Source organism: Peribacillus aracenensis, from assembly GCF_025175645.1.
Classification (GTDB): Bacteria; Bacillota; Bacilli; order Bacillales; family DSM-1321; genus Peribacillus; species Peribacillus aracenensis.
Genome location: NZ_JANZMJ010000001.1, coordinates 460,737 through 518,407, shown reverse-complemented (window position 1 = coordinate 518,407; position 57,671 = coordinate 460,737). Strand labels below are relative to the sequence as shown.

Genomic DNA, 57,671 nt, shown 5'->3' with positions numbered 1-57,671 from the left:
GTCCAATTGGACCACAACCGATTATTGCCACCGTTTTACCCAGCACCTCGCCAGCTAGCACTGAATGGACTGCATTACCCATCGGTTCTTGGATGGTAGCTATATCGAGTGGCATATCACTTGGATTTTTCCATAAATTTTTGGCTGGCAGAGCTATATACTCTGCAAAGCATCCTTGTTTATCAACACCGATAATGTTTGTTTTTTTACAAATATGGAATTGACCAGTTAAGCATTGCCTGCATGTACCGCAAACGATATGTGTTTCGGCAGATACATAATCACCAACTGAAACATTGCTGACCCTTGCTCCTGTCTCGATTACTTCCCCAGCAAATTCGTGCCCAAATACGTATGGTGGACTCACTCTTCCCCGTGACCATTCATCCCAGGTGAAAATATGAATATCCGTTCCGCAGATCGAGGTCATTTTCACCCGAATCAAGACCTCGTCATCACGAATATCCGGTATATCGACAACTTGTAACTGTGCCCCATAACCTCGGTGGTGTTTGACGACGGCTTTCATTTTACCTCTCAACATGTACATTCCCCCTGAAATAGGGCTGCTCTCTCCATATTCCTTAATATGTAACTATATGAAAAATCCGTCACGAAAATACCATAATCGCTTTTCACATTAATAATGATGATTTTTAGGGCATTCGTACATTTTCGTTAAATGGGTCATGTTTCTATAGCATGTTGTCCGCTCTTGAATATTATATCTTGTACAAACAAAAATTATGAAGGAGTGACTTATATGTCATGTGAAAGCAAACATCATGATCATCATGATCATCATGATAACCGCAATAATAACGACAGAATCGCAGACGATTTTTGTCGTGCGGTGAGGGGCTGTAATAAACGCGACCGGGATCGGGACCACGATCGTGATCGTGACCGCGATCGGGATCGGGACCGGGATCGGGACCGGGATCGGGACCGCGATCGCGACTGTAATCGTCATGAACGTTGTTGTTGTAGAAGAAGGAATCGTTGTTGCTTCGGTTTCGGTGGCGGTTTCTGTGGCGGTTTCGGTGGCCGTTGCGGTTGCGGTGGCCGTTGCGGTTTTTAACCGTAACTTCGGCAGATGCCATAACGGTTGTTAAGCTAAGCCAGTCGAAAGTCTTCTAGCATATGGCACATCTACTGGAAAGCCTAATAATTAACGACAAAAAAGGTTCACCCCATATTAAGGGGTGAACCTTTTACCTTTTTACATAAATTCAGCAACAAGCTTATCAAAGTGTTGTTGATCCAGTGTCAGCTCTGATTTATTTAACGCTTTTTCAGCATACCCTGGCACTAATTCCTGGTACGAAGGGCGTGAAGAGTCTTGATAAATAATCCCTGTCACAAGGCTGTCATGTTGCATCAAAGTCTGCATGGCCTGTTCTTTATTTGATGAATCATAGCCTTCTATCGTGTTCAATTTAGTTAAGTTTTGTTTAAACCAATCATACGTATTGATCTTATTATATGTTACGCAAGGAGAGAAAACATTGATAAAGGAGAACCCTTTATGGTTTATCCCTGCTTCAATGATCGCCGTCAGGTCTTTCAAGTCAGTGGAAAAGCTTTGGGCGACAAACGTTGCACCAGCTGACAATGCTAATTCCATAGGTGAAACAGCTTGTTCTATTGATCCTTCTGGTGTGGATTTGGTTTTAAATCCAGCAGCAGACCTAGGAGAAGTCTGGCCTTTTGTCAATCCATAAATTTGGTTATCCATGACAATATACGTAATGTCGATATTACGGCGGATCGCATGGATGGTGTGTCCCATCCCGATTGCAAAACCATCTCCGTCACCGCCTGAAGCTATAACGGTCAATTCACGGTTGGCCATTTTTACTCCTTGTGCAATTGGCAGTGAGCGGCCATGGATGCCATGGAAACCATAGGACTTGATGTAACCCGATATACGACCTGAACAGCCGATACCGGAAACAACGGCCAAATTCTCCGGCTCCAATCCTACATTGGCTGCCGCACGTTGCATGGCAGCCTGAACGGAGAAATCTCCGCAGCCAGGACACCAGTTAGGTTTTACATCATTCCGAAACTCTTTAAACGTTGCCATATTCGAACATCTCCTTGCATTGTGTGTGAATTTCATGCGGGAGGAATGGGTTGCCATCATATTTTAGGATGCTTTTAATTTTATTAACATGTCCAACATTCATCTTGATAATATTAGCCAATTGTCCAGTCGCATTATTTTCAATAACTACTACTTTCTTAGCACTTTGCACCAATGATAGGACTTCATCTGCTGGGAAAGGATGAATCAAACGGATATGCGCATGATTCACTTTCATTCCATCCGTTTCTAACCGGCCGATCGCTTCATCAATCGTCCCGCGTGTTGAGTTAAAGCCGAGAATTAATAAATCCGCTTCTTCATGCGGTGTGTTTTTGTATACTGGTGTTTGGAATGTGTTAGTTAAATTATTCAGCTTACGCATCCGTTTATCCATTTGCAATTTACGATTCAAAGCCGTCTCGGAAGGTCTGCCCGTTTCATCATGTTCAACACCTGTAACGTGGTGAATCCCATTTTTCATACCAGGCACTACACGTGGTGAGACTCCGTCTTCCGTTACTTCATAACGCTTGAAGTAAGATTTGTTTTCAGACTCTTCAATTTCAAAGTCAACCAATTTTCCGCGTCTTATCTCCACTTTGCCGTAATCAAGCGGCTGAACCGTCTGTTTACCTAATGATAGCTGTAGATCGGATAAAACGATAACTGGACATTGATATTCCTCTGCAAGGTTGAATGCTTCTGCCGTATCGTAAAAAGCTTCCTCAACAGTACTCGGAGCCATGACGATTTTAGGTATTTCACCATGTGTACCATAGATCATTGCCATTAAATCGGATTGCTCCTGTTTTGTAGGAAGTCCCGTGGATGGACCGCCACGTTGAGTATCGACGATGACAATTGGCGTTTCGGTAATGCCCGCTAAACCAATCGCTTCCATTTTCAAAGAAAGTCCAGGTCCAGCTGAAGCTGTGATGGCACGTACACCGCCATAGTTTGCACCGATTGCCATTGTAGCCGCCGCGATTTCATCTTCAGTCTGTATGACCGTCCCACCAAATTGAGGGAGTTTTTTAATTAAGTATTCCATAATTTCAGAGGCCGGAGTAATCGGGTAAGCTGCCATGAAGCGGCAACCGCCTGCAACTGAGCCTAAAGCGATGGCATCGTTACCAATCATGAACATTCGTTTTTGGCCATCCGCCTTTTCCAGTTCCATTGCTCCCAGTTTTTCTCCAAGCAACACTTCCATTGCCTTATAGCCAGCAGTAATGGCATCCATATTCTTCTTAACGATTTCTTCACCTTTACGGCCGAATATTTCATCAACCACATCGTTGAATACGGATATTTCCATACCTAGAACAGCACATGTCGCGCCGATTGCCACCATATTTTTCATTAATGATGTTCCTAATTCGGCTGCTATTTCCGTAAATGGAACAATATATAATTCTGCCTTTGTATCTTCTGGGCAGACAGGTTTGAATTTTGCATCTGCGATTATGATGCCACCCTCATGTAATTCTTTATAATTGACGTCAATTGTTTCTTGGTCAAAAGCAACTAAGATGTCTAAATCATCAGAGATAGCACGAGTTTCCGTAGTACTTACACGAATTTTGTTATTCGTGTGTCCACCCTTGATTCGGGATGAGAAATGACGGTAGCCATACAAGTAATAACCTAAGCGATTGAGGGCAATACAGAATATTTCTCCTGTACTTTCAATACCTTCACCTTGTTGTCCGCCAACTTTCCATGAAAGTTGATTGATCATGTCTTACACTCCTTTAGGACGTTCGTATATAAATGCATTTAACCGCACCTCTCTTCAGAACATTCAACTATGTATAATTAATCGTTCTATTTTAGGAAAGGTGTACTAAACGCTTTCAATTCTATCGGTTAAATCATTAAATTGCAACCTTTTTGCTTTTATTTTTTATATTTTCAGAATATTAATTCATATCTATATAGTAAGAATTAAAAATCATTTAAGATATTACCTTTTCTTGCGGAAAATTACGGGTAAAATTATCAAAAAGGAGTCCTTTTACAAACTCACTGGAATAAAGCCTGTTCAGTTCATTGATTAAGTTATGATAATCCTTAAAAGACATTAAATTTTCTACCATATGATCGATTCCATCGAAGTCCGACCCTAATCCAATTTGCTTTTCCCCTCCTAAACTGCATATATGTTCGATATGTTTCAAGATATCCTTTATCGTAGCCGAACCGCCATTTGAAAGAAATTGCGGGACAAAGGTTACGCCGATCACCCCATTTTTCTGCAAAAGGGCTTTTATCTGCCCGTCCTTTAAATTTCGTGGATGCGGACAAAGATGATAAGCATTCGAATGGGAGGCAATTGGGAATTCCGCCAACTTTAGGGTGTCCCAAAATCCAGCTTCAGATAAATGGGATAAATCACACCAAATTGACCTCTCATTCAAAAGAGCCACCACATCTGTTCCAAACCCTGTCAAGCCGCCCCCTCTTGTTTCTAATGCCCCATCCGCTACCAAATTAGCGTAATTCCAAGTTAGACCTATGGAGGAAACTCCAAGATGAATTAGTGTTTTCAGTTTCAACAAATCATTCCCAATGCAATCGCACCCTTCCAAAGTTAGCATTGCACCTATTTCCTTTTCTTTTAAAGATTGAATGTCTGCCTTGGTCTTTATAAATTTCATTTCCGGCTCTGATAATATCTTTTCATGAAAAATATCCACCATCGCCAAAGCGGCTTGAAACCTCATATCTGGGTGGACTTTTTCAGGAATATATATTGCAAAACATTGGACCTTTCCCCCTTCATCCAATAATCCCCGCTTTGTTATATGCAATTTATCACTATTCGTAAAAGTAATATCCGGATCGATGAACATTTTCATCAGCACATCACAATGTGCATCAAAAATCGACAATGTAATTCTCCTTCCTGTATCTTTTTTAAGATTATACATTCCATTATAAAGGGACATGGATTTTTCGTCATTTGGATTTCAGGACAAAAAAGAGCCTGCTCGCCTTCCGACAAACAGGGCACCCAAACATGAAATTATCTTGGTTCAATGATTAGTTTTATTGCCGTTCTCTCTTCGCCATCAATAAGTATATCTGTAAAGGCAGGAATACAAATCAAGTCGACTCCACTAGGTGCGACAAACCCTCTCGCGATTGCTACTGCCTTGACGGCTTGATTTAACGCACCTGCACCGATTGCTTGAATTTCGGCTGCTCCTCTTTCCCTGAGCACTCCCGCTAGTGCGCCTGCTACAGAATTAGGATTAGATTTTGCTGAAACTTTTAATATTTCCATTCCTAGTCCTCCTTGTTTTCCCTGCCGATTCTAACTTGGCTCAATAGTTATAACACTTTCCACTGCTACTATATTCATCAAGTAAAACTTGTATGACAAAGAAAAACTGGATTGTCCACCATTTATTAATGAATGGAAAAACGGATGGACAGTTTAACTGTCCATCCGTTTGAATCATTGATAGAATGGATGATCTTCGTTAATCAGTATCCTTTCTATTTTTATTGCCTTGCCGGTTTTATCATCAATTTCAAGGAGAACCCCACTTAATAGGGTCCGCCCCTCTTTAGGCACTTCGAAACGAACAGGAAGGCTGGTTAGGAACCGATGGATGACTGCCCCTCTTTCCATACCAAGAATGCCATCATATGGTCCTGTCATGCCTACATCTGATATGTAAGCGGTGCCTGCAGGTAATATACGGTTATCGGCTGTCTGGACGTGTGTGTGTGTACCGACAACGGCTGTAACTTTCCCATCCAGGAACCACCCCATAGCTTGTTTTTCACTTGTAGCTTCTCCATGAAAATCGACAAAGATGATCGGTGTCTTTTTTCGAGCCTCCGCCACGAGTTCTTCCGCCTTTTTGAACGGGCAATCCAAATCAGGCATGAACGTTCTCGCTTGCAAATTGATGATTGCTATTTCATGATCGTTCAATTTTAAAAATTTCATTCCTTCTCCAGGTGCCCCGTCTGGAAAGTTAGCTGGACGGACGAGATATTTCGCTTCATCAATAAAGTTGAAAATATCCCGATTATCCCATGTATGGTTTCCCATGGTCACCGCCTGCGCTCCCCACTCTAAAAAACTGCGGTAAATCTTTTCTGTAATTCCCCGGCCACTTGCTGCATTCTCGCCATTGATGACCGTGATATGCGGTCGATACTTTTCTTTTAACTTAGGAAGGTATTCTTGGATCATGTCACGACCAGGAGACCCCACTACATCTCCAATAAATAGCAATTTCATTGTAAAATCCTTTCTAGATTCACCTAATTATATGAATTATTCAAGTATGTATTGTAACATAATTTGGGGTAATTATAGGAATTACGCTTAACGACTACTATCGGAAATAGAAAAAACGAAGTGGTTTGCACCACTTCGTCCTTCGTTTACAATTATTTGGCGTATTCGACTGCCCTTGTTTCACGGATGACCGTGACTTTTATATGACCTGGGTAATCGAGCTCTTCTTCAATCCTTTTCCGGATATCACGTGCGAGTCGATGTGCAGAAAGATCATCGATTTGTTCTGGTTTCACTAGAATTCGCACTTCTCGTCCGGCTTGAATCGCAAAAGATTTTTCCACTCCATCATAGGATTCAGAAATTTCCTCAAGTTTTTCAAGTCTTCTAATGTAATTTTCAAGCGTTTCACTTCTAGCTCCCGGTCTTGCAGCTGATAATGCATCAGCGGCAGCCACAAGCACTGATATGATGGAAGTTGGTTCCGTATCGCCATGATGTGAAGCGATGCTATTAATGACAGTTGGATGCTCTTTATATTTGGTTGCTAATTCAACGCCAATTTCAACATGACTGCCTTCCACTTCATGATCAATCGCTTTCCCAATATCATGCAATAAACCTGCACGACGGGCAAGAACTTCATCCTCACCAAGCTCAGCGGCCAGTAAACCTGAAAGCTGGGCCACCTCAATTGAATGTTTAAGTACGTTTTGCCCATAACTGGTACGGAACTTCAAACGTCCTAGTATTTTGATGAGATCTGGATGGAGACCGTGAACACCAACTTCAAAAGTTGTTTGTTCACCAATTTCACGAATATGTTCATCTACCTCACGTCTTGCTTTGTCAACCATTTCTTCAATGCGAGCCGGATGGATCCGTCCATCCTGAACAAGTTTCTCAAGAGCCAAGCGTGCCGTTTCCCGTCTAATTGGATCGAATCCGGATAAAATGACAGCTTCAGGAGTATCATCAATAATAAGGTCAATACCTGTTAGCGTTTCTAACGTCCGGATATTTCGTCCTTCACGTCCGATTATACGTCCTTTCATTTCATCGTTTGGAAGATTTACTACAGAAACGGTGGTTTCTGCAACATGATCAGCCGCACAACGCTGAATGGCAAGAGAAAGGACTTCTTTTGCTTTTTTATCAGCTTCTTCTTTGGCACGGGTATCACTTTCTTTAATCATAAGCGCTACATCGTGAGCCAGCTCGTTTTCCATTCGGTCGATAATGATTGCTTTAGCTTCTTCACGAGTTAAACCGGAAACACGTTCAAGCTCTGTTTGCTGCTTACGAACCGTCTCGTCCACTTTGCTTTCCATCTCTTCAATATGCTGTTGTCTTTGGTTTAGAGAATCTTCTTTTTTCTCCAAAAGGCTCTCACGTTTGTCTAACGTTTCATCCTTGCGGTCCAGATTCTCTTCTCTTTGCAATAACCGATTTTCTTGTTTTTGTAATTCGTTCCTTCTTTCACGGGCTTCCCGATCCGAATCGGCACGAACTTTATGAATTTCATCTTTTGCTTCCAACAAGGCTTCTTTCTTAAGTGCTTCCGCTTCACGTTTTGCATCCTCAAGGATGTGTTCTGCAGAGCCCTTTGCCCCTGCTATTCTACTCTCAAATTTTGATTTGTGAATAAAATAACCAACAACTGCACCGACGATTAGGCCAAGCAAAGTGAAGATGATTGTCATGGGTTCCATCGTTTCACCTCCCCTTGCTATGAACTTTTTACATAAAATGTTGAACTGTCGGCAAGTACATTGCACATAAATTCAATATACAGCACTTAATTTTCAAAATTTTAGTTTGAAAAATTGTAAAATATACATATTAATTGTATAGTTGAGAATTTTTATTGTCAAGCGTTTGTCCCTTTGTATCAATGATTATTCAAGTTTTCTTGATAACAACCATCATAATCTACGGCATTCATTATGGAAGAAGTCTGTAAATCCGATTTCGATGCCCATTAATCCGCTGGAAATTTCGCACTTTTCTCAAAATATACATAAAAGGCCTAAGCAAACAAGCTTAGGCCTTTTCCAAATATCATTAATCAAGCAGTTCAAAATGCTCTTCTGGTTCATTTTCTTCTGGCGGTAATTCATGCTCTCCATCGAGATTATAGTGATCTCTGATTTTCTGAGAAATTTCCTGAGCGATATCCTGATTTTCTTTCAAGAACAGCTTCGCATTTTCGCGACCTTGTCCGACACGCTCTTCATTGTATGAATACCACGAGCCGCTTTTAAGGACGATATCAAGATCTGCACCCATATCGATGATTTCACCTTCTTGTGAAATCCCTTGACCATACATGATGTCAACTTCTGCTTGACGGAATGGTGGGGCAACCTTGTTTTTTACAACTTTGATTTTGGTTTTATTACCGACGATTTCATTACCTTGTTTTAATTGTTCCGCACGGCGCACTTCCAGACGAACAGTTGAATAGAACTTCAATGCCCGGCCACCAGGAGTCGTTTCCGGATTCCCAAACATAACACCGATTTTTTCACGGACTTGGTTAATGAAAATGGCAATGGTATTTGATTTATTAATGGAACCAGACAGTTTTCTAAGTGCCTGAGACATCATCCGGGCTTGAAGACCCATATGGGAATCTCCCATTTCGCCTTCGATTTCAGCTTTAGGAACAAGTGCTGCCACCGAGTCAATGACAATGATATCCACCGCTCCACTTCGAACTAACGCTTCAGCGATCTCTAAGGCTTGTTCACCCGTATCAGGCTGTGAAAGCAGTAACTCATCGATATTCACACCAAGTTTTTCTGAATATGCTGGATCTAAAGCATGCTCGGCATCAATGAATGCAGCCGTGCCGCCAGTCTTTTGTACCTCTGCAATAGCATGTAATGCAACAGTCGTTTTACCGGAGCTTTCAGGTCCATATATCTCAATGACCCGGCCTCTTGGATATCCTCCCACTCCCAATGCTACGTCCAATGCTAAGGAACCGCTTGAAATCGTTGAAATCCTACGATCAGACTGTTCCCCAAGTTTCATAATAGAACCTTTACCAAATTGTTTTTCAATTTGTTTTAACGCCATATCTAAAGCCGCTTGACGATCACTCACTCAATTTCCTCCTCTATATTCAAATAATCGGCTGTCCGATTAAAGGTGTACTTACGTTAGCAATTATTTGAGATCAAGGTTTGTACCCTGTCTCAAAACCTATCTTTACTATATACTCTTTTTACTATTTTGCCAAGCAAAAAGTCGAACATTCATTCGTTTTTTTCTTTCGGGATATTCTTTGTAAAAAAGTGTTTTATCTAAAGGAAATCTCCATTTCGTTTCACTTACTCCCTAAAAAAAACAATTTCATTAAATTAACTTTTTTCTTTTTTTCCCTATTTTTCAAGAAACAAACTTCTAAAACCAAATAAAAAGCAGAGCTGTAAAAAGCTCTGCTTATAGCGTTTATAAATCCCTTAATAGGTAATGACAGCCGTATTTCACACTCCGAATACGGTTTTGCCCCCTGCTTCCTGAAAGATTCAACTCCTTGAAATGAGTGTTTCCATCCCGATAGGAAATGCCAATAAATACTGTACCTACAGGCTTGCCTTCTTGTTCATCCGGCCCTGCAACGCCCGTAAAGCTTATGCCTACATCCGCATCGAGCTTGTTCCGGACATTAGAGGCCATTTCCATAGCACACTCACCGCTGACCACTCCATACTCGGATATGGTATCATCACTGACGCCGAGGACATTAGCCTTCGCATCATTCGTATAGCAGACAATTCCGCCTTTGAAAACTTTACCGGCGCCTGGGATGGTTGTCAGCTGTTCTTGGAACATCCCTCCGGTCAAGCTTTCAGCTGCCGCAATTGAAAGCTTGCGGATCGTTAATTCTTTTACAAGTTCCTTTATTAGCGAAGTATTATCACTTCCATAATGGAACTTGCCGACCCTGCTAAGAATTTCTTTTTCCGCTTCCAAAATAAGCTCTTCGCATTTTTCTTTAGATGAGTCTTTAGCGGTGATCCTTAACGTCACTTCCCCTTCGGCTGCCAGCGGGGCAATTGTCGGATTCGTTTGATTGACAAGGAGATCTTCAATCACCGTTTCCAGTTCGGCTTCACCTATACCGTAGAACCGAAGAACCTTGGAATCGATCCGTTCATGCTTTTCCAATTTATTCATGATTTTTTCATAACCATAACTTAAAAACATCGGCTCCATTTCACTTGGCGGCCCAGGTAGAAGCATATATGTAATCCCAGATTTGGACAAGACCATTCCCGGTGCCATCCCATGATCGTTTGCCAACACTTCACTGCCTTCTAAGACGAGGGCCTGCTTTTTGTTGTTTTCCGTCATCGGACGTTCCCTTTTTTGGAAGTAGGCTTCAATGGATTGCAATGCTTCATCATTAAAAACGAGCTTTTTTCCTATATGGCGAGCAATCGTTTCTTTCGTTAAATCATCTTTGGTTGGACCAAGTCCACCGGTAAAGACAATCAAATTTGCCCTTGATTCAGCGATTTCTATAGCTTGTTGTAAACGGCGGTCGTTATCCCCGACCACAGTATGGTAAAAAACGTTGATCCCCATTTCCGCAAACTGCTGCGATAAGAATCTTCCATTAGTGTTATTGATTTGCCCTAAAAGAAGCTCTGAGCCCACTGCAATGATTTCTGCATCCATCTTTTCAAAACCACCATTCGTTTTACTTTGAATTAACAAATACTTCTTTGTTTTTTATAAAATAATCCAAACCTGACCAGATTGTAAAGATTAATGCAATCCATAATGCGATATTAGCAAAAGGAAGTGAAATGAGGGCAAATGGAAGGTTATGCAGCAATAAAGCCGAAATAGAAACAATTTGTGCCCATGTTTTAATTTTTCCAAGCTGGTTCGCTGCAACCACTTCCCCCGTACCCGCTAACACCAAACGTAATCCGGTGACCGCAAACTCACGACTTATGATCACGATGGCAATCCAAGATTGACCGTACATTAAATCTAGATCAACCAAAACGATTAAGGCAGCCGAAACCAGAAGTTTATCAGCCAATGGATCTAAAAATTTCCCTAAATCAGTAATCATATTATACTTTCTGGCAAAATGGCCATCGATCCAATCCGTAGTGGAAGCGATAATAAAGAGGATGGCTCCAGCCAGATGCGCCACTGGCAAACTGTATTCTCCCCAAGTTAGTGTCCCCCATGAAAAAGGAACGAGCATGATGATTAAAAATACTGGGATTAAACAGATTCTTGCTACTGTAATCTTATTAGGCAGATTCAAAACTTTTACCTCCAAAATTTACGCCTGCCATTTGGGCAATGCGTCTTAGACTAAAATTATGCTTATATGTATAATTTAACTCAAAATCCAATCTTATATGCCGGGTAAACCATTTACTGCAGCCTTACTATTGTATATATAGAGCAAAAATAGTCATCTATAAGATGACTATTCGGCTTTCGTAAATTGTATCGTAACCAATTGCGTATTCACTTCAGTCGGTGAAATGGAATACTCCAGCTTCTCATCATTCACATAAATCTCAGTTTCATATGCCCTGCCTATATTGATGACAGCTTCTTTCTCATTGGTGAAATCAATTTCCTGGCTCTTGTCCTTGTCGATAGTGCCCTGGAAAAGTAATTTACCTTCACCATTTTTTATGCCTACCCATGGTGAGCCTTTGGAGGTCACCTTTAATTTAAAGGTATCGGTATTTTTTAATTCATACGTACTATTTTTACCGCTGGAACTGGTGACGGCAAGGTTTTGCTCTTTCTTTTCATCCTTGACAACTGCATCATCTTCATTCTTCTTATCAGATGAATCTGATTTTTCTTCATTCTGTTTTCGGTCTGCATTCTCTTCTTCTTTGTTAAACTCTTCACTTTTATTGTATCCCACGGGATCGCTCTGTTTTGGGTCCTTTTTGTCATCGTTATCCGGATTACTCATATAATGCAATACAAGCACCCAAATCAATACGGCCACACCAATGACTAAAACGGCAGCCAAGATCTTCGGTAACATTTCTACAACTTTTGAATTTCCTGCCGGTATGGTTTTCCGGGATTGGACCCTTGAAAGCTGTTCTGGCAATTCCTCGCTATAGACCGATGGTATCTCACTCTTATATTGTTCGAAAATCTCTTCTGAATCCAGTCCGACCGCTTCACAATATTGCTTTATGAATGCCCGTACATAGAACTTCCCAGGCATCATGCTGTAATTTCCCTCTTCAATGCCAATGAGGTAACGCTTTTGAATCTTAGTTAATTCCTGCAAATCATCCAAGCTAAGACCTTTGGCTTCCCTAGCTTCCTTTAATCGAATACCTAACTCAGTCAAATAAAACACCTGCCATTTTAAAAGTCAAAGGAACCAAAATCCGACCCCGAAAACTGGTCTTTTTGGTCGACAACTTCATATGTTATTTCTTCTTCAGGATTGTTTCGCAATTCAATAATATAATCAAAGTCTTCAAGAGTATACTCCGTATTTTGGACAAAAACATCCGGATGTTCGATTACTTTGACAGCATCAAGCCTCATAATTTCGCGAATCAACTGCCAATGACGCTCATTTGCACGGCGAGTTGAAACAATCCCATCTAAAATGAACAAATTATCATTATTATATTCATCCTCAATTAGCTGACTGCGGATAGTCTGCTTTAAAAGGGTCGATGACACAAACAACCATCTCTTATTAGCACATACACTCGAGGCTACGATAGATTCCGTTTTCCCGACACGTGGCATCCCTCGTATCCCAATCAATTTATGACCTTCCTGTTTAAATAGCTCGGCCAGGAAATCGACAAGCAAGCCTAGTTCATCACGAACAAACCTAAAAGTGTTTTTCTCATCAGCATCGCGCTGAATATAACGTCCATGCCTGACTGCGAGGCGATCACGCAATTTAGGTTCCCTAAGCTTAATGACCTTTATCGTATCCATCGTACGGAGGATTGACTCGAACCTTTCTATATTACGGCTGTCTTTCGCCAACAAAAGTAACCCCCGCCTGCCTTCATCGACCCCGTTGATGGTGATGATATTAATGGAAAGCATACCCAGAAGGGATGATATATCCCCTAATAAACCAGGACGGTTGACTTGAATTTCATATTCAAAATACCATTCTTTATTATCCACGATAACACTCCTTAAGCCTAAAAGTCTTTACCCTCTCAGGGGCAAAAAACTCATCCATCGGAAATTTCAAGGTCTGAACACTTTAATAGTAATTGTCTAGCTTCTATAATATAGCATTTCGTGATAAGTTAAAAGGAAAAACCCTAGAAAAATATTCATTTTTATATAAGGGGATAAATAGACATCCACTTCAATCCAAAAGGCCCTGTTATTTAATAACAGGGCCTTTTGGATTGATATTTTACTTCGTTCCATTGTTCTCGACTAACCTGACCATGACGCTTGCCATGGCATGCTTTTCTTGATCGTTTGCGACCGACCAAAGATCAGCAAGCACTTTTTCTTGATCATTCTGGGGCTCAACCTGATTAGCCAGGTAATCACCGATTTCGAAAGCCAAGTTGTTAACAGCACTTTCTGACAAACCTTGTTGTTCACCTTGATTTAATCTGTCGCCTAAGAAATTTTTCCATTGATCCCAATTGTCCAGTACAGACATGAATGGTCACCCTTTCCTTCAAAATAGTACATAGATATTTTGTGAAGGAACCGAGAAAATTATACATGTCTAAAAAAAATCATGTGTACCATCCGCCATTTACGCCTAAGATTTGCCCGGTTATATATGACGACTTGTCGGAAAGCAAATAGTATACGGCCTCTGCGACTTCTTTGGAATGCCCCATTCTGCCCATCGGAATATCGCCTTTGATGATTTCCAGGTCTTCCGCACTGAATGATTCGAGCATGGAAGTGGAAATCGCACCGGGGGCAACGGCATTCACCCGGATTCCATTGAGCGATACTTCTTTGCTAAGCGCCTTGATAAAAGCATTTTGACTGCCCTTGACCATAGAATATAACACTTCACAAGATGCACCTGTCTGCCCCCAAATCGATGTGACCGCAACGATGGCAGCCTGTTCTTGGTACATGAGCTTTGGAAGCAGTTCCTTTGTTAATTGGAAAGGGCTCGTTACATGCAGCTGGACCATTTCATTAACGATTGTCTCATCCATGTCCGATATAAGCCCATAATAGCTATTGCCACTATTAAGGACGATTGCATGGAGGGCAAAAATATTTTCCGCCAATTTCTTGTATCCATCCGCTGCAGCCAAATCCGCTTGAACCGGAATAAGTTCGACTTGATGAGGCTTCAGCTCTTCAATCAGTTCAAGTATCGCTTCTTCATTGCTGTTATAATGTAAATAAAGTGAGTAATTCTCCTCGGCGAGCTTTATAGCTATTTCCCTGCCGATTCCTCCGCTGGCTCCAGTAATAAGGGCAAAACGTTTCCCCACATTGCCGCCCCCTTTATATTATTTAGGAAGTACCTGGCAGACAGTCATCCGTTGATCGGATATTAAGTCCTTGGCGACCTCCCTGATATCTTCAATCGTTAGTTTTTCCAATACCGATACAACATCGAACAAGTTCATATCATTGAATGCATATCTGGTGAATTGATTCGCTATATATTCCGGCGAATTCAGGGAGCGAAGGAAAGAACCGATTTTTTTCTTGATTGTCCTTTGCAGGCTTTCTTCATTCAGGCCAGTTCCGGCTTTTGATTTTTGCAGGATACCAAATAAAGACTCCCTCAACTCATCAGGCTTGGCACTGTCCCCGCCAATTAACGCAAACCCAAAACCTTGTTCCTGTGTATAATCATAAGAGAAGGTTTGATCGATCAACCCTTCCTCATATAGCTCCTCATGCAAAGGTGAACTCTTGCCAAATAGCATTTCCAAATATATATTGGTCGCCAATTCCCTTTTCAAAAGCTGTAAACCGGATTGGTGCACATTGATGGCCTTGATGCCCAGCATCACTTTTGGTGTCTGGACATTCATTCTTAAGACTTCCTTATCCTTGGCAACGACTTCCGGCTCTTCGTCAAATTTACGTTCCACTGCAGGTTGTTCGTTGTACCCTTTATTATTTTGATTATCCCTAATCAATTTCATGGTGCTTTCGACATCTACCGGTCCTACAACGAATAGGAGCATGTTGCTAGGATGGTAAAAAGTATTATAACATTCGTAAAGCATATCCTTCGTAATATCCGCAATCGATTCCACAGTTCCGGCAATATCGATTTTCACTGGGTGTTGATGATACATATTGGCTATCGTCCCGAAATATAATCGCCAGTCTGAATTATCATCATACATATTGATTTCCTGCCCAATGATTCCTTTTTCCTTCTCTACCGTCTTTTCCGAAAAGTAAGGTTCCTGGACAAAATCAATTAAGGTAGTTAGATTCCTATCGAAATCGGACGTACTGGAAAATAAATAGGCTGTACGGGTGAAAGAAGTAAAAGCATTTGCGGATGCTCCCTGCTTTGAAAATTGCTGAAAAACATCACCATCTTCCTTTTCAAATAGCTTATGTTCAAGGAAATGGGCGATCCCATCAGGTACTTTGGAGAATTCCGTTCCATTCAATGGTTTAAAATGGTTGTCAATTGAACCATAATTAGTCGTGAAAGTCGCAAATGATTTATTGAACCCACTTTTCGGAAGTATATATACTTCTAGACCATTATCCATTTTTTCATGGAAAAGTTCTTCTTTCAATTGAGTGAATGCTATTTTTTCCATTACCCTTGCACCTCCGCTTCCGTTAGGAAATAAATCGTATCAAGCTGAATTTTTTGACCGACTGCAATGATTTCTTCCTTTGTCGTCCGCTCTGTTTTTGCAAACCAATCATCGAGCGATATATCCTGCCCGGAAACCACATTATGATATAAAATTTCCACAAGACCTCTCGAAACGTCAATGGTTTCAAGGAGTTGGTTCTTAACGACCGCCTTTGTCTGTGCCAGTTCCTCTTCGGAAAAGTTCCCTTGCTTCATTTCCTTCATTTGTGCATGGATGATATCCAATGCCTGCTTGTAGTTGGCATTCTCAATGCCCGCCATGACCATTAAAAGTCCTTTATGACTTTCGAGCCTTGAAGCTGCATAATAAGCAAGGCTGGCTTTCTCCCTGACATTAATGAAAAGTTTCGAATGTGAAAAGCCACCAAAAATCCCATTGAATAGCTGAAGAGCATAATAATCCGGATCACCGTATGCAACTTGGGTTCGATAACCGATATTCAATTTACCTTGTTTCACATCCGAATTTTCGATGATTTCTTTTTCCTTCTCCACTACCTTGCCCGGCTTCCTTTGCAATCTTACAGGCACTCGTTCTTGCAACGACACATACTTGTCAGCTAGAGCCTCCACTTCCGATTCATCGATGTCACCGATTACATATAAATCGATTTCATCCTCCGTCAGCACTTTCTTATAATAGGCGTAAAGGGATTCCGGTGTTATCGTTTCCAAGTCTTGAAGATTGCCGCTCGCTTCTAGAGCATATGGTTCGTTTTTGCACATTTCCTCTACAAGGCGTGTAGCTGAGTATCGCATCTTGTCATCGGAAATGGATTGAATCCGCTGTTTTAAAGAACGGATTTCATTGGAAACCGTTTTAGAGTCAAAGGCTTCGCCGTTCTTCTTCGGATTAAAGATCACTTCCGATAATAACCCAAAAGCCTTTTCGAGAAGCGGGGTTGAATCACTAAGGAACTTTTCATTGACGATATCGATCGTAAAACTTATGATTTGATATTCTCCTTTTTTAGCAACATCGACATAAAACCCTGCTCCATATAAATCATCAAGATAAGATTGAAGCTCGGGTGTTGTAGGGTATTTACTTGTATTGCTTTGTAACACATATGGCAGTAATGCACGATATGTAACGTCCTCTTTTGTCAACGGGGCTTTCATCTTCAGCACGAGAGTATTCGTTTTATATTTATCCGTCTGGACCACATGAAGCTTGTAGCCGCTTTTTTCCGTAATTGTATCGGAAGCAATAGACATGAATAATCCTCCTCATTATATAAATCACCTTTATTAGCTTATTGTTTGTAGATTGGAACCCTTTTAAACATCTACTTAAAATATACATGTGAAAGGAAAAATCATGCAAGTTACAGCTACTTTTTTTGGTATTTCACCAGCCTCAGCATCACTTATGGCTCAATCTAAAAAGAAAAAACCGGCCAGCAAAGTTTGCTGACCGGTTAAATACTTATCTTTTCCCTTTGATGTATGGCTGTCCGGATGCTTTCGGAGCATCTGCACGTCCAATGAAACCAGTTAGTGCGATGATCGTCAGAACATAAGGAGCGATCAAGAGATAAACCGATGGAATATCCTTGAAGAAGGGAAGGCTCGAGCCAACGATACTTAAACTTTGTGCCAAACCAAAGAATAACGCAGCACCCATTGCCCCGATCGGGTGCCACTTACCAAAAATCATTGCGGCAATGGCCATGAAACCTTGACCATTAATTGTTGCATGATTGAATTCATTCGAAAAGATGGTAGCATAAATCGCTCCGCCGATACCGCCAAAAGCACCTGATAATAAAACGGCGGCATAGCGGATTTTCGTAACATTGACACCCATCGTGTCAGCAGCCATCGGATGCTCACCCACTGCACGGATCCTTAACCCGAAAGGTGTTTTATAAAGTACGTACCAAACGACAAAGGATATTAGAATCGCTATATATACGATATAATAACCATTTGAGAAAAAGATGGGCCCTATAAATGGAATATCACTTAGTAAAGGAACATCAATCCGCGGGAATGTTTCTGTGATTCTATCAGTTTGACCTTTGTCAAAAATCAGCTTCACCAAAAACATGGTCAGACCTACTGCCAACAAGTTGATGGCGACCCCACTGACCGTTTGGTCCGCCCTGAACGTAATGCATGCCACAGCATGCAGAATGGAAAACAGCAAGCCGGCAATCATTGCCGCCAAGACTGCCAGCCAAGGAGTCCATTCCCCAAATACATCAGCAAGCATTAAGTTAAAAACAATCCCTGTAAAGGCACCAATGACCATCAAGCCTTCTAAACCGATGTTTATGACACCTGCCCGTTCAGAAAACACTCCTCCGAGCGAAGTAAAAATAAGTGGAGCAGCTAGAGCAATCATTGATGGAATAATAATTTGTAATACTTGGTAAAAGTCCACTTATTTCACCCCTTTCTTAAATCGAGCGGCAATCCAACGAATAAAATAACTGGATGCGACAAAGAAAATGATCAATGCTATGACAATATCTACTATTTCACTTGGTATGCCGGTTTCTAGCGGCATATTTAAGGCACCTGCTTTCAGCCCCCCAAATAATAAGGCTGCCAGCACGACACCAATAGCCGTATTCGCTCCTAGTAAGGCTACTGCAATCCCGTCAAAGCCCATACCTGTGAACCCGCCTTTGACTGCAGCATAACCGAAAGTTCCAAGGCCTTCCATCGCACCTGCAAGCCCTGCAAACGCACCTGAAATAACCATGGAAAGTATGATGTTCTTATTTACACTCATCCCTGCATATTCGGACGCGTGCTGATTGAAACCTACCGCTTTCAGTTCAAAGCCGGTTTTTGTCCTTTCAAGAAGGAACCACATGATGATTACGCAAATAATCGCGACCACTATTCCCCAATGCATCCGGGAAAAATCCGTAATGCTTTCGAAAAAAGGAGACCGCAGTGATGCTGTATCGGCAATTCTTTCTGTTTTATCCAGTTTGTCAGTCATTACATTCCTAATTAAATAATTCGTCACATATAAAGCTGTATAATTCAACATGATAGAAACGATCACTTCATGTACGCGGAACTTAGCTTTTAAATAACCAGGGATAAATGCCCACAAGGCGCCAGCAGCTGCACCAGCTAAGATGGCAAACGGCAAATGGATGATCCTTGGAAGATCAAAAGCAATTCCGACCCAAACTGCCGCCAGCCAGCCTACAATTAATTGCCCTTCCACGCCGATATTGAATAGGCCCGTGCGGAAAGCAAAAGCCACTGCCAAACCAGCAAGGATATAAGGGATGATTGTCCTGACGGATTCCCCTACATAATAAGAATCCCCAATAATTCCATTTATCATGGAGCCATAGCCGGCAACTGGGTCATAGCCGCTTACTAACATGATTATTGCCCCAACGACCAAGCCGAGGATAACTGCTATTAACGGACTCGTTAATTTAGATAAATACTTAGACATTTTGTTTTCCACCTGCTTCCGTCCGTTTACTGCCGGCCATAAGAAGGCCAAGCTCCTGTTCAGTCGTTTCTTTCGGATCGACAATTGCGACGATTTCCCCTTCGTATATAACGGCAATTCTATCGCTCACATTCATGATTTCTTCCAATTCAAATGATATGAGAAGTACCGCTTTTCCTGCATCACGCTGTTCAATTAGACGTTTATGGATAAACTCGATCGCTCCGACATCAAGTCCGCGTGTTGGCTGTGCGGCAATCAATAAATCCGGGTTCCTATCAACTTCCCGGCCGATGATAGCTTTTTGTTGATTCCCTCCAGAAAGCGCCCTTGCCGGGGTATATTCACTCGGGGTGCGAACATCGTAACTTTTGATCAATGAACGGGCTTTTTCGAAAATTTTCTTTGAGTTCAAGATACCTGCTTTTGAAAAAGGCTTTTGATAGTAGGTTTGCAAGACAATATTTTCCCCAATGCTGTAATCGAGAACCAAACCATGCTTATGTCTGTCTTCCGGAATATGGCCGACACCTGCTTCAGTGATCTTACGCGGCTTAAGATTCCTGATCTCTTTTCCATTTAGCTTTATCGAACCTGCTGTTGTCTTCCTTAGGCCAGCCAATGCTTCAATTAGTTCGGATTGACCATTTCCATCTACACCAGCGATACCGACAATTTCTCCTGCACGGACAGTTAACTCCAAATTCCGAACAGCTGAAACGCCCCGGGAATCCTTGACTTCCAGTTCACGAACTTCAAGAACTACATCCGAAGGAGTAGCTGCCGTTTTTTCCGTCTTGAATAGAACTTCCCTACCGACCATTAAGCTGGCCAATTCGTCAGGGTTCGTTTCGTTGACATTCACTGTACCGATTCCTTGCCCTTTGCGTATAACCGTTACCCGGTCACAAACCTCCATGATTTCCTTAAGTTTGTGTGTGATTAAAATGATAGATTTCCCCTCTTTGATAAGGGCTTTCATAATATATATCAATTCCTTGATTTCTTGAGGAGTCAATACAGCGGTCGGTTCATCAAAAATCAATATCTCCGCACCGCGGTAAAGCGTCTTAAGAATCTCGACACGCTGCTGCATCCCTATTGAAATATCGGCAATTTTTGCGTAAGGGTCAACACGAAGCTGATATTGTTCTGATAGTTTCCTAACTTCCTCGCTCGCTTCTTTCAAATCGATTTTACCCGCTTTTGATGGTTCTTTTCCTAATATGATATTTTCCGTTACTGTAAAAGGGTCAACGAGCATAAAATGCTGATGGACCATCCCAATCCCTAAATCATTGGCAATGTTAGGACTGGTAATCTTGACTGGCTTACCATTCACACGGATTTCTCCCTGCTCAGGCTGATATAAGCCGAATAAAACATTCATCAAAGTGGATTTACCCGCGCCATTTTCACCTAATAATGCGTGAATCTCCCCTTTTTTAACCTGCAGGGTAACGTTATCATTTGCGACGATGCCGGGGAATTCCTTACGGATATTGAGCATCTCAATTACATATTCCACGTATTATCAACTCCTAAAATGAGTGTACATATTCTTAAATCATTTAATTGCTGCTAGTAACCTATTGATTTTTTAAAAAAACCAAATGAAAAACTACGATTCTATCATAGTTTTTCATTCGATATTTTTCAGTGCTAAGAGTTATTGGGAAAAGAAAGAATAGAGGGCAACCCTGCCTCCCTATTCTTTCTGGCATTACAGCTTATAAACCAAGTTTTTCGAATTCTTCATCCGTACCCGGAACTACGAATTCACCTGATTTGATTTTTTCTGTCCACTCTTCGACCGCTTTTAAAGATTCTTCTGTTACGTTATCTTTTGTATCGGAAATGCCTACACCATTTTCTTCGATACCATACTCAATTACTTTTCCGCCAGGGAAGTTTCCTTCTTTCGCTTTCTCGGAAAGGTCTTTAACTGCTACGTCAACTCGTTTTAGCATGGAAGTCAGTGTGATATTGTCGTCAGTTCCCGGAACTGCCCCTAATTTAGCTTGGTCGCTATCTACACCAATAACATAGATTTCTCTCTTAGGATCTTTTTGCTTTTGCTCAACAGCTTCAGTGAATACACCTTTTCCAGTTCCTCCAGCAGCGTGATAAATGATATCGATACCAGAAGAATACATGGAGCCTGCAGTGGATTTACCGATATCAGCTTTATTGAAGTCTCCGGCATATTTAACTTCAACTTTCGCATCAGGGTTTACAGATAATACCCCAGCCTTAAAACCAACTTCGAATTTCTTGATTAATTCAGATTCAACTCCGCCGATAAAACCGACCTTGTTTGTTTTCGTTTGCAATCCGGCAATTACACCTACAAGGAATGAACCTTGCTGCTCTTTAAAATTAATGCTGGCTACGTTCTTTTTATCAACAACAGTATCCACGATAGCAAAGTGTGAATCCGGACGTTGGTCAGCCACTTCACCAACAGATTCGGCTAAAAGAAAACCGATACCATAAATAAGTTGGTAATCTTCACGTACAAGCGTATTCAGGTTTTTAGCGTAATCGGCATCTGATTTAGATTGCAGGTAGTTATAGCCATCTTTACCTTTTTCCAGACCATTATCTTTACCGAATTCCTGAATGCCCTTCCAAGCGGATTGGTTGAACGACTCGTCATCCACGCCGCCTGTATCAGTTACCATCGCAACCGTGAAGTTATCTTTGTTTTTCCCATTTGAAGATTCTTTATCATCATTCTCTGAATTACCACATGCCCCTAGTAGCGTACCGGCTGCAAGAACAAGTGAAAGAGCTAGTCCTAATTTGCGCTTTTTCAATTTTTATCCCCCTAATTTACATAGTTTTTTGAGCAGGAATGTTCTGAAAAGTCATTTATGTTTGCGTTTTCACTTCTCGTTAATTTTTTTTGCTTATGTTTGATTTGAATTTACTGAATCAAAACAAACGCTTGCATTCACCCGTATGCAGAGTCAAGACCTACACACGTTTACGAAGAACATGAAAGCTGAACATATTGGCTTTAAAGTAGTTAACAGAATACAGGATAGGCTGGTCCCAATCATCCAGATGCATCTGCTTTAAAACGAGTAGTGCGGCTTCTGGAGAGCATTTAAGGATAGGAGAAACTTTCTCATGATATCCAATAGGCTCAATCTCCGCTACGGCATGCGTGATTTTCCGATGTGCATCTCTTTCCAAAATATCAAAAAGAGACTCATCATTCCGGTCAAAATTTTCTGATAGTATAGATTCAGGAATTTTGTCAATGCAGTAGACAACTGGCTCCCCATTCGCTGTCCTTACTCGCTCGATGATGACGATGCGTTCATCTGTTGAACATGAAAACCTGCGTATATCCTCTTCTGTAGGTTCTTGGGCCGTCGAGCTTAAGAAAATCGTACCCGGTTTCATTCCTGCCTCTTCAATCATGTTCGTGACACTTTTTAATTGCTCGATACCTGAAGTGAACCGAGGTTTCGGATTGACGAAAGTCCCTACTCCATGGCGGCGAATGATGATGTTTTCTTCTTCTAAAATTCGCAGCGCTTCTCGAAGTGTCGCCCTACTCACTCCCAATTTTTTTGCAAGATCGAATTCTGAAGGGAATTTTTCATTTTCCTGATAGACTCCTGCTTCAATATCCTGCTTCAGGTAATCAATGACCTGCAAATATAAATGTCGACTATCTGATTTTATTGACATACAGTTTCCCCCAGCTAATTTCTTAAGACATCAGACCTCTGATGTTGAATCATTCCTACTAATCGAAAATAATATAACATTTTTTTTGATATAAATAAATAGTGTTTTACTATTTACTTTAAAAGAATTTAGGAGAAATTACCCTTACATGTGTCTTTCAATCTAGATAAGGCCGCGGAATTTGTACGATTATTCTCCTAAATCGGATAAATTCATTTAAAAAACGCAAAATGAATGCCGCTCTGTTCAAGATGATGTTTTCCTGTATAATAGGATTTATCTTCTTTGAAGGGATGTACACAAGATGTTAAAGATTACAGAATACACGATTGAAAAATTGAATGATCCATTTGGTATTTTGTCCGGGGAACGTTACGAGTTGTTCTTGGATATTGAAGTGCCTGAAGAGGATGAGCTCTTTTCAGAAAATGGTTTATATATCAGGGTGCTTTTTGCTGCGGAAGAACAAATAGGCAAATTGATTAAATATGATATTTTTGAAAAAGGGAACGAAGGCGCACTCGAATTCGATTTAGAAGATGATGAAGAAGCGATGATTACCGACTTCTGCCTTAAACATTTGGACGAGGCGATGAATAATTAAAAAACCGGGCTGCAGCCCGGTTTTTTAATTATGATGAATGCGCTTCATCCTGTTCATCTTTAGTAACCAATACATTTCGTGGTTTACTGCCTTCATAGGGACCGACAATTCCCCTTGCTTCCATTTCATCGATCAACCTTGCTGCCCGGGTATAGCCAATCCGGAAACGGCGCTGCAGCATGGAGACAGATGCAGTCTGCATTTCTACAATCAAGGACACCGCATCCCCGTATAAATTATCTTCGACTTCACCATTAGAAGTTTCTGCAATTTCATCCGGTATCATCTCTTCGTTATATTGTGCTTTTTGCTGTGAAATGACATATGTGACAACTTCCTCGACTTCATTGTCGGATAAAAAGGCCCCTTGAACGCGAACCGGTTTTGAAGCTCCTGCAGGCAGGAAGAGCATGTCACCCCGTCCTAACAGTTTTTCGGCTCCGCCCATGTCGAGAATCGTTCTTGAATCGGTCATGGATGAGACACTAAAAGCGATCCGAGATGGGATGTTCGCTTTAATGACCCCTGTAATTACATCTACGGATGGCCGCTGAGTGGCAATTATCAAGTGGATGCCCGCGGCACGTGCCATTTGTGCAAGCCGTGTGATGGCATCCTCTACATCATTTGAGGCGACCATCATCAAATCCGCCAGCTCATCGACAATCACTACGATATAAGGCAAGAGCGGTTGTTTGGCATCTTCTTCAATGTTATACCGGTTAATATAATCATTGTAGCCTTCAATATTACGGGTACCGGAATGAGAAAATAGCTCGTAGCGCCTTTCCATTTCACTGACCACTTTTTGCAAAGCCTGTGCAGCTTTCTTTGGATTGGTCACTACAGGCGCGAGTAAGTGGGGGATTCCATTATAGACATTCAACTCCACCATTTTTGGATCGATCATCATCATTTTCACTTCATGCGGTTTTGCGCGCATCAGAATACTCGTGATAATCCCGTTAATACAAACGGATTTCCCGCTGCCGGTGGCACCAGCAACTAGTAAATGCGGCATTTTATTAAGCTCCGCCTTAACCGCTTCACCAGAAATATTCCGCCCTAAGCCTATTTGCAGTTTTGCGTCAGGCTTGTCAACTTCTTTGGCCTCTAAAACTTCCCTTAATGACACCATTGCCACTTCGGAGTTGGGCACTTCTATTCCGATAGCCGATTTCCCGGGAATCGGAGCTTCGATCCTAATATCCTTTGCGGCAAGTGCAAGAGCCAAGTCATCGGATAGGCTGACAATCTTACTTACCTTCACCCCTACATCCGGATGGACTTCATATTTGGTTACGGCTGGGCCTAAATGAACTTGAGTGACCCTCGCTTTCACTCCAAAGCTATGAAAGGTGCGCTCAAGTTTTGCCGCATTCTCATGAATCAATTGGTACTCTCCGCTTTGGTCCGTTTTTTTGGGCTGCAATAACAAAGAAAGAGGCGGTAAAAGATATTCTTTATTCTCCACTTCCGTAAAATTCATAGGCGGAACGGCGTCATCCTGTTCCTCTGCACTTTCGGCTGCAGTTTCCGTAACTACTGGAGTAATTTCGTTTTCGTCGCTATAGGCTTTATCAGCAAAGCTGGAAATAATCCGTTCGGTCGCCATTTGCTGTGTTTCCTCTTCTTGATGAAGGGGCTGATCGGTTTCCTCCACCGGATCGTTTTCCCGTTTCTTCTTTTTCACGGGATTCTTTTTCTTTTCTTTTTTGTCGTCATTCCACGTTTTCATATCATCTCTGAAAGCAGACCATTGCTTTTTGAAAAAGACGCCAAGACCCATGAAAAACTTCCCGAGGGTTTCACCTAACGTTTTCCCGGTCAATAGGACGGCACCTACAATGATAAAAAGGCATGAAACGATTTTCGATCCAGCTTCGTCGAATAAAAAGTATGAGGCTGCAAATAATATCGCTCCAATCATACCTCCCCCGAGGTCCTTTGTGCTGGCCTTGCCGGTCACTTCCATCCAGAATAGTTCCCATGTATTCGAAATGACACTTGGCTTCGTAAACGGCCCTCCATCTGCAAGCATGTTAAACAGTGTCACATGACTTAGCAGGAGCATGCTCGCGACAAGAAAATACATCCCGACGAATTGCCGTTTTAACAGGTATGGGACCTCCCTCTTTATCATCAAATAGAAGCCAGCTGCAATTGCTCCCAACAAAAAGAGGATATACCATTCCCCCATGAAGAAGCGGATTAAAAAGACCGTCCCGTTTCCCACAGCTCCAAGCTTGGCAATGGCAATGATGGCCAAACCTATTATAGTTAGGCCGATCAATTCATATTTAAGCGTTAGTTTTAATTTCTCTGTACTATTCTTTTTTCTGCGTTTCTTTTTTGCCATAATATCACCTGATTCTTCATGAAACTATTCTAACTTTTCTATTCAACATCACTACATGATTTCCCTTCTAGAAACAAATGTTCGCTCCCTGATTATATCAAATATATTTGTACCTGTCCTTGATATATATACCATTTATTATTTAGACGAACATTTTGCCCACATAATGAATAAAGCAGCCAAGCGGCTGCTGATTTTCATTCCAGTATATCATAATTTACCTCAGTTAGTCGTTTTTACTAATGATTCATCTGTTCGAACACATTTATGACAGCCCCCGGCTGGATGTGTACATTCATATAATCTTCAGGATCCGTGCTTACAATTCGATCAATGCGAAACGTGCGGCCTCCGTCATGTTCAACCATTACATGTACACCATTATAGATCATTTCTATTAAATTTGCCGTCTTTTCATGGTGATGAGGGAAAATTATTTCTTCAGGAACGATCGTATAAAGCGTCATTGCAGAAGCCCCTCCTCTTCCCCGGCAATTTTTGGCCTTCTTTCTTCCATGAAGCTATTTAGTTTTCTCATGGCCTGGCCTACTCCTCCTACATCATCGATCATACCAATTTCAACTGCCTCGGCCCCGATTACATTCGTGCCGATATCCCGGGTTAAGTTTCCTTTAGCAAACATTAAATCCTTAAAACTTTCTTCCGATACGTTAGAGTGCCGTGTAACAAATTTAATGACTCTTTCCTGCATTTTATCCAAGTATTCAAAGGTTTGAGGCACGCCAATGACTAGCCCTGTCAAACGAATGGGATGAATCGTCATCGTTGCTGTTTCTGCTATATAGCTATGGTCACACGAAACCGCAATCGGCACACCGATCGAGTGACCTCCCCCAAGTACAATCGAGACGGAAGGCTTTGAAAGGGAGGCCAGCATTTCTGCGATGGCTAGTCCCGCTTCGACATCTCCTCCGACTGTATTTAAAATGACAAGCAGCCCCTCTATATTTGGATTTTGTTCAATTGCCACAATTTGCGGAATAACATGTTCATATTTGGTCGTTTTATTTTGAGGCGGCAGCTGCATATGTCCTTCAATTTGTCCAATGATCGTCAAACAATGGATTTTTGAGTCTTGAGATAGTTGCGGAACATTAGTAGCCCCCAGCTGCTGGATCTTTTCGATTAAAGTTGAATTCTTACCTTCCTGTTTGCCTTCATTTTCATTTGGTAATGGTGCATTATCCACTATGCCAACCCCTTTCTCTTAAGCCTATAGCTTTATTATGTCTCGAGTCTCGGACTTCATTCTTCAAGATATAAGAGGTTTGACACAGAAAAAAGAACCCCTGACTGTTTAAACCAGGGGTTCCTTACTTAATATTCCATAATTATAGGTAAAATCATTGGGCGGCGTTTCGTTTTCTCATAGAAGAATTGGTTTAATGCATCACGCATTTCCTGCTTCAGCGTGGACCAATCAAAAGGTTGGCGCGACCCATTTTTCTTTACGATTTCACTTACTATTTCAGTTGCTTCCCCAATCATTTTTTCAGATTCGCGAACATATACGAAGCCCCTTGAAATGATTTCAGGTCCTGCTGCAATGCTTTTATCCTGACGGTTCAACGTGACCACTACAATCAAAATGCCATCCTGGGATAACAAGCGACGATCACGAAGAACGATATTACCCACATCTCCGACACCACTGCCATCTATCAGGATATTTCCTGCAGAGACTTTGCCGGAAAGACCCATTTTATTGCCCTTTAGTTCGATGACATCACCTTTTTCGGCAATGATGATGTTTTCACGTTCAATTCCCGCAGCAACCCCAACTTTTTGATGGGCATATAAATGGCGGTATTCCCCATGTACAGGGATCAAGAATTTAGGATTCATCAAATTGATCATCATTTTAAGTTCTTCCTGGCTTCCATGCCCTGTTACGTGCACTTTGTATTTATTTGCAGATACCACTTCAGCACCTACCCTGTAAAGCAAATCGACGGTTTTGGATAAAATAAGTTCGCCGCCCTGTAGGGGTGATGCACTGATCAAAACTGTGTCTCCCTTTTTGATCGTCACCTGCTTGTGGGTCTGTTTTGCCATTTTTTGCAGTGCCGCTATGGGCTCCCCCTGATGACCTGTCGATAACACGACGATTTCACGGTCGTCATACTGGCGAATTTCATTAATCGGGATTATCAGCTCTTCTTCAACCTTTAAGTAGCCAAGGTTCAGGGCTGTTTCATAAACGCGTTGCAGGCTTTTTCCTACAACTGCCACTTTTCTGCGACTTGCTGCCGCTGCATTGAAAACATGTTGAATCCGGTTAATGTTCGAAGCGAAGCACGCTACGATGATCCTTCCGGAGGCTGCATGAAAAACCTCTGTAATATCTTTGGCCACAACTGCTTCCGATGTCGTATAACCTGGCCTCTCGGCACCGGTACTATCCGAAAGCAAGCATAGGACACCTTCTTCACCGATACCAGCCATTTTACCGATTTCCGGTTTATATAAATCAGTTGCTGCTTGATCGAATTTGAAATCCCCAGTATAAACGATTGCACCTTCACGAGTGTGGATCACGACTCCGACGGAATCGGGAATACTATGGTTTGTCCGGAAAAAAGACACAGCCGCTTGAGGGAAACTTAAAAGAGAATCCGAATCGATTTCAGTGAATGTTGCCCTGCCGTTAAAGCCATCTTCCTTTAATTTCGTTTTAATTAAAGCTAGTGTAAGCTTTGTTCCATAAACAGGTGCCGGTAAATATTTCAAGACATAAGCAAGTGCTCCCATATGGTCTTCATGACCATGGGTAATGAATATCCCCTGCACCCTTTCCTTATTATCCATCAAATAAGAAATATCAGGAATGACCGCATCGATTCCGAGCATTTCGTCTTCTGGCAGCATTAACCCTGCATCAAGAAGATAGATGTCCTCGTTCACCTCAACGACGTACATATTTTTACCAAGTTCCCCTTGTCCTCCAAGAGAAATGACTTTTATTCCATTATTTTTATCTTTAACCAATCGAATATCCTCCTTAAAAATTCCCGTTCATAATTTCCCAATGAATTCATTATAACCGATGTTCAAAAAACATGACAACACTTACCATTTTCAGAGGGACATTTTCATATAATTCAAAAAAAACAACCTATTATGCAAGAGATCCTTTGTACTTTTATCCAGTTTCGATCGATAATAAAAAAACTCAAATATTTTCATCTCGAAATCGGAAAGGATATCCCATTCATTTACATCTTTATGTAAAAACAAGCCAATCTTCAACGATCAGCTTGTTCCGTGTCTTTTTATTTATTTAATACCTTTGTTAATGCAAGGCGCTCCTGTTCCGTCAATGGCACGATTGGAAGTCTCACCGAGCCAACGTCAATTCCATTTAACTGAAGCGCTGTTTTGACAGGTGCAGGGCTTGGCGCTGCAAACAAACCTTTTATAAGCGGTAACAGTTCCTGATGCAGCCTCGCTGCCTCTTTCAAATTCCCACTGATGAAGGCCTCCACTATTTTCTGCAACTCATTACCGGCAATATGTGAAGCAACCGAAACTACACCCACACCACCAATAGCCAATACTGGGAGTGTTAATGCGTCGTCCCCACTATATAACGCAAATTCTTCATCCGTACCGGCTATGATTTGGGTCATAGCGTTTAAATCCCCGCTCGCTTCTTTAACGGCTACGATATTAGGAATTTTTGAAAGGCGGATGATCGTTTCCGGTTCAATGTTAATCGAAGCGCGCCCAGGGATATTATATACCATAACAGGGAGAGTCGTACTAGCAGCAATAGCCTTAAAATGCTGGTACAGACCTTCTTGATTCGTTTTACTATAATACGGTGCCACCAGCATTATCGCATCGGCGCCATTTTGTTCCGCTTTTTTTGTCAACTCGATGGAAGCATACGTATTGTTGCTTCCTGTCCCCATGATGATGGGCACACGTTTTTCTACAACCTTAGAAACATGACGCAATAACGCAATTTTCTCCTCCGAAGATAAAGTTGGAGATTCCCCTGTCGTTCCCGAAAGCACAAGCGAATCGGTTCCATTCTTTAATAAATAATTAACCAATGAAGTCGTCTTTTGAAAATCGACATTTCCCTTGCCATCGAAAGGGGTGACCATTGCGGTTGATACTCTACCAAATATCATCATCTAACACCTCTTTAATTTTTAAAACCTTTATTCATTAAAAAGCCAAATCATTGGACTTCCCTTTCATGCAATTGAAATGCATAGTGCAGGGAATTAACAGCTTCTATTAAATCTTCCTCTTTCACAAGTACCCAAATTGTCGTATGGCTATCCGCAGACTGGAGAATGGCAATTTCCTTTTCGGAAAGCGCTGTGACAATCTTCGCTGCAACGCCTGGCACTCCATTTATACCTGCACCGACTACTGAAACCTTGGCACAATTTCTTTCAATGACCGGTTCATGACCAAGCTCGGCCAAAATCGAGAGGGCATGTTCTGTCATCTCTTCCGAAACGGTATACACTACGCCGCTTGGATATATATTTATAAAGTCCACTGAAATAGAGGCATTGGCCATTGCTTTGAAAACTTCTGCCTGCAGATTATATTGATCTTTTTTCGCACGTACCTTGATTTGAGTGATTTTTGGTACATGGGCAATCCCGGTCACGAGCCTTTCACGGATGTCACTGCCCTGGCTTCCCTTGTTCATGCTTGTAACAAGGGTCCCCAAACCTTCACTGTATGTTGACCTTATCCGAATCGGGACTTTCGCCTGCATCGCAATTTCAACAGCTCGCGGATGAATGACCTTCGCCCCTTGATATGCCATATTGCAAACTTCCGTATATGAAACGATTGATAATGGACGAGCTTGATCGGCAATACGTGGATCTGCCGTCATGATTCCTTCCACATCCGTAAAAATATCGACCCGTTCAGCTTGCAATGCTGCACCTAATGCAGCGGCAGAAGTATCACTTCCACCACGGCCGATGGTCGTGATGTCCCCGTTTTTAGCCGCTCCCTGGAAGCCTGCAACAACGACTACATCCTTTACCTCAAGTTCCTTCATGAGACGGTCGCATTTCATTTCGATAATTTTCGCACTTGAATAGTCGGTATTCGTCAAGAATCCCGCTTGAGCTCCAGTATAAGCGACCGCATCAATACCATGTTCCAAGAGCATGTTCGTGAATATGACAGATGATATCGTTTCTCCAACTGACATAAGTAAATCCTGTTCCCGTTTTGAAAGGCTGGCTTTCATTCCATTTACTAGTGAAAGTAAGGTATCCGTTGCATAAGGATCGCCTTTTCTTCCCATTGCTGAAACCACAACCACCACTTTATAGCCTTCTTTAATCGCATTTTCAATATGCCCCTTGGCAAATAAACGGCTTTCCTCATCACGAACGGATGTCCCACCGTACTTCTGGACGATAATTTTCATAATATGCACCCCAAATATAAGCCAGCTTCCCAATCCGGGAAGCTGACAAAAACTCTCTATCCTATTGGAATTTAATTTTTTATCTAGATTAAAAATAAATTATTACTTAACGGTAACCAAACCTAATTTTAAAAGGCTCTCAGCAATTTGAACTGAATTCCAAGCTGCTCCTTTTAATAGATTATCGGAAACCACCCATAAATGGAAGCCTTTATCTTCATCCAAATCTTTGCGAATCCGACCGACGAATACATCATTCTTGCCGACGGATGAAGCAGGCGTAGGGTAAACTTGTTGCTCGGGTTCATCTTCTAGCACTATTCCAGGTGCCGTTTTCATTAAATCCTTGATTTGAGAAGCCGCTATGCCTTCTTTTTCAACTTCAATGTATACAGATTCCGAATGACCTGTTACAACAGGAAGCCTCACACAAGTTGCAGCCACTGGAAGGTCTTGCATATGCATGATTTTCTTTGTTTCATTAATCATTTTCATCTCTTCGAATGTGTACCCGTTATCTTGGAATTTATCGATTTGGGGAATGACGTTAAATGCGATTTGATAATGCTTTTCGTCCCCTTTTACGGGTAAAATCTTCGGATCTATTTCTTTTTCATCAAGCAAGTCGCGAGCCTGTTCCTTTAATTCATTTATCGCTGCTGCACCTGCACCCGAAACAGCCTGATAGGTTGAAACAACAATTTTTGATAAGCCGTATGTCTTGCGGATCGGTTCTAATGCCACAACCATTTGGATAGTTGAACAATTCGGGTTTGCAATGATCCCATTATGCTGTTTCAAGTCTTCTTCATTTACTTCAGGAACGACTAGCGGAACATTTTCATCCATGCGGAATGCGCTCGTATTATCCACTACTATCGCACCGCGTTTCACTGCTTCTGGAGCCAATTCCTTAGACACGCTTCCTCCAGCACTGAATAAAGCGATATCTATGCCTTCAAAGCTTTCAGGTTTTGCTTCCTGCACTTCGATTTCCTCGCCCTTAAACGTAAGTTTGATTCCAGCGGAACGAGCCGATGATAAAAAGATGATTTTCTTTATCGGTAAGTCCCTTTGTTCGAGTGTTGAAATCATTTGTTGTCCTACCGCTCCAGTTGCTCCCACAACTGCAATACGCAATCCCTGTGTCTCAGTCATTTATCCATACTCCTTTTCTATCTCTTAAATTAATTATTTACTGGATTTACTGCTTCTTGTTCAGAATATCATTTATTTTATCACATTAACATTCCAAAGGGTCGCACTTTAACAAAATATTCTGGTAGTGGAGTGGTTTTTCATAACTTCAACCTACAAATTTATGCATATATGTTAGTCGTTAGAATGCGGGATGGAGGCAGAAATACTTGTTCAGACTAAATCATCCTTGAACCTTTCGACGATGACAGGTTGAATCTGTTCCCTTTCCAGTGCAGCTATGATCGTATCCCTTATCATGCTCATCCTTGCAACCATGGAACTTGGTTTGCCTGTGGGATTATCCTGGCCATATGGAACGAAATAAATATCTTTTGCAGCCATCAGCCTCATTAGATTGACACCATTTAACCCAAGTGCATCATTCGTTGAAATCGCGACCACGACCGGACGGTGATTTCTCATCGTCGCTTTTGCTGCCATAAGTACAGGCGAATCGGTAAGAGCATTTGCCATCTTACTCATTGAGTTACCCGTTAAAGGAGCGATCACCATGCAATCAAGTGGCAATTTAGGTCCTAAAGGCTCTGCTTTGACGATTGTATCAACGACATGATTCCCCGTCAATTTTTCTATTCTTTCGACCCAATCCTCGCCCTTTCCAAAACGGGTTTCCGTGTTTTGAACTGTCGATGTTACGATTGGAATGACTTCCGCCCCTTCATCTACAAGTTTTTCTATTTCCGGGAACACTTCATCATATGTGCAATGTGATCCTGTTAATCCAAAACCAATCCGTTTACCTTTGAGACTCATATCTTTTTCCCCTTCCTTTTCGTGAACTCGCCTTGTATCAATAGTCCCAGTGCATTCGCTAATATCTGACCAGCTGTTTTCGGGGCAACTATTCCCGGCAGGCTTGGTGCCAACAGCGCCTTAATTCCCCTTTTTTCAGCGTAACGAAAATCAGTCCCCCCCGGTTTTGAAGCAAGGTCGATGATTAATGTATGAACGGGCATTTTAGCTATAACTTGTGCGGTAATTATCGGAAAAGGAATCGTATTGATACATATATCAACATTTTTCATTTCAGCAGCCAGATCATTTAAATGAAAAGGGGCTAATGCCATTTCACTGATCCTCGCAATATCTTCGCTTTTTCTTGCCCCCACCTTCACTTTTGCTCCCAGTGCATGGAATGACCGGGCTACACTCATACCGACCCTTCCCAGTCCGATAACGGCTACATTCGATCCATGGATCGTAAAATCCGTATGTTGAATGGCCATCATGATCGTACCCTCAACAGTTGGAATCGAATTATAAATAGCCACATCATCACGTTCGAACAATAGTACAAGTTTGCGATCCACTTTCTTGAATATCCCATCGAGGTAATCGTTACTGATTCCTGCATAAAAAGTGCAATGTTCCGGGGTCTTTTTTATCATTTCTTCAGTTAAAACAACCTCTTCACTGGAAAAAATCGTTTCTACTTTCCCATCTGAATCGGTGCCCCGGACAGGCAGGATAACTGAATCTATTTCCTTGAAATTTATATCTTCCATTTTTTCCTTAACCGCTCCGGTAAAAGCATGGTCGAGCTGTTCAAAACCTACCAATAATAGCTTTGCATCAAGCTCTGTCAGTTTACGGACAACTTCAAGCTGACGCGCATCTCCACCAATTACAGCGATTTGCATGCCTGTGAGCATTAAAACCGTCACCTTCTTTATATAAAAGATCCTAAACATTCCTTGCCCTGTGATATAATCCCTTCAGGAAGCAATTCGATTTTTGCTACATTCTCTAGTTACCCTGCCATCTTATGTTTTTAGTTAAAAAACGGTGATAAGAAATCAAAAAACGCCTTAGCTATTGCCAGCTAAGGCGTTTTCGGGATTGCATTTCGTGAAATTCCAAGGAGTAGGCGCGAGCATCATCATCCATCCATTTGCTCTCCGTCTTTAAGTGAAAGTCCTTCTTGAAAATCAATGATGACCATATCCGCACCAATTTTTTTTATGTGATCCCATGGCACTCTTATTTCACTGCCACTCCTTAAAAGGCCAAACCATTTGACGGATGGGATGATCAACGAGGTAATTTGTCCAGTTTCATCTATTTCCAAATCCGTCTGACCAAGGATTCCTAATCTTTCCGCCCTATTCACATCGACTATTTCCTTACCGCTCAGTTCGCTTAACCTCATATTTGGTTCCCCCTTTTTCGTCTTCTATTCAATCTATATCCGAAAAAGGTAAACTTAGAAGGCCTTTATCCAAATATTGTCCAAAACACTGGCCCCTTCCACATTCAAAGAAAAAAAGCCTGACCTCCCTTTAACAAAAGGAAGGTTCAGACTTAATCGTTATTATTTGTCCCAGTTTTCCAGCGGGCTCACTAATGACAAGGAATGCTCCGTAAAGATCTGATTTGCCAATTCATTGACGGTATCCTCTGTCACTTCGTCAATCTTGGTGATGATATCATCTAGGGTACGATGCTTACCCAACATTAGCTCATTTTTTCCGTTCCGGCTCATGCGGCTATTCGTGCTTTCAAGGCTGAGCATCAAACTTCCTTTAAGTTGCTCTTTACTATTACGTAATTCCTTTTCCGTAATGCCATCCCTTTTTAAAGTATCCAATGTTTCCTGAATGGTTTCATACAGGCTGTCAAGCTGGTTTGTGCCTGTCCCCCCATATACTGTCACCATTCCGCTATCTTGATAGCTGGAATGATAGGAATAAACGGAATAAGCAAGGCCGCGTTGCTCCCTGACGTCCTGGAATAGGCGGCTACTCATGCTTCCCCCAAGAATATTATTTAAGGTAATCAGGCTGTATGTTTTATCATTGCCGATTTCCAACCCTTTGTAACCAAGGCATAAGTGGGCTTGTTCCGTATCTTTTTTACGGGTAATCCTATTTTCATGGAAGGAAGGTTTGACCAATTCAAGACGGTCTTCCCCTCCTTGATATGAGCCGAAGTAGTTTTCGACCTCCTGAATCAATTTTTCATCCACATTCCCAGCAATGGACACTACTACTTTATCGGGTGTGTACATGTCATGCACGTATTTTTTTAATGTATCACTATTGAAAGTTTCAAGCGTATTTTCCGTTCCAAGTATAGGATAGCCAAGGGGATGGTTTTCATATACCGCCTTGCTTAAAAGGTCATGGACAATATCATCGGGTGTGTCTTCGTACATTTTGATTTCTTCGTAAACGACATTTTTTTCTTTTTTCAATTCTTCCCCATCAAATGTTGAGTTGAAGAACATATCAGCAAGGATTTCAAGCGCATAGCTTGCATGGTTATCCATTACTTTAGCATAGTAGCATGTATACTCTTTTGAAGTGAATGCATTAACCTGACCACCAATACTATCGAACGACTCGGCAATTTCACGCGCATTTCTCGTAGTTGTCCCTTTGAAGAACATATGCTCAAGGAAATGTGAAACCCCATTCAATTCTGGTGTTTCATTTCTTGAACCTGTTTTGATCCATACTCCAATTGCTGCTGAGCGCACAGTTGGAATATTTTCCAATACAATTCTAACTCCATTTTGACACGTGTATTTCTTAATCAACTAACATTCCTCCCAATCATTCTATGCTGCTTTCGTTACCAATGTTTTATGGATTCGATCGCTCTTCATCTACTGCTTCCGAAAGTGTAACAACATCTAAATCTTTCTTTTTTATTTCAATTATTAACGTCTCCAATGACTTTGCAGTAGATTCCGTCGGATGCATCAATATAAATGCTCCAGGGTGTATCTTAGAAAGCACCCTTTGTTGAAGGACTTCAGGGCTTGGCTTTTGCCAGTCGATCGTATCCACACTCCACATGGCGGTCTCCATACCGAAAGAATCGGCGATTTTCACTGTTTCATCCCGGTAGCTTCCACTTGGTGGTGCGAACCATTTCATTTTCAAACCTGTTACCGCTTCAATGACTTCATTCGTTTTTCGAATTTCCTCACGTGTAGCTTGTGCGGATATGTTTTTCATATCGGGATGTGAATAAGAATGATTTCCAATTTCATGCCCGCCGCCCTTAATCATCTTGGCCAAATCAGGATTTTTCTTGGTCCAATTCCCTTCAAGGAAAAAAGTTGCCTTGACATTATTCTTTTTTAACACGGCCAACATATCTTGTAAGTATTCATTCCCCCAGGCCACATTGATTAAAAATGAAACCACCGGCTTTTCGGGGTGGGCCCGGTAAATCGGAGCCGGATCCAGATCCTCCATATGAATCTTTGCAGGGACCTGCTGAAATACCAGCTTATCCTTATCGAACACGCCCTCCTTCTTCATGGCTTTATACGATTCATCAATATTTACCTTCAGGCCGTTATATGCAGGAACGGTTTTCCAAACAGAATCTATTCGTGCATCCTGTGGTGCAATCTCATATTTTTTTGTTGATTCTTTTATTTGTAAAAGAAGCTCGTCTTCTTGCTTCATTGAAGCAACTGAATCATTGGTTAATTGGGTCAAATAAACTTGTGTATATGGATTTTGCACTAATAACCATGATATACCTGCAATGGCACTTATCGCAACTATCTGCTTCCATTTATTATTCATTTTTTACGCCCCCTTCATACCAAAATGTATGAAGAAAACGGACAAGGTAGAACATGACATGCTTATAACGCATCGCAATATCGATATTCCAATATTTTCAAACAAAAAAAGCATGCAGATTCACAAGGAATCGCATGCCGGATTTTCATTTTCCATTACGATTGAGAAGGATTGGCTGCCTCTTTTTGCTCTTTCAAGACCGCTTTACGGGAAAGGTTTACCCTTCCTTGCTTATCGATCTCAGTAACTTTGACCAATAATTCATCGCCAAGTGAAACGACATCTTCCACTTTTCCGACTCTTTCTTCAGCCAGTTCGGAAATATGTACCAAACCGTCTTTACCATTGAAGATTTCAACGAAGGCACCGAACTTTTCGATACGTTTAACTTTACCTAAGTATAGTTCACCCACGACGACTTCACGTACGATATCCTCAATGATTTTCTTCGCCTTTTGAATCATTGGTTCATCAGTAGAAGATATGAATACCGTTCCATCCTGTTCGATGTCGATTTTCACGCCAGTTTCTTCAATGATTTTGTTGATATGTTTTCCGCTCGGTCCAATTACATCACGGATTTTATCCGGATTTATGGACATTGTAACGATTTTTGGAGCATATTTGGATAACTGCTCACGCGGTTGATTGATTGTTGACATCATTGATTCCAAAATATGCATCCGGCCATGTTTGGCTTGTAGTAAAGCTTCTTCAAGAATCTCTCTTGAAAGACCCTCGATCTTAATATCCATTTGCAGGGCAGTAACACCTTTTGAAGTCCCTGCGACTTTAAAGTCCATGTCCCCCAGATGATCTTCCATACCTTGAATATCCGTTAAGATTGTATAGTGCTCACCTGTTTTAACAAGACCCATAGCAATACCTGCAACTGGAGCTTTCAATGGAACACCGGCATCCATCATTGCCAAAGTGCTTGCACAGATACTTGCTTGTGATGTTGAACCGTTTGATTCAAGGACTTCAGAAACAAGTCTGATTGTATATGGGAAGTCTTTATCGTTTGGAATCACAGGCTCCAATGCTCTTTCACCAAGTGCACCATGACCGATTTCACGGCGTCCTGCCCCACGGATAGGGCCCGTTTCACCAACACTGAAATGCGGGAAATTATAGTGGTGCATAAAACGTTTTGACTCTTCGGTACCAAGTCCGTCCAGAATCTGCACATCACCAAGAGCACCTAATGTACAGATGGATAGCGCTTGGGTTTGTCCGCGCGTGAACAATCCGGAACCATGAGTACGAGGCAGAATAGTAACCTCTGATGATAATGGTCTGATTTCGTCAGGATTACGGCCATCCGGACGCACTTTTTCTTCCGTGATTAAACGGCGTACTTCGGATTTGACCAATTTATTCAGGATTTCTTTGATTTGCTTTAATTTTTCTTCATCAGTCTCTTCTTCATAATGAACCAACACACGATCTTTTACTGCTTTGATGGCGTCTTCACGAGCATGTTTTTCCTGAACTTGTACAGCTTTGTTCAATTCTGCTTCACATAGGCCTTTCACTTCTGCTTCCAGTTCAGCATCCACTTGATATAAAGTGACCTGCATTTTCTCTTTGCCGATTTCAGCAACGATTTTCTCTTGGAATGCAATGATCTTCTTGATTTCATCATGTCCAAACATGATTGCTTCAAGCATGGTTTCCTCTGGTACTTCATTTGCTCCGGCTTCAACCATGTTGATAGCATCTTTAGTGCCGGCAACCGTCAGATTGATGTCACTTTTGGCTAGTTGGTCAACAGTAGGGTTAATAATGAATTCATTGTTGATTCTCCCCACTACAACTCCAGCAATTGGACCTTCGAACGGAATATCGGAAACAGAAAGTGCAAGGGAAGAACCTAGCATGGCTGCCATTTCCGTAGAGCAATCTTGATCGACACTCATGACCATGCTGATGATCTGAACATCGTTCCTGAAGCCATCTGCGAAAAGCGGACGGATTGGACGATCGATTAAGCGGCTTGCAAGAATTGCCCTTTCACTTGGTCGTCCTTCACGTTTGATGAAGCCTCCCGGAATTTTACCGACTGCATAAAGTCTTTCTTCATAGTTCACTGTCAAAGGAAAGAAGTCGACATTTCTAGGTTCCTTTGAAGCTGTTGCAGTACTTAATACAGCAGTTTCTCCATAACGGACTAAAACTGCCCCGTTCGCTTGTTTGGCTAATTGCCCTATCTCTACCGTTACATTACGGCCGGCCCAGTCAAATGAATACGTATGTTTTTCCTGTCCCATTTATTAAACCCCTCTCTGAATCTTCACTTAGAGGCTTAGTTTACCTAAACCTGTATTGGATTAAATCATTTATATGTGAAAGTAACTGAACTCGAGTTAAAACCAAACTATTCCTATTATGCACGAAAAAAACAAGCATTAACAGTAAAATGAATAAAAATTTCATTCATTTGATTATGTATATCCTGATCATTTATAAATGGAAAAGGACCCGGCTCCTGCCGAGTCCCAAGGACGAAGGCCCAGCCTTAAGTAGAATACGTCCAAATCATTTGATTAACATCAAAAAAGCGGGAAATTTCCCGCCTTCCTGAAAAAATTATCTACGTAGACCTAATTTGTTAATTAGTGTACGGTAACGAGTAACGTCCTTGTTACGTAGGTAAGTTAAAAGGTTACGACGTTTACCTACCATTTTTAGAAGACCGCGACGTGAATGGTGGTCTTTTTTGTGTGTGCGTAAGTGACCGTTCAAGTTGTTGATTTCTTCTGTTAATACTGCGATTTGAACTTCTGGAGATCCAGTGTCAGTATCGTGAGTTCTGAACTCAGCGATAAGTTCGTTTTTGCGTACTTGTGTAATTGCCATGTTATTATTCCTCCTAAAATTCTGTAAAATCACCTATTACCGAGCCAGCGTCGGAGTCTCGACTAGCCAAGCAATGGTTATTTTCATACATACAATAGAATACATGTTTTTCATTAAAATTGCAAGTCTTGTCTTTTATGCTTCAAGTTTTGCAAAATAGGCTATTGCATTTTGCTTATCCGTTTCAATCTGAGCGACCAATGCTTCAAGTCCGGAAAATTTCTGTTCACTCCGAAGTCTTGTATGCCATTCCACCGATACCTGGTTTCCATAAATATCTCCCGAGAACTCCAATGCATGAACCTCTACAGTGGGATACTTAGGTTTTTCTTCGTGGAACGTAGGCTTGTAGCCGACATTGCAAACTCCATTATACCATTTACCGCTTATTTTGATCCTGACGGCATATACGCCTGCAGCAGGAAAGATATAATCGTCACTTACTTCAATATTAGCGGTGGGGAAACCCAGCTTCCTGCCCCGCTTTTCACCGTGAACGACATGACCTTTCGTTAAATAGCGGCGGCCAGCCAAATGATAAAAGTCGGAAAAGTTGCCATTGCCGAGAGTTTCCCTGATTCTCGACGAGCTAACCTTTTCATCTTCAAGTGTCTGTTTTTCAACGACTGTCTGCGAAAACCTTCCCTGTGCGTAAACAGGCAAATCCTCCATCGACCCTTGACCATAGCGGCCGTATGAATAATCAAAGCCTGCAACTACGTGACGAACATTCAGCCCGGCAATGTATTCGTCAACGAACCGCTCCGGCAGTACCGAAGCAAATTCCTTGCTGAAATGGACAATGAATAAATAATCGATCTCCATCGACTCTATGATATCCACCTTATCTTCAAGTGGAGTGATATAGCGGATATTTTCCGTTTTCCTACCCAGTACTGCAGAAGGATGCGGGTCAAATGTCATGACTGCTGACTTAAGATTCATTTCATCGGCTTTTTTCTTGGCGGTTTGAATAACAATCTGATGACCTTTATGTATCCCATCAAAAAATCCAAGCGCCATTACAAGCTCGGGAAAATCATCCGAATTAAATTGATGAGGATGCTCTATTGCGATCACTTTCACCTTTCAATCTCCTCTTTCCGGCGGTAAAACGGTCTATAATTCTTGTGCCAATACTTTTACAGGTTTAATTAATCCCACTTTTGTCGGATGTATTTGATAAATGGCAATGGCCTTATCTGCTGGATCGACCATTACAAAAGGCTTTCCTTTTTCAACAACAACATCCTTTGTTTGTTCCAATACCGCACCGTTAAGTACTTTCTTTGCTACTTTATCACTAATCTGAAATTTGGGCAAATGAAATAATCCCCGCTCCAAGGGCAACAGAAATTCATCCGTTTGTCCACTTTCCATGAACTCTTCCACTTCAGCAAATGTAAAACAGTCCTCCTGCTTAAAACCTGCTGATTCAATACGCGTCAAGTCTGACATATGGGCAGGAAAACCCAGTTCTTCACCCATCATGACTGCAAGCGTCCGAATATACGTTCCTTTGCTGCATTTGACACGAAAACGAAAAGAAATGGTTTCCCCTTTAAATTCAGAACGATCATCAAGAAGGGTAATTTCATGGATGGTGACCTCCCTTGTCGGCCTCTCCACTTCTATCCCTGCACGGGCATATTCATATAACTTTTTCCCGTTTACTTTTACCGCTGAAAACATTGGCGGCGTCTGTTCAATTTTTCCAGTCAATAATTCCAGCACATCAAGGATCCGTTTACGCTGAATCACTTGATCAATCTTTTGCTCTTCCACTTTTTCACCGCTTGCGTCTTCAGTTGTCGTTGAAAAACCAAGGGTCACTTCCCCTTCATACGCTTTACCGGCTTCTGTCAAATATTCGGCTATTTTAGTTGCCCTGCCAATACAAATAGGCAAAACTCCTGTTACATCAGGATCTAAAGTACCTGTGTGCCCAACCTTTTTTGTCTTTAAAATCTTTCTTAATTTAAAAACACAATCATGGGATGTCAATCCCTTGGGTTTCCATAATGGAAGAATACCGTTCACGCTTTCACCTCATCATTTATAAAACACCCTAAACTATTATCATAAAGCAAAATGAATTCCAATTCCGAAAGGTGTTTTTCCTTTTTCAAAAAAAAGAGACCGACATCAAGAAGTGCAAAGCACTTATTGAGTCGGCCTCCTTATACTGCTTGCTTATTCCTCGTCTTTTTCAGCCGGTTTATCCTCTGAATTGATTTGGGAAATCAACGACTCGATGCGATTACCATAATCGACCGATTCATCAAATTCAAAAAACAGCTCAGGGGTTTTGCGCAGGCGGATTCTCTGCCCAATTTCTGAACGCATGAATCCTTTCGCCTTAGCAAGACCTTGCAGGGTTTTCTCCCTTTGTTCCTGGTCACCCAAAACGGAAATATAAACTGTTGCCTGTTGTAAATCGCCTGTAACCGCGACATCCGTCACTGTTACAAATCCGATTCTTGGATCTTTAATTTTCCGGCCGATAATTTCACTCAGCTCTTTTTTCATTTGTTCGCCAACACGATTTGAACGAAGGCTCATAATATCACCTCGATAGCCTAAAGCCAGTCTATATCTGTTATTGTTCGCTCTAGTTCCGGAAAAGAATCTAGAAATTTAAGGGCATTTTGAAGTTCCCGTTCAGTAGCCTTCCTTGAGGATGTTACGGTTACGATAGTAATCCTTGTCCGCTGCCATAAATCCTGAAAATCGGTCTCTGCTACAGAAATATTGAACTTCTGCTTAAGCCGTGTCATGACACGCTGTAGCACGGCCCTTTTTTCTTTCAAAGAATGGGTGTCATGGATGATGCATTCACATTGGACAGAGCCAACGATCATTTACGTTCGATCTCTTCCATTACAAACGCTTCAATTACATCGCCTTCTTTAAGGTCGTTGTAATTTTTAATCGTAATACCGCACTCATAGTTCGTTGCCACTTCTTTTACATCATCTTTAAAACGTTTCAATGCATCAATTTCCCCTTCGTAAATGACGACACCTTGACGAATTAAGCGAATTCCGCTATCACGTGTAATTTTTCCTTCTGTAACGTAAGAACCGGCAATCGTACCTACCTTGGATACTTTGAAAGTCGTACGAATTTCAGCCTGACCGATAATTTTTTCCTCGAATTCAGGGTCAAGCATCCCTTTCATAGCCGACTCGATCTCTTCGATCGCTTTATAGATGATGCGGTGAAGGCGGACATCAACATTTTCTGATTCAGCTGCACGCTTCGCATTCACATCAGGACGGACGTTAAATCCGATGACGATTGCATTCGAAGCTGTAGCAAGGATGATGTCAGACTCTGTAATGGCACCGACGCCAATGTGTATGATTTTCACTTTAGCGCCTTCCACTTCTATTTTATTCAGGGAAGCGGCCACTGCTTCCGCAGAACCTTGAACATCAGCTTTTAGAATGATGTTCAATTCTTTGATTTCCCCTTCTTTCATTTGTTCGAATAATGTATCCAGGGTTACACGGGATTTCTCATTACGTTGTGAAGCAAGTTGTCTCTGTGCACGCACTTCCCCAACTTGACGGGCCGTTTTCTCATCTTCAAAGACGATGAAACGATCGCCGGCCTGTGGCACTTCGTTCAATCCAGTGATTTCAACCGGTGTTGAAGGACCTGCATCCTTAACACGGCGTCCAAGATCGTTGACCATAGCACGAACACGTCCGAATGTATTACCGATAACAATCGGATCACCGATTTTCAACGTTCCGTTTTGAACAAGCAAAGTGGCAACCGATCCGCGCCCTTTATCCAACCGTGCTTCGATAACCGTTCCATTTGCTTTACGGGATGGATTCGCTTTATACTCCTCCACTTCACTTACAAGAAGAATCATTTCAAGCAAGCTATCGATTCCCTCACCGTTTTTAGCTGAAATTGGTACGAAAATTGTGTCTCCGCCCCATGCTTCAGAAACTAAACCATGTTCTGTCAATTCTTGCATGACACGGTCCGGATTGGCAGCCTCTTTATCCATCTTATTGACTGCGACGATAATTGGAACTTCCGCCGCTTTGGCATGGTTAATCGCTTCAATCGTTTGAGGCATAACGCCATCATCCGCTGCGACGACAAGAATGGTGATATCGGTAACTTGTGCACCGCGGGCACGCATTGTTGTAAACGCGGCATGACCTGGTGTATCCAAGAAAGTTATTTTCTTATCGTTTACTTTAACTTGATATGCACCGATATGCTGAGTGATCCCGCCCGCTTCGCCTTCAGTAACTTTTGTATGGCGTATAGAATCAAGCAATGTTGTTTTACCATGGTCAACGTGTCCCATGATGGTCACAACAGCCGGACGTTCAATCAAATCTTCAGAAGCGTCCTCAGTGACAAGTGATTCAAGGTCTGTTAGGTCAACACGAATCTCTTCTTCTGCCACTACACCGTATTCCGCACAAATCAATTCAATTGCATCTTTATCCAAAGTTTGGTTGATTGTTGCCATAACACCAAGCATAAAGAGCTTTTTAATGATTTCAGAAGGTTCACGGTGAAGTTTTTTTCCAAGTTCCATAACTGTCAAAGACTCATAAAACGTAATTTTCTCTGGAAGTTCTCTTTCTTTACGTTTTGTAACAGGTGCCTGAGGCGCTTGTTGTCTTTGTTTATTATTTTTATTCTTGTTATTGCGACCCTTGTTGAACTGACCTGTTGGTTTTTTCGTACCTACAGGTTTAACTGGTGGTTTCTTCTTCAGCTTTTCTTTATTGACTGTGCTCTTTTCATCCGCTTCAGCTTCGTACTTCGCGACTGTAGCGTTAGCTTTTGGTTCAGCAGCTTGGCTTTTATCTTCGTTTTTTGGTTTGATTGAATCGTTTAATTTATTTACAGTTGAATCGTCTAATGCTGTCATATGGTTTGTTACCTCTATATTCATTTCTTTAAGTTTATTTATTACATCCTTGCTTGAAACGTTCTTTTGTTTTGCATATTCATATACACGCAATTTTGTCATACGTTCACCCCCGTAAAATTTAATCGAGCAGCGTTCGGAGTTTTTGTGCAAAACCTTCATCCAGAACTGCGACGGCAACTCTAGCATCCTTACCTATCGCATGGCCGAGCATTGACCTGCTTTCGACTCTTTTTAAAGGAACCTGATAAAATGCGCACTTATCAGATATTTTTTTTTCAGTGTTTTTTGAAGCGTCCGCGGATAAAATAACAACTTTGGCATTACCGCTTCTAATCTCTTTAACCACTAATTCTTCACCCGAAATTAGCTTGCGTGCTCGATTGGCCAAACCTAATAGAGACATCCATTGTTGTTGTTGGGTCATGTTGTTAGTTTTTCTCCTTATTCACTAATTCAAGCAATTGTTCATAAAGGGAAGAATCGATTTGAGTACTAAGGTGATTAGCCAGCACATTTTTCTTTTTGGCCAACTCGATAACATCCCGATCAAGAGTCAAATAAGCTCCCCTTCCCGATTTTTTCCCGGTCGGATCAAGGCTGACTTCCCCTTCTTTAGATCGAACGATGCGAATGAGTTCTTTCTTCGGCTTCATTTCACCTGTTGCCACACATTTACGCATCGGGATTTTTTTTCGGCTATTCATCTTTTTCACCTCGAATTACTCGTTATCCTCTTCGAAATCTGTTTCCTCTTCAGTAACATAACTATCTCTGCTCAATAGGAATTCCTGTTCTTCCACAGGATAAATACCAGCTTCGCGGGCTTCCGTTTCACTCTTGATATCAATTTTCCAGCCTGTAAGCTTGGCAGCTAAACGGGCATTTTGTCCACGCTTACCAATTGCCAGGGAAAGTTGATAATCCGGAACGATTACAGTCGTCGCCTTTTCCTCTTCTTTAACGATAACTTCAAGTACTTTTGAAGGGCTTAAAGCATTCGCAACGAAAATGACCGGATTCTCCGACCATTTAACGATATCGATCTTTTCACCTTTCAATTCATTGACGATCGCCTGAACACGCTGTCCCTTTTGGCCTACACAAGAACCGACAGGATCGACTTCTTCGTTATCGGAGTGCACGGAGATTTTTGAACGGTCGCCTGCTTCGCGGGCAACTGACTTAATTTCCACTGTTCCATCAAAAATTTCAGGCACTTCTATTTCGAATAAACGTTTTAAAAGACCAGGGTGTGAACGGGATACAAAAATTTGGGGGCCCTTTGAAGTCTTTTCAACTTTAGTGATGAAAACTTTAATGCGGTCATGAGGTTTATACTGTTCATTCGGCATTTGCTCATTCACTGGGAGCAAAGCTTCGATTTTACCTAGGCTCACATAAATGAATCGGGAATCCTGGCGTTGAACGATACCAGTCATGATATCCTCTTCACGATCGATGAATTCGGCATAAATGATGCCCCGTTCAGCTTCACGCACTCTTTGAGTGACGACTTGCTTTGCTGTTTGTGCTGCAATACGGCCGAAATCCTTTGGTGTTACTTCCATTTCGACAATATCCTCTAACTGATAGTTGGGATCAATTGCTCTTGCTTCTTCAACAGAAATTTCCAGACGCGAATCGAACACTTCGTCAACAACGTCTTTTCTGGCAAATACACGCATAGTTCCTTTACCAAGATTCAAGTCGATACGTACATTTTGTGCTTGGTTAAAGTTACGGCGATATGCCGATATAAGGGCAGATTCAATCGCGTCGATCAAAACCTCCCTGGAAATTCCTTTTTCGTTTTCTAAAATATAGAGAGCATCCAATAACTCATTGCCCATGGTGATCCCCCTTACGGATATTTAAATTAATGATTTGCTTGACTTAAGAGAAGGTAATCGCCAATCTCGCTTTGGCTACCTTTTCGAATGGTATGACGATTGTTTTCTTTCTTGTTTTGATTCTGACTTCGAGTGTCACTTCTTCACCATCGAAACTGGTTAAGATTCCTTCGAATTCTTTTTCATCTAAAATGGGCTCATATGTTTTTATGTAAACATTTTTACCGATAGCATTAAGGAAATCCTTCTCTTTTTTCAGAGGCCTTTCAGCTCCGGGTGATGAAACTTCGAGAAAATAATTTTGTGGAATCGGATCAACCTCATCAAGCTTTTCACTGAGTTTTTCACTCACATTTCCGCAATCATCAATATCTACGCCTGTCTCTTTATCAATGTACACTCGAAGGAACCAGCTTTTACCTTCCTTCACATACTCCACTTCGACTAATTCAAGCTGCAATTCTTCAAGAATTGGTATTGCTAATTCCTCTACGACTTCCGTTACCTTTTTACTCATTTGTTTCCTCCATACGTGCGTTGTATGCGCTTGGTTTCGGATTCAAAATTAAATGGTCAATACAACACGAAAGAGTGGGTTTCCCCACTCTTGCCATTGGTTCCTCTTAGTATTTCCAATAAAAATATACCATAATCAAGATATTTATGCAAATATCATGTCTGTTTCTTCCTTTTTGGAATCAGTTTCCTCTTTAAAATAAAGATAACTGATTTTGTTCAGGCAATGACTCCAGACAGCCTTGTTTATCAAGGTATTCAAGGATGGTCTTCGAAACCTTCCCCCGTTGTTGAAGGTCTTCTTTGGAAAGGAATTCACCATTTTCCCGCGCGTTGACGATATTGATCGCAGCATTCGTTCCAAGACCAGGTATCGAATTGAATGGCGGTATCAAAGTATTTCCTTCAATTAAGAATTGATCTGCACTGGATTTGTACAAGTCCACTTTAGCGAATGAATATCCGCGTTCACACATTTCCAAAGCAAGTTCAAGAACCGTCAATGTATTCTTTTCCTTTGTGGATGCATCCAATCCCTTTACCATGATTTCTTCCATTTTTGATTTGATCGCTTGCGACCCCCGTGTCATGGCGTCGATTTCAAAATCATCGGCACGTACTGTGAAATAGGCTGCATAATACAATAAAGGCAGATGCACTTTAAAATAGGCAATCCGAACAGCCATTAAGACGTAAGCTGCAGCATGGGCTTTCGGGAACATGTATTTAATCTTCTTACATGAATCGATATACCATTCCGGCACCTCATTTTTCCTCATTTCCTCTTCGAATTCCTCCGAGAGCCCTTTCCCTTTACGAACAGATTCCATGATTTTAAACGCTAGGGAAGGATCTAGGCCTTGGTATATCAGATAGACCATAATATCATCCCGGCAGCCTATAACCTCACTTAGTGTACATATGCGGTTGTGGATCAATTCCTGTGCATTGCTCAGCCATACATCCGTACCGTGGGAAAGCCCTGAAATCTGAACAAGCTCGGAAAATGTCGTAGGTTTCGTATCTTCAAGCATCTGCCGGACAAAGCGCGTACCAAATTCCGGTATGCCAAGCGTACCCGTTTTACACATGATCTGTTCTTCGGTAACTCCTAAAGATTCAGTACTGCTGAATATTTTCATTACTTCTGGATCATCGGTAGGGACGGTCTTTGGATCGATGCCACTTAAATCTTGAAGCATCCGGATTACAGTCGGATCATCGTGACCAAGTATATCAAGTTTCAAAATATTATCGTGAATGGAATGGAAATCAAAGTGAGTTGTTTTCCACTCAGAATTCCTGTCATCCGCAGGGAACTGAATTGGTGTGAAATCATAGATATCCATATAATCCGGAACAACGATAATTCCCCCCGGGTGCTGTCCAGTCGTCCTTTTCACACCAGTACAACCGGCAACAAGGCGATCAGTCTCGGCTCCACGCATGTGGATGTTATTATCAGAGGAATACCCTTTTACATATCCATAAGCCGTTTTTTCAGCGACCGTACCAATCGTTCCGGCACGATATACATATTCTTCACCGAATAAGACCTTCGTATAGTTATGGGCCTTCGGCTGATACTCACCGGAGAAGTTCAAGTCAATATCCGGAACCTTATCCCCTTTAAATCCAAGGAAGGTTTCAAACGGGATATCATGCCCGTCTTTTGTATAAGCAATGCCACAATCGGGACAGTCTTTATCTGGCAGGTCAAACCCGGAACCTACAGAACCGTCATTGAAGAATTCGGATTTCTTGCACTCCGGACATACATAATGCGGCGGAAGCGGATTCACCTCTGTAATTTCAGTCATGGTGGCAACGAAAGATGACCCAACCGATCCCCTTGAACCAACTAGATAGCCATCATTCAAGGATTTTTTAACAAGTTTGTGGGAAATTAAATAAATAACGGCAAAACCGTGGCCAATGATGCTTTTCAATTCTTTCTCAAGACGGGCTTCCACGATTTCCGGCAGGTTCTCTCCATAAATCTTCCTTGCCATTCCATAACTCATTTGACGCATCTCTTCTTCTGCACCTTCAATTTTAGGTGTGTATAACTCATCCTTGATAGGCTTGATTTCTTCAATCATATCAGCGATTTTATTCGTGTTGGTTACCACGACCTCTTTGGCTTTCTCAGAACCGAGGAAGGAGAATTCCCGCAGCATTTCATCTGTCGTCCGAAAATGTACGTCAGGAAGCTTATGGCGATTCAGCGGATTTGCGCCACCTTGTGAATTCACAAGGATTTTACGGTAAATTTTATCATTCGGATCTAAATAATGCACATTTCCCGTGGCTACGACTGGCTTATCCAATTTTTCACCAAGCTTGACGATATTGGAGATGATCGTTTCCAATGATTTATCATCCCGTACATATTCAAGCTCAATCAAATGCTTATACACTTCCTTCGGATGGATTTCAAGATAATCGTAGAATTCGGCGATATCGACGACTTCCTCAAAACCCTTCTGCATCATCCCTTCAAAAACTTCCCCTTTATCGCATCCCGATCCGACCAAGATTCCTTCACGATACTTTTTAAGTTGTGAGCGTGGTAGTCGGGGCACACGATAGAAATAATCTATGTGTGATATTGAAATTAATTTGAAAAGGTTTTTTAAGCCAGCCTGTGTTTGCGCAATCAGCGTACAATGAGACGGCCGGGAACGCTGATAAGCGTTTCCTTTACCCATATTGTCATTAAGTTGATCATGATGGGTAATCTCCTTTTCCATTGCATCCTTTAGCATCTTCAGCATAAGGTAACCTGTAGCTTCGGCGTCATAAATGGCCCTATGATGCTGGGTCAAATCAATATCGAACTTTTTACATAATGTATTTAACCGGTGATTTTTAAACTCCGGATATAAGAAACGGGCAAGTTCCAATGTATCAAGAACAGGATTGGAAGCTTTAGGATAACCCAAGTTTTTATAGCCTATATTCAAAAATCCCATATCGAAGGCTGCGTTGTGAGCAACCAGAATCGCATCGCCCGCCCATTCCTTGAACTTTTCTAGTACTTCCGAGACTTCCGGAGCATTTTCAACAAGATCATCAGTGATTCCAGTCAATTCTATCGTCGTATTGGATAGTGGATGATGCGGATTAGCAAAAGACTCGAAGCGATCAATAATGTCACCATCACGAATTTTCACTGCAGCAAATTCAATGATCGTATCATAAACGGCTGATAGGCCTGTCGTCTCTACGTCAAACACAACATAGGTGGCATCTGCCAAAGCGATATGCGCCTCATTATAAACTATGGGTACACCATCATTTACAAGATTCACTTCGACACCATAAAGGATTTTGATACCATTCTTTTTCCCGGCACTATAAGCTTCAGGGAATGATTGGGCTCCCGCATGATCTGTAATGGCTACAGCCTTATGCCCCCACTTTGCAGCCTGGGCAACAAGCGCAGAAGTAGGCGTCACTGCATCCATTTGGCTCATTGGGGTATGCATATGCAGTTCTACACGCTTTTCCCCTTCTGGAGCCTTATCCTGCCGTCCTTGTTTAGAAATTTCATTTATATCATTTGCGATCATTACTAGGTCACGTACGAATGTATCATTTTGGATGCTGCCTTGGGCACGTACCCACATCCCTTTTTTCACTCGGGCAAGTATGGCAGCATCTTCTTTATCACGCGAAAACATTTTGACCAATATCGAGCTCGTATAATCTGTGACTTTAAAAGTCAACAGGCTTCGTCCGCTGCGTAACTCACGCACTTCTGCATCAAATACGAAGCCTTCGATAGCAATCCTGCGCTCTTCATCAATAATTTGTTCGATTCTGCGGAAATCCGCATCTTCTTTAATCGTATAGCCAATTTTAACCGGTCCATCGTAGACGGCATCGTCCCCGCCTTTTTCCGATTCTTTTTTCTGCATTTCCACTAGGGCAGCAAGTCCCTTTTCTGCGTCTTCCTTTTGTTTCTCTTCTAAAAACTTTTGGTAATCAGGATTCGAAACCGTTTCCTTCACTTCCGCTTCAAGTGTCAACGGAGGAAAACCGAATGTTTGATAGATATTCGAAATGATGCCGGAGTATTTTCGCTTCAACTGACCAGCCTCCGCATCATTCCGGGCGCTAACGATAAGCTTATATCCATTTACCGTTGGAACTTGTTCATTTAGAAGTGATAACAGTGCAGGAGACATGCCTTCAAGCTCGCCAATGCAGTTTTTCCAATACTCCTTCACCAATTGTTCCGTCACTTGCGGATTGGCCACATTCAAGTTGAATGTGACCTTTGCAATATGGGAAAACGTACTTGCCAGCTGAGTGGCAAGTCTTGTATGAACACTGCAAGGAATTAATGCAGGTATATTAAAGGCAAAATGCCATGTTTTGGACTCCCTCTCGATTGAGAGTTTATCAATTTCGGCACCTATGAAATAATTCACAAAGGCATCCTCAGTCAAGCCCATTTGCTGGAGCAAGAGTTGAAATCTCTCTCTACCGCTATTTGGATTTTGATCCATTCCCTCTCTCCCCTATCTACTATCTCTTATTTTTCACAATCATTTTCTTTTGATACCAGAGGCTATTATAACATATCATGAATGTTTCACTAGTATCCAAATCCATGAAAAGGAAAGGCATCATCCAATTGAATGATGCCTAATTCCGCTATTTTTAAATTATGCCATTATTTCGTGAAGCTTTTGAGTCAGTTCAGCTCTTTCAACTTCAAGAACCTCACCCGTTTTACGGATTTTCACTTCAACGATTCCCTCGGATGCCTTTTTACCAACAGTCACCCTGACAGGAAGACCCATCAAGTCAGAGTCTGCGAATTTTACGCCCGCACGTTCTTGACGATCATCCATAAGAACTTCCATGCCTTGTGCCTTTAGATCATTATATAAATCTTCTGCCAGGGCAGCCTGAGCCTCATCCTTCATATTGATTGGAATCAAATGGACTTGGTATGGCGCTAAATTCGCTGGCCAGACCAACCCTTTTTCATCGTTGAATTGTTCAGCAACAGCGGCTAGTGTACGGGAAACACCAATGCCATAACAGCCCATGATCATAGGCTGCGTCCGTCCATTCTCATCCAGGAATGTCGCATTCATAGCTTCAGAATATTTAGTTCCCAGTTTGAATACGTGGCCTACCTCAATCCCTTTGGCAAATTTAATCTTACCGTTTCCGTCCGGTGATGGGTCACCCTCTTGGATGAAACGAAGATCTATATAATTATCCACGTTAAAGTCACGAGCGGGATTTACGTTCACAAAATGGTGGTCTTCCTCATTTGCACCACAAATTCCATTAACCATGGCCTCGACGGCAACATCCGCAATCACTTCGACTTCAGAAGTGACATTGATTGGTCCAAGTGATCCAATTGTACATCCTAAGACTTCTTTCGTCTCATTTGGATCGACCAATTCAACGATTGAAGCGTTATAGAAATTCTTCAGCTTGATATCATTGACTTCATGATCTCCTCGTACCAAAACAAGCACATACTTTTCATCCACTTTAAACAATAACGATTTTATTAGTTTCTCTGCACTAGTATTCAAGAATGAAGCAACTTCTTCAATCGTTTTTTGGCCTGGTGTATGAATTTTTTCAAGTGCAATTTGTTCTTCGGAGCTTTTTTCATATTTAACGCTCACAGGTGCCATTTCAATATTAGCTGCATAATCGGAAGTATCAGAATATGCGATGGTATCCTCCCCAATTTCAGACAGGACCATGAATTCATGTGTATCCTTACCACCCATTGCCCCAGAATCGGCAATGACGGCACGGAAGTTCAGCCCACAACGGCTGAATATATTCGAATATGCCGCATATAAATTTTTATAAACAGCATCCAGGCTTTCTTGATTAGCATGGAAAGAATAAGCATCCTTCATGATGAACTCACGTCCACGCAACAATCCGAAACGCGGTCTTTTTTCATCACGGAATTTGGTTTGGATCTGGTAAACCGTTAATGGAAGACGCTTATAGGATTTCACTTCATCACGAACTAAGCTGGTTATCACTTCTTCATGTGTGGCACCAAGCGCAAATTCACGGTTGTTGCGATCCTTTAGCCGCATTAACTCTGGACCATAGGTATACCAGCGTCCAGATTCCTGCCAGAATTCGGCTTGTTGCAGAGCCGGCATCAACAATTCTACCGCACCAGCATTTTCCATCTCTTCCCTAACGATAGCCTCAACCTTTTGAAGCACCTTTTTTCCAAGCGGCATAAAACTATATACCCCGCTGGAGTTTTGTCTCATAAATCCTGCACGTAATAGCAGCTGATGACTTTTGATTTCAGCATCTGCAGGCACTTCCCTCAATGTAGGGATCAACGTCATACTTTGTTTCATATCTGCACCTCTTCAATATTTCCTTTAAATTAATTGCGGCTACGGTAAATATTCATACCGCAACATTAATACGGTCATTTCATACAAAAAAGACTTTCCGCGTTTTTCAGAAAAGCTAATTTAATATACTCATTCTCGATTATACTTACGATTTCCCTAGAAAACAAACAATTTCCCCAAAACGGTTAAAAAACTAGGAAATCCCTTCAGATAAGAAAACGGCCAACAGATAAATCTGCTGGCCTGTTTTGCATTATCCAAACTTATCTTACAGGAAGAATCGCTGGATATCATTCCATGTAACGACAATCATCAATAACATCAGCAAAGCAAAGCCGATGAAGTGGACCATTCCTTCTTTTTGACGGTCAATTGGTTTTCCTCTTAAGAATTCGACCACAAAGAATAACAGTCTTCCTCCATCCAATGCCGGCAGCGGAAGCAAGTTCATGATTCCCAGGTTAATGCTGAGCAGCCCAGCCCATTTCATTAACGTGAATAAACCTTGTTTCGCTACTTCCTCAGTTGATTTATATATTCCTACAGGACCGGATAAACTGTCGATCGTAAATCCACCCGTTACGAGGTCACCAAGGATGATGAAGATTTGTTTTGTCCAAAAATACGTTTCTGTAAAACCATATTGTATTGCTTTAATCGGTGCTTTTTCAACCGGAGGGTAAACGCCGATAATTCCGATTTTCTTCCCTTCCCTCTCCACTTCTTGTGGAACAACCGGAACTTCTAATGTTTTCCCGTCCCTGTCAACGACGAACTCGATCTCTTGCCCAGGGTTCTTTTGAATGCTTTCCTGAACATCTCCCCAAGTGGAGACTTCCGTACCTTCTATGGATTGAATGACATCCCCCGATTTTAAACCGGCATTTACAGCCGAACCATCTGGAGTCAACTCACCAAGTTTCGCTTCATCCACCACGACTCCTTGAAACATGCCGATCAACACAAAAATGACAAAAGCCAAAACGAAATTCATTGCCGGTCCAGCTACAATCGTCAGGAAGCGATGCCCAAGCGACTTTGAGGCAAATTGCCGATCATAAGGAGCAATCTGGTTTTCTACACCATTTTCAACGATCACCGCTTCTTCATGAACGGCAAACGTTTTTAGTGTATCTTCCTCGCCCTCCTCATAACCAGTAAGGATCAGTTTATGATCAAGATCGATCACTTCAACTTCCACAAGACGAATATCAGGATATTTATCTTTATTGTTCAAAATGATTTTTGTAACATTCTCTTCATTATCAAACATTAATCCCACCCGATAGCCGGGCTTCAATTCAATATTCTCTGCGTCTTCACCAGCCATACGCACGTACCCGCCAAGAGGGAGCAATCGAATGGTATATACGGTTTCCTTCTTTTTATAAGTGAATACTTTTGGCCCGAAACCGATTGCGAACTCACGGCATAAAATTCCTGCTCGCTTTGCAAACACTAAGTGCCCAAGCTCATGGAAAAATACTAGAGCTCCAAAAATGATGATGAACGCTATAATCGTTTCTAAAGTCTGCATGTTCCGGTCACCTATCTTTCACTAAAGATTCTATATACTGCCTTGTCATATTATCGACTTCCTGAATCGTTTCTAAATCTGGAAGGGCTATGACGGAATGCTGATTCAGCGCCTTTTCAATCAATGTTTCTATATCAAGGAAGGTTACCTTTCCAGATAAGAACGCAGAGACTGCGGCTTCATTGGCGGCATTCAACACAGTAGTCATCGTTCCGCCCATTTTACCCGCTTTATATGCGAATTGCAAACAAGGATATCTGGTGAAATCCATATCGCTGAAATGCAGTTTGCCTGCTTCAGCAAGATTAAGCCGTTTGCGACCTGTTAGCGGAATACGGTCTGGATAAGTAAGTGCATATTGTATCGGAACCCTCATATCCGGTGTCCCCAGTTGTGCCATCACGCTGGAGTCATGAAACTCAACCATGGAATGGATGATGCTCTCCTTATGAAGCAATACATCAATTTTATCGTAGGGAAGATCGAATAGCCAGTGGGCCTCAATTACTTCCAATCCCTTATTCATCATTGATGCAGAATCTATGGTGATTTTAGCTCCCATTGACCAGTTCGGATGGTTCAGTGCCTCTTCCACCGTTACACCCTTCAATTCTTCCCTGGTCCGATCCCGGAAACTGCCTCCTGAAGCAGTAATGACAAGACGTTCTATATTTTTTTCCTTTTCACCTTGCAATGCTTGAAAAATAGCTGAATGCTCACTGTCAACCGGCAGCAATCTGACCCCCGCTTTTTTTGCTTCACTTATGACCAAATGACCTGCAGTCACCAAAGTCTCCTTGTTGGCGATGGCTATATCTTTTTTAGCCTTTATTGCTTGAAGTGTCGGATAAAGACCCACGCTTCCGATGACGGCATTGACCAATATCGTCGCTGGACCATAAACGGCAACAGCAGCCAATCCCTCATCTCCATACATGAACTCGATATCTTTGCGGCTGGAGAATTCACTTTTCAAAACATGATAATCTTCTTCCGTTTGGACTGAAACCAGTTTCGGTTCAAACTCTTTTATATAAGTCCTGACCAATTCTATATTCTTTCCAGCAGAAAGCGCCACAATCTTGAATTGATCTGGATGGGACCTTACTACATCCGCTGTTTGTTGACCAATCGATCCTGTCGCGCCCAAAAGGCTGATATTTTTCAAATTGTTCATCTCCTAATTCAATAACGCTTGCCTATATATATATTATAAAACGTGCAATAAATGCAAAATCGGTAAAATGAATATCACGCTATCAAGCCTGTCCAAAATTCCTCCATGTCCCGGGAGAAGCTTCCCTGAATCTTTAACGCCATAATGACGTTTATACGCCGATTGGACAAGATCACCCAATTGCCCAAATACCCCAATGATTAATGAAATCAATAATAATTGTAATAACGTGTAGTCAAGGTTGGAGAAGACGTAAAATAGAACCCCCACTACCATAGCGGAAAATAACCCGCCGATAAATCCCTCCACCGTCTTGTTTGGACTTATTTCTGGCCATAGCTTTCTTTTACCAAGTGATTTACCAATGAAGTAGGCTCCGGAATCGGTTGCCCAGATCGTAAATAGGGTAAGCAGGATATAGATCAGCCCTAACCCCAAAGAGTCCCGTGTTTCAAATAGGTAGTAGAAACCTATCCCCAAGTATAGGATTGAAATCACGAGAAAGCCTGCATCATCAAAAGTGAAACGGTTTTTTGAAACGACTGTATAAAGTAACAGCAGCAAAACCCCGATTAAGAAGACTTGAACCTTATCGTAATTTAATTCCGCTAAAAAAGCGGTATGTTCATTAGGCAATAAAAGCAACCACAATAATATGTGTGCAAGAAATGATTCAAAAGACAATACACGTAACTTTTTCATTTTCATCAGTTCATACAAACCAATTGACCCTAACAGATAAACCGTCAGTAAAAAGGGAGTGCCCCCTAAAATGACTAGTGGAATGAAGATAGCGGCAACTACGACCGCCGTAATAATTCGTTGTTTCATTATTCCATTTTCCTCGCCTTCTACATTAAACGCCACCGAATCTTCGTGAACGCTTTTGATACTCCTCAACTGCCTGCAATAAATGCTCTTCACTAAAATCCGG

52 protein-coding genes (2 of these 52 cut by a window edge) are annotated in these 57,671 nt (G+C 41.7%); 2 read left to right on the top strand and 50 right to left on the bottom strand.

What is annotated here, in order from left to right; genetic code table 11:
• Window positions 1-541 carry the 5' portion of an L-threonine 3-dehydrogenase gene (gene tdh, locus N0M92_RS02570; protein WP_260284345.1) on the bottom strand. It extends 500 nt beyond the left edge of the window, so 541 of the gene's 1,041 nt are visible here — the first part of the coding sequence; it begins with the start codon at window positions 539-541; its stop codon lies off the left edge, out of view.
• 355 nt (window positions 542-896) lie between these two features.
• Here tdh and N0M92_RS02565 point away from each other — a divergent pair, with 355 nt between their 5' ends.
• Window positions 897-1,115, top strand: a complete 219-nt coding sequence (locus tag N0M92_RS02565) for a hypothetical protein (protein ID WP_260284306.1) — start codon at window positions 897-899, stop codon at window positions 1,113-1,115.
• A gap of 107 nt (window positions 1,116-1,222) precedes the next feature.
• Here the strand turns inward: N0M92_RS02565 and N0M92_RS02560 are convergent, their stop codons facing one another.
• The 20 genes from N0M92_RS02560 to N0M92_RS02465 all read right to left on the bottom strand — a co-directional run bounded on the left by N0M92_RS02560 (window position 1,223) and on the right by N0M92_RS02465 (window position 23,338).
• A complete protein-coding gene (locus N0M92_RS02560) occupies window positions 1,223-2,089 on the bottom strand; it encodes a 2-oxoacid:ferredoxin oxidoreductase subunit beta (protein WP_192204085.1) in 867 nt (288 codons plus the stop codon).
• On the bottom strand, window positions 2,076-3,833 hold the full coding sequence (locus tag N0M92_RS02555; RefSeq protein ID WP_260284305.1) for a 2-oxoacid:acceptor oxidoreductase subunit alpha: 1,758 nt from the start codon (window positions 3,831-3,833) through the stop codon (window positions 2,076-2,078). Before N0M92_RS02555 ends, N0M92_RS02560 begins: the two co-directional genes overlap by 14 nt.
• A gap of 217 nt (window positions 3,834-4,050) precedes the next feature.
• Window positions 4,051-4,986, bottom strand: coding sequence for a dipeptidase (locus tag N0M92_RS02550; RefSeq protein WP_260284304.1), 936 nt, complete (start codon window positions 4,984-4,986; stop codon window positions 4,051-4,053).
• 134 nt (window positions 4,987-5,120) lie between these two features.
• Window positions 5,121-5,381 (bottom strand): stage V sporulation protein SpoVS, encoded by a 261-nt coding sequence (gene spoVS / locus N0M92_RS02545; protein WP_029281188.1) that lies wholly within the window; start codon window positions 5,379-5,381, stop codon window positions 5,121-5,123.
• A 174-nt stretch (window positions 5,382-5,555) separates the two neighbouring features.
• Window positions 5,556-6,353 (bottom strand): TIGR00282 family metallophosphoesterase, encoded by a 798-nt coding sequence (locus N0M92_RS02540; RefSeq protein ID WP_260284303.1) that lies wholly within the window; start codon window positions 6,351-6,353, stop codon window positions 5,556-5,558.
• 152 nt (window positions 6,354-6,505) lie between these two features.
• A complete protein-coding gene (rny, locus tag N0M92_RS02535) occupies window positions 6,506-8,065 on the bottom strand; it encodes a ribonuclease Y (RefSeq protein ID WP_260284302.1) in 1,560 nt (519 codons plus the stop codon).
• A 352-nt stretch (window positions 8,066-8,417) separates the two neighbouring features.
• Complete coding sequence (recA, locus tag N0M92_RS02530) at window positions 8,418-9,464, bottom strand: recombinase RecA (RefSeq protein WP_260284301.1); 1,047 nt, start codon at window positions 9,462-9,464, stop codon at window positions 8,418-8,420.
• A 348-nt stretch (window positions 9,465-9,812) separates the two neighbouring features.
• Window positions 9,813-11,045: a competence/damage-inducible protein A gene (locus N0M92_RS02525; protein ID WP_260284300.1), complete on the bottom strand. Its 1,233-nt coding sequence runs from the start codon at window positions 11,043-11,045 to the stop codon at window positions 9,813-9,815.
• Between the two features lie 22 nt (window positions 11,046-11,067).
• Window positions 11,068-11,652 carry a CDP-diacylglycerol--glycerol-3-phosphate 3-phosphatidyltransferase gene (pgsA, locus tag N0M92_RS02520; protein ID WP_034313524.1) on the bottom strand — a complete coding sequence of 195 codons (585 nt, stop codon included), beginning with the start codon at window positions 11,650-11,652 and terminating at the stop codon, window positions 11,068-11,070.
• A gap of 168 nt (window positions 11,653-11,820) precedes the next feature.
• Window positions 11,821-12,729 carry a helix-turn-helix domain-containing protein gene (locus N0M92_RS02515; RefSeq protein ID WP_311202501.1) on the bottom strand — a complete coding sequence of 303 codons (909 nt, stop codon included), beginning with the start codon at window positions 12,727-12,729 and terminating at the stop codon, window positions 11,821-11,823.
• A gap of 8 nt (window positions 12,730-12,737) precedes the next feature.
• Window positions 12,738-13,529 (bottom strand): DUF3388 domain-containing protein, encoded by a 792-nt coding sequence (locus tag N0M92_RS02510; RefSeq protein ID WP_034313530.1) that lies wholly within the window; start codon window positions 13,527-13,529, stop codon window positions 12,738-12,740.
• 241 nt (window positions 13,530-13,770) lie between these two features.
• Window positions 13,771-14,028 (bottom strand): DUF3243 domain-containing protein, encoded by a 258-nt coding sequence (locus N0M92_RS02505; protein WP_192204079.1) that lies wholly within the window; start codon window positions 14,026-14,028, stop codon window positions 13,771-13,773.
• A gap of 79 nt (window positions 14,029-14,107) precedes the next feature.
• Window positions 14,108-14,833, bottom strand: a complete 726-nt coding sequence (gene ymfI / locus N0M92_RS02500) for an elongation factor P 5-aminopentanone reductase (RefSeq protein ID WP_192204078.1) — start codon at window positions 14,831-14,833, stop codon at window positions 14,108-14,110.
• Between the two features lie 18 nt (window positions 14,834-14,851).
• Window positions 14,852-16,138 (bottom strand): EF-P 5-aminopentanol modification-associated protein YfmH, encoded by a 1,287-nt coding sequence (yfmH, locus tag N0M92_RS02495; protein WP_260284298.1) that lies wholly within the window; start codon window positions 16,136-16,138, stop codon window positions 14,852-14,854.
• Window positions 16,138-17,418, bottom strand: coding sequence for an EF-P 5-aminopentanol modification-associated protein YfmF (gene yfmF, locus N0M92_RS02490; protein ID WP_260284297.1), 1,281 nt, complete (start codon window positions 17,416-17,418; stop codon window positions 16,138-16,140). Before yfmF ends, yfmH begins: the two co-directional genes overlap by 1 nt.
• A gap of 211 nt (window positions 17,419-17,629) precedes the next feature.
• Entirely contained in the window at window positions 17,630-18,589 is a 960-nt protein-coding gene (locus N0M92_RS02485) for an ABC transporter permease (protein WP_260284295.1), read from the bottom strand.
• Entirely contained in the window at window positions 18,590-19,633 is a 1,044-nt protein-coding gene (locus N0M92_RS02480; RefSeq protein WP_260284294.1) for an ABC transporter permease, read from the bottom strand. It abuts the gene before it with no gap.
• Window positions 19,626-21,161 (bottom strand): ABC transporter ATP-binding protein, encoded by a 1,536-nt coding sequence (locus tag N0M92_RS02475; RefSeq protein WP_260284293.1) that lies wholly within the window; start codon window positions 21,159-21,161, stop codon window positions 19,626-19,628. The genes N0M92_RS02480 and N0M92_RS02475 overlap by 8 nt, the downstream gene beginning before the upstream one ends.
• Before the next feature lie 202 nt (window positions 21,162-21,363).
• A complete protein-coding gene (locus tag N0M92_RS02470) occupies window positions 21,364-22,452 on the bottom strand; it encodes a BMP family lipoprotein (RefSeq protein WP_192204072.1) in 1,089 nt (362 codons plus the stop codon).
• Window positions 22,453-22,612: 160 nt separating this feature from the next.
• Window positions 22,613-23,338 (bottom strand): GntR family transcriptional regulator, encoded by a 726-nt coding sequence (locus tag N0M92_RS02465; RefSeq protein WP_192204071.1) that lies wholly within the window; start codon window positions 23,336-23,338, stop codon window positions 22,613-22,615.
• 304 nt (window positions 23,339-23,642) lie between these two features.
• Here N0M92_RS02465 and N0M92_RS02460 point away from each other — a divergent pair, with 304 nt between their 5' ends.
• Complete coding sequence (locus N0M92_RS02460; RefSeq protein ID WP_260284292.1) at window positions 23,643-23,942, top strand: DUF6509 family protein; 300 nt, start codon at window positions 23,643-23,645, stop codon at window positions 23,940-23,942.
• Window positions 23,943-23,970: 28 nt separating this feature from the next.
• Here the strand turns inward: N0M92_RS02460 and N0M92_RS02455 are convergent, their stop codons facing one another.
• The 29 genes from N0M92_RS02455 to N0M92_RS02315 all read right to left on the bottom strand — a co-directional run.
• Window positions 23,971-26,301, bottom strand: a complete 2,331-nt coding sequence (locus N0M92_RS02455) for a DNA translocase FtsK (protein WP_260284291.1) — start codon at window positions 26,299-26,301, stop codon at window positions 23,971-23,973.
• Between the two features lie 239 nt (window positions 26,302-26,540).
• The gene (locus N0M92_RS02450) at window positions 26,541-26,768 is read right to left on the bottom strand and encodes a YlzJ-like family protein (RefSeq protein WP_098370978.1); all 228 of its coding nucleotides are present in this window, start codon (window positions 26,766-26,768) and stop codon (window positions 26,541-26,543) included.
• Entirely contained in the window at window positions 26,765-27,511 is a 747-nt protein-coding gene (locus N0M92_RS02445; protein WP_228467355.1) for a ClpP family protease, read from the bottom strand. Before N0M92_RS02445 ends, N0M92_RS02450 begins: the two co-directional genes overlap by 4 nt.
• Before the next feature lie 128 nt (window positions 27,512-27,639).
• The gene (locus N0M92_RS02440; protein ID WP_311202500.1) at window positions 27,640-29,310 is read right to left on the bottom strand and encodes a ribonuclease J; all 1,671 of its coding nucleotides are present in this window, start codon (window positions 29,308-29,310) and stop codon (window positions 27,640-27,642) included.
• Window positions 29,311-29,594: 284 nt separating this feature from the next.
• Window positions 29,595-30,464 (bottom strand): 4-hydroxy-tetrahydrodipicolinate synthase, encoded by an 870-nt coding sequence (dapA, locus tag N0M92_RS02435; RefSeq protein ID WP_260284290.1) that lies wholly within the window; start codon window positions 30,462-30,464, stop codon window positions 29,595-29,597.
• A 47-nt stretch (window positions 30,465-30,511) separates the two neighbouring features.
• Window positions 30,512-31,738, bottom strand: coding sequence for an aspartate kinase (dapG, locus tag N0M92_RS02430; RefSeq protein WP_260284289.1), 1,227 nt, complete (start codon window positions 31,736-31,738; stop codon window positions 30,512-30,514).
• A gap of 102 nt (window positions 31,739-31,840) precedes the next feature.
• The gene (gene asd, locus N0M92_RS02425) at window positions 31,841-32,896 is read right to left on the bottom strand and encodes an aspartate-semialdehyde dehydrogenase (RefSeq protein ID WP_098370982.1); all 1,056 of its coding nucleotides are present in this window, start codon (window positions 32,894-32,896) and stop codon (window positions 31,841-31,843) included.
• A gap of 213 nt (window positions 32,897-33,109) precedes the next feature.
• Entirely contained in the window at window positions 33,110-33,712 is a 603-nt protein-coding gene (locus tag N0M92_RS02420) for a dipicolinate synthase subunit B (protein ID WP_098370983.1), read from the bottom strand.
• Window positions 33,709-34,611: a dipicolinic acid synthetase subunit A gene (gene dpaA, locus N0M92_RS02415; protein ID WP_260284288.1), complete on the bottom strand. Its 903-nt coding sequence runs from the start codon at window positions 34,609-34,611 to the stop codon at window positions 33,709-33,711. The genes N0M92_RS02420 and dpaA overlap by 4 nt, the downstream gene beginning before the upstream one ends.
• 227 nt (window positions 34,612-34,838) lie before the next feature.
• On the bottom strand, window positions 34,839-35,108 hold the full coding sequence (locus tag N0M92_RS02410) for a YlmC/YmxH family sporulation protein (RefSeq protein WP_192204062.1): 270 nt from the start codon (window positions 35,106-35,108) through the stop codon (window positions 34,839-34,841).
• 162 nt (window positions 35,109-35,270) lie between these two features.
• Window positions 35,271-36,497 carry a M16 family metallopeptidase gene (locus N0M92_RS02405; protein WP_260284287.1) on the bottom strand — a complete coding sequence of 409 codons (1,227 nt, stop codon included), beginning with the start codon at window positions 36,495-36,497 and terminating at the stop codon, window positions 35,271-35,273.
• Between the two features lie 46 nt (window positions 36,498-36,543).
• Window positions 36,544-37,503 carry a polysaccharide deacetylase family protein gene (locus N0M92_RS02400; protein WP_260284286.1) on the bottom strand — a complete coding sequence of 320 codons (960 nt, stop codon included), beginning with the start codon at window positions 37,501-37,503 and terminating at the stop codon, window positions 36,544-36,546.
• A gap of 155 nt (window positions 37,504-37,658) precedes the next feature.
• Window positions 37,659-39,776, bottom strand: a complete 2,118-nt coding sequence (pnp, locus tag N0M92_RS02395; protein WP_260284285.1) for a polyribonucleotide nucleotidyltransferase — start codon at window positions 39,774-39,776, stop codon at window positions 37,659-37,661.
• A gap of 319 nt (window positions 39,777-40,095) precedes the next feature.
• Window positions 40,096-40,365 (bottom strand): 30S ribosomal protein S15, encoded by a 270-nt coding sequence (gene rpsO / locus N0M92_RS02390; protein WP_053345367.1) that lies wholly within the window; start codon window positions 40,363-40,365, stop codon window positions 40,096-40,098.
• A 135-nt stretch (window positions 40,366-40,500) separates the two neighbouring features.
• Window positions 40,501-41,451 (bottom strand): bifunctional riboflavin kinase/FAD synthetase, encoded by a 951-nt coding sequence (gene ribF / locus N0M92_RS02385; protein ID WP_260284284.1) that lies wholly within the window; start codon window positions 41,449-41,451, stop codon window positions 40,501-40,503.
• 33 nt (window positions 41,452-41,484) lie between these two features.
• Complete coding sequence (truB, locus tag N0M92_RS02380) at window positions 41,485-42,405, bottom strand: tRNA pseudouridine(55) synthase TruB (protein WP_260284283.1); 921 nt, start codon at window positions 42,403-42,405, stop codon at window positions 41,485-41,487.
• 153 nt (window positions 42,406-42,558) lie between these two features.
• On the bottom strand, window positions 42,559-42,927 hold the full coding sequence (rbfA, locus tag N0M92_RS02375; RefSeq protein WP_034313607.1) for a 30S ribosome-binding factor RbfA: 369 nt from the start codon (window positions 42,925-42,927) through the stop codon (window positions 42,559-42,561).
• A gap of 17 nt (window positions 42,928-42,944) precedes the next feature.
• Window positions 42,945-43,226, bottom strand: a complete 282-nt coding sequence (locus N0M92_RS02370) for a DUF503 domain-containing protein (protein ID WP_260284282.1) — start codon at window positions 43,224-43,226, stop codon at window positions 42,945-42,947.
• A complete protein-coding gene (gene infB / locus N0M92_RS02365; protein WP_260284281.1) occupies window positions 43,223-45,379 on the bottom strand; it encodes a translation initiation factor IF-2 in 2,157 nt (718 codons plus the stop codon). The genes N0M92_RS02370 and infB overlap by 4 nt, the downstream gene beginning before the upstream one ends.
• A 19-nt stretch (window positions 45,380-45,398) precedes the next feature.
• Window positions 45,399-45,704 (bottom strand): YlxQ family RNA-binding protein, encoded by a 306-nt coding sequence (locus N0M92_RS02360; RefSeq protein WP_061144653.1) that lies wholly within the window; start codon window positions 45,702-45,704, stop codon window positions 45,399-45,401.
• A 4-nt stretch (window positions 45,705-45,708) separates the two neighbouring features.
• Window positions 45,709-45,984, bottom strand: coding sequence for an RNase P modulator RnpM (gene rnpM, locus N0M92_RS02355; RefSeq protein WP_061462443.1), 276 nt, complete (start codon window positions 45,982-45,984; stop codon window positions 45,709-45,711).
• A 15-nt stretch (window positions 45,985-45,999) separates the two neighbouring features.
• Entirely contained in the window at window positions 46,000-47,130 is a 1,131-nt protein-coding gene (gene nusA / locus N0M92_RS02350; RefSeq protein WP_076366463.1) for a transcription termination factor NusA, read from the bottom strand.
• Between the two features lie 43 nt (window positions 47,131-47,173).
• On the bottom strand, window positions 47,174-47,647 hold the full coding sequence (rimP, locus tag N0M92_RS02345; RefSeq protein ID WP_260284280.1) for a ribosome maturation factor RimP: 474 nt from the start codon (window positions 47,645-47,647) through the stop codon (window positions 47,174-47,176).
• Window positions 47,648-47,840: 193 nt separating this feature from the next.
• Complete coding sequence (locus N0M92_RS02340) at window positions 47,841-52,163, bottom strand: PolC-type DNA polymerase III (protein ID WP_260284279.1); 4,323 nt, start codon at window positions 52,161-52,163, stop codon at window positions 47,841-47,843.
• A gap of 159 nt (window positions 52,164-52,322) precedes the next feature.
• The gene (locus N0M92_RS02335; RefSeq protein WP_260284278.1) at window positions 52,323-54,023 is read right to left on the bottom strand and encodes a proline--tRNA ligase; all 1,701 of its coding nucleotides are present in this window, start codon (window positions 54,021-54,023) and stop codon (window positions 52,323-52,325) included.
• A gap of 268 nt (window positions 54,024-54,291) precedes the next feature.
• Window positions 54,292-55,560 (bottom strand): RIP metalloprotease RseP, encoded by a 1,269-nt coding sequence (rseP, locus tag N0M92_RS02330; RefSeq protein WP_260284277.1) that lies wholly within the window; start codon window positions 55,558-55,560, stop codon window positions 54,292-54,294.
• A 7-nt stretch (window positions 55,561-55,567) separates the two neighbouring features.
• The gene (dxr, locus tag N0M92_RS02325; protein ID WP_260284276.1) at window positions 55,568-56,728 is read right to left on the bottom strand and encodes a 1-deoxy-D-xylulose-5-phosphate reductoisomerase; all 1,161 of its coding nucleotides are present in this window, start codon (window positions 56,726-56,728) and stop codon (window positions 55,568-55,570) included.
• 42 nt (window positions 56,729-56,770) lie between these two features.
• Window positions 56,771-57,568 carry a phosphatidate cytidylyltransferase gene (locus N0M92_RS02320; RefSeq protein WP_260284275.1) on the bottom strand — a complete coding sequence of 266 codons (798 nt, stop codon included), beginning with the start codon at window positions 57,566-57,568 and terminating at the stop codon, window positions 56,771-56,773.
• A gap of 25 nt (window positions 57,569-57,593) precedes the next feature.
• A protein-coding gene (locus N0M92_RS02315) for an isoprenyl transferase (protein ID WP_260284274.1) crosses the window boundary here: on the bottom strand, window positions 57,594-57,671 show its 3' portion. 696 nt of this gene lie beyond the right edge of the window; 78 of the gene's 774 nt are visible here — the last part of the coding sequence; its start codon lies beyond the right edge, outside the window; its stop codon occupies window positions 57,594-57,596.

Bases quoted from the DNA above. Each gene is read 5' to 3' on its own strand.
- N0M92_RS02560 (WP_192204085.1), bottom strand. From the start codon at position 2,089: ATGGCAACGTTTAAAGAGTTTCGGAATGATGTAAAACCTAACTGGTGT.
- N0M92_RS02555 (WP_260284305.1), bottom strand. From the start codon at position 3,833: ATGATCAATCAACTTTCATGGAAAGTTGGCGGACAACAAGGTGAAGGT.
- spoVS (WP_029281188.1), bottom strand. From the start codon at position 5,381: ATGGAAATATTAAAAGTTTCAGCAAAATCTAATCCTAATTCTGTAGCA.
- N0M92_RS02540 (WP_260284303.1), bottom strand. From the start codon at position 6,353: ATGAAATTGCTATTTATTGGAGATGTAGTGGGGTCTCCTGGTCGTGAC.
- rny (WP_260284302.1), bottom strand. From the start codon at position 8,065: ATGGAACCCATGACAATCATCTTCACTTTGCTTGGCCTAATCGTCGGT.
- N0M92_RS02525 (WP_260284300.1), bottom strand. From the start codon at position 11,045: ATGGATGCAGAAATCATTGCAGTGGGCTCAGAGCTTCTTTTAGGGCAA.
- N0M92_RS02505 (WP_192204079.1), bottom strand. From the start codon at position 14,028: ATGTCTGTACTGGACAATTGGGATCAATGGAAAAATTTCTTAGGCGAC.
- yfmH (WP_260284298.1), bottom strand. From the start codon at position 16,138: ATGGAAAAAATAGCATTCACTCAATTGAAAGAAGAACTTTTCCATGAA.
- yfmF (WP_260284297.1), bottom strand. From the start codon at position 17,418: ATGTCTATTGCTTCCGATACAATTACGGAAAAAAGCGGCTACAAGCTT.
- N0M92_RS02480 (WP_260284294.1), bottom strand. From the start codon at position 19,633: ATGTCTAAGTATTTATCTAAATTAACGAGTCCGTTAATAGCAGTTATC.
- N0M92_RS02465 (WP_192204071.1), bottom strand. From the start codon at position 23,338: ATGTCAATAAAATCAGATAGTCGACATTTATATTTGCAGGTCATTGAT.
- N0M92_RS02460 (WP_260284292.1), top strand. From the start codon at position 23,643: ATGTTAAAGATTACAGAATACACGATTGAAAAATTGAATGATCCATTT.
- N0M92_RS02455 (WP_260284291.1), bottom strand. From the start codon at position 26,301: ATGGCAAAAAAGAAACGCAGAAAAAAGAATAGTACAGAGAAATTAAAA.
- N0M92_RS02450 (WP_098370978.1), bottom strand. From the start codon at position 26,768: ATGACGCTTTATACGATCGTTCCTGAAGAAATAATTTTCCCTCATCAC.
- dapA (WP_260284290.1), bottom strand. From the start codon at position 30,464: ATGATGATATTTGGTAGAGTATCAACCGCAATGGTCACCCCTTTCGAT.
- dapG (WP_260284289.1), bottom strand. From the start codon at position 31,738: ATGAAAATTATCGTCCAGAAGTACGGTGGGACATCCGTTCGTGATGAG.
- asd (WP_098370982.1), bottom strand. From the start codon at position 32,896: ATGACTGAGACACAGGGATTGCGTATTGCAGTTGTGGGAGCAACTGGA.
- N0M92_RS02420 (WP_098370983.1), bottom strand. From the start codon at position 33,712: ATGAGTCTCAAAGGTAAACGGATTGGTTTTGGATTAACAGGATCACAT.
- dpaA (WP_260284288.1), bottom strand. From the start codon at position 34,611: ATGCTCACAGGCATGCAAATCGCTGTAATTGGTGGAGATGCGCGTCAG.
- N0M92_RS02410 (WP_192204062.1), bottom strand. From the start codon at position 35,108: ATGAGGTTAAGCGAACTGAGCGGTAAGGAAATAGTCGATGTGAATAGG.
- N0M92_RS02400 (WP_260284286.1), bottom strand. From the start codon at position 37,503: ATGAATAATAAATGGAAGCAGATAGTTGCGATAAGTGCCATTGCAGGT.
- pnp (WP_260284285.1), bottom strand. From the start codon at position 39,776: ATGGGACAGGAAAAACATACGTATTCATTTGACTGGGCCGGCCGTAAT.
- rpsO (WP_053345367.1), bottom strand. From the start codon at position 40,365: ATGGCAATTACACAAGTACGCAAAAACGAACTTATCGCTGAGTTCAGA.
- rbfA (WP_034313607.1), bottom strand. From the start codon at position 42,927: ATGAGCCTTCGTTCAAATCGTGTTGGCGAACAAATGAAAAAAGAGCTG.
- N0M92_RS02370 (WP_260284282.1), bottom strand. From the start codon at position 43,226: ATGATCGTTGGCTCTGTCCAATGTGAATGCATCATCCATGACACCCAT.
- infB (WP_260284281.1), bottom strand. From the start codon at position 45,379: ATGACAAAATTGCGTGTATATGAATATGCAAAACAAAAGAACGTTTCA.
- N0M92_RS02360 (WP_061144653.1), bottom strand. From the start codon at position 45,704: ATGACCCAACAACAACAATGGATGTCTCTATTAGGTTTGGCCAATCGA.
- rnpM (WP_061462443.1), bottom strand. From the start codon at position 45,984: ATGAATAGCCGAAAAAAAATCCCGATGCGTAAATGTGTGGCAACAGGT.
- nusA (WP_076366463.1), bottom strand. From the start codon at position 47,130: ATGGGCAATGAGTTATTGGATGCTCTCTATATTTTAGAAAACGAAAAA.
- rimP (WP_260284280.1), bottom strand. From the start codon at position 47,647: ATGAGTAAAAAGGTAACGGAAGTCGTAGAGGAATTAGCAATACCAATT.
- N0M92_RS02340 (WP_260284279.1), bottom strand. From the start codon at position 52,163: ATGGATCAAAATCCAAATAGCGGTAGAGAGAGATTTCAACTCTTGCTC.
- N0M92_RS02335 (WP_260284278.1), bottom strand. From the start codon at position 54,023: ATGAAACAAAGTATGACGTTGATCCCTACATTGAGGGAAGTGCCTGCA.
- rseP (WP_260284277.1), bottom strand. From the start codon at position 55,560: ATGCAGACTTTAGAAACGATTATAGCGTTCATCATCATTTTTGGAGCT.
- N0M92_RS02320 (WP_260284275.1), bottom strand. From the start codon at position 57,568: ATGAAACAACGAATTATTACGGCGGTCGTAGTTGCCGCTATCTTCATT.